Annotated in this window: 52 protein-coding genes and 6 pseudogenes (1 of these 58 running past the window's edge); 15 read left to right on the plus strand and 43 right to left on the minus strand. The window is 69.8% G+C overall.

Going from position 1 to position 55913, the window contains the following annotated elements:
• The 11 genes from OOK07_RS00005 to OOK07_RS00055 form a co-directional block, all read right to left on the minus strand.
• Positions 1–636: Ldh family oxidoreductase (locus tag OOK07_RS00005; RefSeq protein WP_266794547.1), on the minus strand; the 636-nt coding region annotated here is incomplete at its 3' end.
• On the minus strand, positions 629–1408 hold the full coding sequence (locus OOK07_RS00010) for a thioesterase II family protein (RefSeq protein ID WP_266794548.1): 780 nt from the start codon (positions 1406–1408) through the stop codon (positions 629–631). The genes OOK07_RS00005 and OOK07_RS00010, both read right to left, overlap by 8 nt.
• Positions 1405–4083, minus strand: a complete 2679-nt coding sequence (locus tag OOK07_RS00015) for a non-ribosomal peptide synthetase (RefSeq protein ID WP_266794549.1) — start codon at positions 4081–4083, stop codon at positions 1405–1407. Before OOK07_RS00015 ends, OOK07_RS00010 begins: the two co-directional genes overlap by 4 nt.
• A complete protein-coding gene (locus OOK07_RS00020; RefSeq protein WP_266794550.1) occupies positions 4020–4979 on the minus strand; it encodes a condensation domain-containing protein in 960 nt (319 codons plus the stop codon). The genes OOK07_RS00015 and OOK07_RS00020 overlap by 64 nt, the downstream gene beginning before the upstream one ends.
• Complete coding sequence (locus OOK07_RS00025; RefSeq protein WP_266794551.1) at positions 4976–6526, minus strand: condensation domain-containing protein; 1551 nt, start codon at positions 6524–6526, stop codon at positions 4976–4978. Before OOK07_RS00025 ends, OOK07_RS00020 begins: the two co-directional genes overlap by 4 nt.
• A gap of 55 nt (positions 6527–6581) precedes the next feature.
• Positions 6582–7898, minus strand: coding sequence for an MFS transporter (locus OOK07_RS00030; protein WP_266794552.1), 1317 nt, complete (start codon positions 7896–7898; stop codon positions 6582–6584).
• A complete protein-coding gene (locus OOK07_RS00035) occupies positions 7895–8707 on the minus strand; it encodes a sulfotransferase (RefSeq protein ID WP_266794553.1) in 813 nt (270 codons plus the stop codon). The genes OOK07_RS00030 and OOK07_RS00035 overlap by 4 nt, the downstream gene beginning before the upstream one ends.
• Positions 8704–9576 (minus strand): sugar phosphate isomerase/epimerase family protein, encoded by an 873-nt coding sequence (locus OOK07_RS00040; protein ID WP_266794554.1) that lies wholly within the window; start codon positions 9574–9576, stop codon positions 8704–8706. The genes OOK07_RS00035 and OOK07_RS00040 overlap by 4 nt, the downstream gene beginning before the upstream one ends.
• Before the next feature lie 119 nt (positions 9577–9695).
• Positions 9696–10412 (minus strand): IolE/MocC family protein, encoded by a 717-nt coding sequence (locus tag OOK07_RS00045; protein ID WP_266794555.1) that lies wholly within the window; start codon positions 10410–10412, stop codon positions 9696–9698.
• 53 nt (positions 10413–10465) lie between these two features.
• Positions 10466–11494 (minus strand): Gfo/Idh/MocA family protein, encoded by a 1029-nt coding sequence (locus OOK07_RS00050; RefSeq protein WP_266794556.1) that lies wholly within the window; start codon positions 11492–11494, stop codon positions 10466–10468.
• A 1-nt stretch (position 11495) separates the two neighbouring features.
• On the minus strand, positions 11496–12344 hold the full coding sequence (locus OOK07_RS00055; RefSeq protein ID WP_323182904.1) for an amidohydrolase family protein: 849 nt from the start codon (positions 12342–12344) through the stop codon (positions 11496–11498).
• Positions 12345–12536: 192 nt separating this feature from the next.
• Here OOK07_RS00055 and OOK07_RS00060 point away from each other — a divergent pair, with 192 nt between their 5' ends.
• Positions 12537–13019, plus strand: a complete 483-nt coding sequence (locus OOK07_RS00060; protein ID WP_266794557.1) for an NUDIX domain-containing protein — start codon at positions 12537–12539, stop codon at positions 13017–13019.
• Positions 13020–13051: 32 nt separating this feature from the next.
• On the opposite strand, the gene OOK07_RS00065 is transcribed toward OOK07_RS00060, so the two are convergent.
• From OOK07_RS00065 to OOK07_RS00095, 7 genes are all read right to left on the minus strand, one after another.
• Positions 13052–13786 carry a sulfite exporter TauE/SafE family protein gene (locus tag OOK07_RS00065; RefSeq protein WP_266794558.1) on the minus strand — a complete coding sequence of 245 codons (735 nt, stop codon included), beginning with the start codon at positions 13784–13786 and terminating at the stop codon, positions 13052–13054.
• A 149-nt stretch (positions 13787–13935) separates the two neighbouring features.
• Entirely contained in the window at positions 13936–14154 is a 219-nt protein-coding gene (locus tag OOK07_RS00070; RefSeq protein ID WP_266794559.1) for an acyl-CoA carboxylase subunit epsilon, read from the minus strand.
• A 31-nt stretch (positions 14155–14185) separates the two neighbouring features.
• Positions 14186–15766 (minus strand): acyl-CoA carboxylase subunit beta, encoded by a 1581-nt coding sequence (locus tag OOK07_RS00075; protein ID WP_266794560.1) that lies wholly within the window; start codon positions 15764–15766, stop codon positions 14186–14188.
• A 29-nt stretch (positions 15767–15795) separates the two neighbouring features.
• Positions 15796–17172, minus strand: coding sequence for an MATE family efflux transporter (locus OOK07_RS00080; protein WP_266794561.1), 1377 nt, complete (start codon positions 17170–17172; stop codon positions 15796–15798).
• 74 nt (positions 17173–17246) lie between these two features.
• Entirely contained in the window at positions 17247–20894 is a 3648-nt protein-coding gene (locus OOK07_RS00085) for an SDR family NAD(P)-dependent oxidoreductase (RefSeq protein ID WP_266794562.1), read from the minus strand.
• A gap of 27 nt (positions 20895–20921) precedes the next feature.
• Entirely contained in the window at positions 20922–21755 is an 834-nt protein-coding gene (locus OOK07_RS00090; RefSeq protein ID WP_266794563.1) for an ACP S-malonyltransferase, read from the minus strand.
• A 72-nt stretch (positions 21756–21827) separates the two neighbouring features.
• The gene (locus OOK07_RS00095; protein WP_266794564.1) at positions 21828–22859 is read right to left on the minus strand and encodes a hypothetical protein; all 1032 of its coding nucleotides are present in this window, start codon (positions 22857–22859) and stop codon (positions 21828–21830) included.
• 292 nt (positions 22860–23151) lie between these two features.
• On the opposite strand from OOK07_RS00095, the gene OOK07_RS00100 reads away from it, so the two are divergent.
• A complete protein-coding gene (locus OOK07_RS00100) occupies positions 23152–23868 on the plus strand; it encodes an IclR family transcriptional regulator (protein WP_266794565.1) in 717 nt (238 codons plus the stop codon).
• An 18-nt stretch (positions 23869–23886) separates the two neighbouring features.
• Here OOK07_RS00100 and OOK07_RS00105 read toward each other — a convergent pair whose 3' ends face one another.
• Complete coding sequence (locus tag OOK07_RS00105; RefSeq protein WP_266794566.1) at positions 23887–24807, minus strand: ParB/RepB/Spo0J family partition protein; 921 nt, start codon at positions 24805–24807, stop codon at positions 23887–23889.
• 506 nt (positions 24808–25313) lie between these two features.
• Here OOK07_RS00105 and OOK07_RS00110 point away from each other — a divergent pair.
• Genes OOK07_RS00110 through OOK07_RS00120 form a run of 3 tightly spaced genes read left to right on the plus strand, consistent with a single transcriptional unit; the run spans position 25314 to position 27530 of the window.
• Positions 25314–25817, plus strand: coding sequence for a hypothetical protein (locus OOK07_RS00110; RefSeq protein WP_266794567.1), 504 nt, complete (start codon positions 25314–25316; stop codon positions 25815–25817).
• Positions 25818–25854: 37 nt separating this feature from the next.
• Positions 25855–26379, plus strand: coding sequence for a hypothetical protein (locus OOK07_RS00115; protein ID WP_266794568.1), 525 nt, complete (start codon positions 25855–25857; stop codon positions 26377–26379).
• Positions 26376–27530 carry an MAB_1171c family putative transporter gene (locus OOK07_RS00120; protein ID WP_266794569.1) on the plus strand — a complete coding sequence of 385 codons (1155 nt, stop codon included), beginning with the start codon at positions 26376–26378 and terminating at the stop codon, positions 27528–27530. The genes OOK07_RS00115 and OOK07_RS00120 overlap by 4 nt, the downstream gene beginning before the upstream one ends.
• A 19-nt stretch (positions 27531–27549) precedes the next feature.
• Here the strand turns inward: OOK07_RS00120 and OOK07_RS00125 are convergent, their stop codons facing one another.
• Both OOK07_RS00125 and OOK07_RS00130 read right to left on the minus strand, forming a co-directional pair.
• Positions 27550–28365 carry an SDR family NAD(P)-dependent oxidoreductase gene (locus tag OOK07_RS00125; protein ID WP_266794570.1) on the minus strand — a complete coding sequence of 272 codons (816 nt, stop codon included), beginning with the start codon at positions 28363–28365 and terminating at the stop codon, positions 27550–27552.
• A 300-nt stretch (positions 28366–28665) separates the two neighbouring features.
• Positions 28666–29055, minus strand: a complete 390-nt coding sequence (locus tag OOK07_RS00130; RefSeq protein ID WP_266794571.1) for a helix-turn-helix domain-containing protein — start codon at positions 29053–29055, stop codon at positions 28666–28668.
• A 144-nt stretch (positions 29056–29199) separates the two neighbouring features.
• Here OOK07_RS00130 and OOK07_RS00135 point away from each other — a divergent pair, with 144 nt between their 5' ends.
• Positions 29200–29328: a hypothetical protein gene (locus OOK07_RS00135; protein WP_266794572.1), complete on the plus strand. Its 129-nt coding sequence runs from the start codon at positions 29200–29202 to the stop codon at positions 29326–29328.
• 165 nt (positions 29329–29493) lie between these two features.
• Here OOK07_RS00135 and ltrA read toward each other — a convergent pair whose 3' ends face one another.
• From ltrA to OOK07_RS00165, 6 genes are all read right to left on the minus strand, one after another.
• Entirely contained in the window at positions 29494–30519 is a 1026-nt protein-coding gene (gene ltrA / locus OOK07_RS00140) for a group II intron reverse transcriptase/maturase (RefSeq protein ID WP_266794573.1), read from the minus strand.
• Positions 30520–31092: 573 nt separating this feature from the next.
• On the minus strand, positions 31093–31389 hold the full coding sequence (locus OOK07_RS00145; RefSeq protein WP_266794574.1) for a transposase: 297 nt from the start codon (positions 31387–31389) through the stop codon (positions 31093–31095).
• A gap of 18 nt (positions 31390–31407) precedes the next feature.
• Complete coding sequence (locus OOK07_RS00150; RefSeq protein WP_266794575.1) at positions 31408–31815, minus strand: hypothetical protein; 408 nt, start codon at positions 31813–31815, stop codon at positions 31408–31410.
• Between the two features lie 746 nt (positions 31816–32561).
• Positions 32562–32948 carry a VOC family protein gene (locus OOK07_RS00155; protein ID WP_266675676.1) on the minus strand — a complete coding sequence of 129 codons (387 nt, stop codon included), beginning with the start codon at positions 32946–32948 and terminating at the stop codon, positions 32562–32564.
• Positions 32949–33015: 67 nt separating this feature from the next.
• Positions 33016–33366: an antibiotic biosynthesis monooxygenase family protein gene (locus OOK07_RS00160; protein WP_266794576.1), complete on the minus strand. Its 351-nt coding sequence runs from the start codon at positions 33364–33366 to the stop codon at positions 33016–33018.
• Positions 33367–33417: 51 nt separating this feature from the next.
• Positions 33418–33864 (minus strand): anthrone oxygenase family protein, encoded by a 447-nt coding sequence (locus OOK07_RS00165; protein WP_266675680.1) that lies wholly within the window; start codon positions 33862–33864, stop codon positions 33418–33420.
• A gap of 90 nt (positions 33865–33954) precedes the next feature.
• Here OOK07_RS00165 and OOK07_RS00170 point away from each other — a divergent pair, with 90 nt between their 5' ends.
• Positions 33955–34533 carry a TetR/AcrR family transcriptional regulator gene (locus tag OOK07_RS00170; protein ID WP_266675682.1) on the plus strand — a complete coding sequence of 193 codons (579 nt, stop codon included), beginning with the start codon at positions 33955–33957 and terminating at the stop codon, positions 34531–34533.
• 625 nt (positions 34534–35158) lie between these two features.
• On the opposite strand, the gene OOK07_RS00175 is transcribed toward OOK07_RS00170, so the two are convergent.
• The 3 genes from OOK07_RS00175 to OOK07_RS00185 form a co-directional block, all read right to left on the minus strand.
• Positions 35159–35422 carry a hypothetical protein gene (locus OOK07_RS00175; protein ID WP_266794577.1) on the minus strand — a complete coding sequence of 88 codons (264 nt, stop codon included), beginning with the start codon at positions 35420–35422 and terminating at the stop codon, positions 35159–35161.
• A gap of 595 nt (positions 35423–36017) precedes the next feature.
• Positions 36018–36221: a hypothetical protein gene (locus OOK07_RS00180; protein ID WP_266675686.1), complete on the minus strand. Its 204-nt coding sequence runs from the start codon at positions 36219–36221 to the stop codon at positions 36018–36020.
• A 181-nt stretch (positions 36222–36402) separates the two neighbouring features.
• On the minus strand, positions 36403–36597 hold the full coding sequence (locus tag OOK07_RS00185; protein ID WP_266794578.1) for a hypothetical protein: 195 nt from the start codon (positions 36595–36597) through the stop codon (positions 36403–36405).
• A gap of 115 nt (positions 36598–36712) precedes the next feature.
• On the opposite strand from OOK07_RS00185, the gene OOK07_RS00190 reads away from it, so the two are divergent.
• The 3 genes and pseudogenes from OOK07_RS00190 to OOK07_RS00200 all read left to right on the plus strand — a co-directional run.
• Positions 36713–37021: a hypothetical protein gene (locus OOK07_RS00190; protein WP_323182905.1), complete on the plus strand. Its 309-nt coding sequence runs from the start codon at positions 36713–36715 to the stop codon at positions 37019–37021.
• Positions 36993–37509, plus strand: a pseudogene (locus tag OOK07_RS00195) (DUF6879 family protein). The gene OOK07_RS00190 and the pseudogene OOK07_RS00195 overlap by 29 nt, the downstream one beginning before the upstream one ends.
• Positions 37510–37523: 14 nt before the next feature.
• A pseudogene (locus tag OOK07_RS00200) lies at positions 37524–38207 on the plus strand (helix-turn-helix domain-containing protein); the annotation flags it as partial.
• A gap of 70 nt (positions 38208–38277) precedes the next feature.
• On the opposite strand, the pseudogene OOK07_RS00205 reads toward OOK07_RS00200, so the two are convergent.
• Positions 38278–38412: pseudogene (locus tag OOK07_RS00205) on the minus strand (IS5/IS1182 family transposase); the annotation flags it as partial.
• A 48-nt stretch (positions 38413–38460) separates the two neighbouring features.
• On the opposite strand from OOK07_RS00205, the gene OOK07_RS00210 reads away from it, so the two are divergent.
• The 3 genes from OOK07_RS00210 (at position 38461) to OOK07_RS00220 (ending at position 41423) form a co-directional block, all read left to right on the plus strand.
• On the plus strand, positions 38461–38754 hold the full coding sequence (locus tag OOK07_RS00210) for a hypothetical protein (RefSeq protein WP_266802323.1): 294 nt from the start codon (positions 38461–38463) through the stop codon (positions 38752–38754).
• 169 nt (positions 38755–38923) lie between these two features.
• Positions 38924–40543, plus strand: coding sequence for an ISAzo13 family transposase (locus OOK07_RS00215; protein ID WP_266794579.1), 1620 nt, complete (start codon positions 38924–38926; stop codon positions 40541–40543).
• Between the two features lie 31 nt (positions 40544–40574).
• Positions 40575–41423, plus strand: a complete 849-nt coding sequence (locus OOK07_RS00220) for an alpha/beta hydrolase (protein WP_266794580.1) — start codon at positions 40575–40577, stop codon at positions 41421–41423.
• Positions 41424–41737: 314 nt separating this feature from the next.
• Here the strand turns inward: OOK07_RS00220 and OOK07_RS00225 are convergent.
• The 8 genes and pseudogenes from OOK07_RS00225 to OOK07_RS00260 all read right to left on the minus strand — a co-directional run.
• Positions 41738–41881 (minus strand): annotated as a pseudogene (locus OOK07_RS00225) (IS5/IS1182 family transposase); the annotation flags it as partial.
• 70 nt (positions 41882–41951) lie between these two features.
• On the minus strand, positions 41952–42314 hold the full coding sequence (locus tag OOK07_RS00230; RefSeq protein WP_266794581.1) for a hypothetical protein: 363 nt from the start codon (positions 42312–42314) through the stop codon (positions 41952–41954).
• Between the two features lie 124 nt (positions 42315–42438).
• A complete protein-coding gene (locus OOK07_RS00235; protein WP_266794582.1) occupies positions 42439–43194 on the minus strand; it encodes a MerR family transcriptional regulator in 756 nt (251 codons plus the stop codon).
• 607 nt (positions 43195–43801) lie between these two features.
• Complete coding sequence (locus OOK07_RS00240) at positions 43802–45256, minus strand: condensation domain-containing protein (RefSeq protein WP_266794583.1); 1455 nt, start codon at positions 45254–45256, stop codon at positions 43802–43804.
• Positions 45257–45339: 83 nt separating this feature from the next.
• Positions 45340–46734, minus strand: a complete 1395-nt coding sequence (locus OOK07_RS00245) for an MFS transporter (RefSeq protein ID WP_266675704.1) — start codon at positions 46732–46734, stop codon at positions 45340–45342.
• On the minus strand, positions 46731–47675 hold the full coding sequence (locus tag OOK07_RS00250) for a sulfotransferase family protein (RefSeq protein WP_266794584.1): 945 nt from the start codon (positions 47673–47675) through the stop codon (positions 46731–46733). The genes OOK07_RS00245 and OOK07_RS00250 overlap by 4 nt, the downstream gene beginning before the upstream one ends.
• A gap of 52 nt (positions 47676–47727) precedes the next feature.
• Entirely contained in the window at positions 47728–49035 is a 1308-nt protein-coding gene (locus OOK07_RS00255) for an aminotransferase class III-fold pyridoxal phosphate-dependent enzyme (RefSeq protein WP_266794585.1), read from the minus strand.
• A 130-nt stretch (positions 49036–49165) separates the two neighbouring features.
• Positions 49166–50731, minus strand: coding sequence for a GMC family oxidoreductase (locus OOK07_RS00260; RefSeq protein ID WP_266675710.1), 1566 nt, complete (start codon positions 50729–50731; stop codon positions 49166–49168).
• A gap of 523 nt (positions 50732–51254) precedes the next feature.
• Here OOK07_RS00260 and OOK07_RS00265 point away from each other — a divergent pair.
• Complete coding sequence (locus OOK07_RS00265) at positions 51255–52676, plus strand: condensation domain-containing protein (RefSeq protein WP_266801849.1); 1422 nt, start codon at positions 51255–51257, stop codon at positions 52674–52676.
• Positions 52677–52948: 272 nt separating this feature from the next.
• On the opposite strand, the gene OOK07_RS00270 is transcribed toward OOK07_RS00265, so the two are convergent.
• The 3 genes and pseudogenes from OOK07_RS00270 to OOK07_RS00280 all read right to left on the minus strand — a co-directional run.
• The gene (locus OOK07_RS00270) at positions 52949–53512 is read right to left on the minus strand and encodes a cysteine hydrolase family protein (RefSeq protein ID WP_266794586.1); all 564 of its coding nucleotides are present in this window, start codon (positions 53510–53512) and stop codon (positions 52949–52951) included.
• 148 nt (positions 53513–53660) lie between these two features.
• Entirely contained in the window at positions 53661–54329 is a 669-nt protein-coding gene (locus tag OOK07_RS00275) for a VOC family protein (RefSeq protein ID WP_266794587.1), read from the minus strand.
• Positions 54329–54427 (minus strand): annotated as a pseudogene (locus tag OOK07_RS00280) (AraC family transcriptional regulator); the annotation flags it as partial. The gene OOK07_RS00275 and the pseudogene OOK07_RS00280, both read right to left, overlap by 1 nt.
• A gap of 47 nt (positions 54428–54474) precedes the next feature.
• Here OOK07_RS00280 and OOK07_RS00285 point away from each other — a divergent pair.
• Positions 54475–54603 (plus strand): annotated as a pseudogene (locus OOK07_RS00285) (IS5/IS1182 family transposase); the annotation flags it as partial.
• A gap of 27 nt (positions 54604–54630) precedes the next feature.
• Here the strand turns inward: OOK07_RS00285 and OOK07_RS00290 are convergent.
• Positions 54631–55913, minus strand: the 3' portion of a protein-coding gene (locus OOK07_RS00290; RefSeq protein ID WP_266794588.1) for a glycoside hydrolase family 32 protein. The gene runs 340 nt beyond the window's last position; the window shows 1283 of its 1623 coding nt (coding positions 341–1623); its start codon lies beyond the right edge, outside the window; its stop codon occupies positions 54631–54633.

A 55913-nucleotide genomic window follows, 5' to 3' on the forward strand; every position in this document is an offset into this window, starting at 1 on the left:
GACGATGCCTCCGTCGGCCATGCGGCGCAGATAGGTCGGCAGCAGGGCGACGCCGTGCGAGGCATGGCCGCGCCGGTCGGCGTCGACGAGGACACCGGCGACGAGATCGGCGGTCGCCGGGCCGGCGCCCGCCTCGGTGAGGGACCGCCGGGTGCGCCGTCGTACCTCCTCCGGCGTCATGCGCACGGCCGGCGGCGGTGCCAGACGTGGCGGCTCGGCCAGGAAGCGGCCGCCCTGGAGAACGAGGGCCCGGTGGGCTCCAGGGACGGGCGCGGTCGTCCAGCCGAGCCCGCCGAGCACCAGCACCGCGCCGCCGGGCTGCTGCGGCAGGGGGGTGCCGCCGCCCGTCGTGGCCGGGCGGTCACCGCCGTCGAGCACGAGTACCTCGCTCGCCCGGGGCAGGTCGCCCCGGTCGCCCCCTCGGCCGCAGAGGGCGCCCGACCGGACCCGGGCCGCGCGGACTGTCCCGTACGTGGGGCGCAGCCGCCCGGTGAGCAGTGAGGTGAGGCCTCGGCGAGCCTCGCGGTCGAGTCCGCCGATCAGCACGGTCTCACCGTCGGCGACGCGCAGGTCGGCGCCGCGCAGCAGGACCCGTTCGGCGCCGTCCGGTCCCAGGGTCAGAACGACATCAGCCATTTCCAGCACGGCGGTTCCCTTCCGGAGCGGTCTGTGACAACCAGGCGGTGAGTCGCTCGGCGACGCCCCCCGCGTTCGTGGCCAGCAGCAGGTGGCCGCCCTTCACCGGTGCGACGTCGAGGCCGCCGACGCAGGGGCGCCACGCCTCGACGGACTCGACCGGGCAGCCCGGGTCGTCCGGGGCGTACAGCGCCAGCGCCGGGACCGGCGACGCGGCCGCCGGGTCCGTACGCTCGGGCCGCCAGTCGGCGAGGGCCGTGAAGTCGGCCCGGAGCGACGGGAGCAGCAGGTCGAGAAGCTCGGGCATGGCGGCGACCTCCTCCGGAACGCCGCCCATGTCGGTCACCTGACGCAGGAAGTCGCCGTCGGAGCCGGTCGCGTCGGGCAGCTCACCGGGCCAGGCGGGGGCCGACCGGGACACCACGACGAGGCCGGGGGCGGGCCGGCCGCGCCGGGCCAGCTCGATCGAGGCCAGCCAGGCGACCAGGGCGCCGGAGCACTGCCCCAGCAGCACGGGCGTCCTCCCGGTGAGCGCGGTGGCCTCCTCCGCGGCGGTGACCGTGTCCTCGACCAGGTCGGTGAGCCGGGTCGGCGGCTCGTCCGGGAAGCGGGACTCCCGGCCGCCGAAGACCACGCCCGCGACCAGGCAGTCGTCGGGGAGCGCGGCCCGCAGGGGTTTGGCGGTCCCGGAGCCGCCGCCGGCGTGCGGGACGACGAGTACGGTCCGTGCCGGGTGGTCCGGGTGTTCCTCGGGCAAGGCGAGCGGTGTCATGACGGGCGGCCTCCAGCCTCGGCCAGTTCGGGCCGGATGAGTTCGGACAGCGTGCGGAAACTCGGCGAGGCGTACAGCTCACGGGGGCTGAGGCGCACCCCGTGCTCCTTGCCGAGCCAGGCGACCAGGCGGGCGAAGGCCAGGGAGTCCCCGCCGGCCCGGAAGAAGTCGGCGTCCGGCCCGGAGGGCGCCCGGCCGAGAACCTGGCTCCAGGCGGCGCGGGCCAGAGCGGACGCGGGGTCCGGGGCGGAGGCGGGACCCGGGGCCGAGGCGGGGTCTGGGGCGGACGCGGGACCCGGCACGACGGACGGGTCGGGGCTGGGTACGGGGGCGCCCGGCTCGGGGTCCCGCTCCCCGCAGGGCTGCTCGGTGTCCCCCTCGTCCAGCGGCCGGGCCCCCGCCGCGACGGCGGCCGCATCCGCCTTTCCGTTGGCGGTCAGGGGTATTTCGTCCAGCACCGACCACAGCGCGGGGACACAGTGGCCGGGCAGGGTGCGGGTCAGGCGCGTGGCCAGGTCGGTCAGCCGGAGGGGGTGCGGGCCGTCGGGTACGATCCCCGCTGCCAGCCGGCGCTCGGAGGCGTCCGCGCCGACGGCGACGACCGCTGCGTCCCGCACGCCGGGCAGTGTTGCCAACGCCTGGCGGATCTCGTCCAGTTCGACTCGGAACCCCCGGATCTTGACCTGCCGGTCGGCGCGGCCGAGGAAGCTCAGCGCTCCGGCGCCGGTCAGCCGGACCAGGTCGCCGGTGCGGTAGGCGCGCTCGCCGTCGGCCAGCACCCGGAAGACCTCCGCCGTACGTTCGGCGTCGCCTGCGTAGTCCAGCGCGAGGCCGAGCCCGGTGACGTACAACTCCCCCGTCCCCCCGGGTGGTACGGGCCGCCCCGACGGGTCGAGCACCAGCGCGCCGCTGCCGGGGATCGGCGTGCCGATCGGCAGCGGGCCGGTCGCATCACAGGGGTCGTCGAAGTGCGCCACGGTGCTGAACGTGGTGTTCTCCGTGGGCCCGTAGCCGTTGGTCACCCGCAGGCCGGGGTAGCGGGTGAGCAGGGCGCGCACCTGTTCGGGGGGCACCACGTCCCCGCCCGCGAGGACGTGGGCGGCGCGGGCGAATCCGTGCGGTGCGTAGTCGGCCATGAGCCGGAACAGGCCGGCCGTCAGCCACAACACGTCGACCTCCCGCTCCAGCAGGAACCGGGCCAGTTCGGCGGGGGCGACCAGGCCCGGCGGGTGAACCTCGACGCAGCCGCCGCCGACGAGCGGGGCGAACAGCTCCAGGGTGGAGGCGTCGAAGGCGAGCGGAGCGAGGCGCAGCATGCGCCGGCCGGGGCCGCAGGAGACGACCTGGCTGGGCGACGGCCAGACCAGCCGGGCCACGGCCCGGTGCGGCACCCGCACCGCCTTGGGTACTCCGGTCGAGCCCGAGGTGAAGGCGACGTAGGCGACCCGGTCGCCGCGCGGGGCGGGCGGTTCGACGGCCGGTCGCGGGGTCCGGGACGCGGTGTCGGCGGCCACGGCCGCGACCCGGCGCGGCGGCCCCGGGCACACGGTCTCGACACGGTCGGCGAAGGCGCTGCTCACGCGGTCGGCGGTGGAGAGGACGGCGGCCGGCGGCAGCACCTCCAGGAGCGCGCGTAACCGCTCGTCGGGGGTCGCGGGGTCGACGGCGACGTAGTGGGCGCCGACGGCGAGGACGGCCAGTACGGCAACCACCTCGGACACCCCGCGCTCCACCGCCGGCAGCACCGCGTCGCCGTCCCCGACACCGGCGTCGGTCAGCGCGGCGGCCTGGGCGGTCACGGCCCGGACCAGCTCGGCGTAGGTCAGGGCGGTGTCCTGGTCACGGACGGCCGGGGCGCCCGGATGTGCCCGGGCGGTGGCCAGCACGAGGGACCACAGGTCGCTGTCGGCGACCTCCGGCGGCAGCCGCGGTCCTTCGCGCAGTGCGTCCAGGCGGGCCTGGTGGGCCGGGGAGACGGTCCTGACCTCGGCCAGCGGCGCGGTGGGCCGGTCGGCCAGTTCCTCGACGGTCCGCTCGACGGCGGCCAGGAGGTCGGACGCCTCCTCGGGCAGCAGCGCCCCGTGCGCGAACTCCAGGGCCAGCCGCGGCTCGTCGCCCGTGCGCTGCACGTACAGGGTGGCGTCGAAGGGCGCGCCGTGGCAGTGGCCTTCGTGCGGGTAGAGGGTGATGTCGCCGCGTCGTACGCGGTGCGGTATCAGCTCGTCGTGGGCGGCGAGGACGAACTGGACGAGCGGGTTGCGCCGCCGGTCGTGCCGGACACCGACGGCCGGTACGAGGTCCTCCACCGGGATGTCGGAGGCGGCCACCGCCTCGCCGAGCGCGCGGGAGACGGCCACGACGTACTCGGTGACGGTGGCGGTGTCGTCCAGGACGCAGTGGACGGGCACGAGTTGGGAGCAGGGGGCGAGGACGTCGCGGACGGCGGGGTCCTGGCGGCCGGCGACGGGCACGCCGACGAGCAGTTCGGTGGCACCGCTGCGGCGGCCCAGGGCCAGCGCGTAGGCGGCGAGCAGGACGACGGTACCGGTGGTGCCGGTCGTGCGGCCGAGGTTGCGCCAGGCCCGGGTCGCGGCCGGGCCGAGCGCCGCGGTCAGCCGGCCGCCGGCCGCCTCCCACCGGGCCGGGCGCCGTGCGTCGGTCGGCAGTTCGAGCACGTGGGGGCGCTCCGCAGCCGGTCGGCCCGGCTGCGGAGGGTCCCACGCCGGTCCGCGGCGGTGGTCCGCGCCCGGTGTGCCGCGAGTACGCTCTCCGGGCTGGGCGCGGGGGCCGGCAGGTCCTGGCCGGCGAGGAGGGTGGCCAGTTCGTCGAAGAGCACGCCGAACGACCAGGCGTCCAGCAGCACGTGGTGGGCCAGGACGGACACGAGGACGCGCTCGGAGGCGTCGGGCCGGGTGACGGTGGTGACCGTGAAGTGAACCGGAGGGCGCTCGTAGGGGCGCAGGAGTGTCTCGCTCGCGCCGGCCAGTTGGGTGTGCACGACGGTGACCGGGTCCGTGCCGTGGGCCGCCCGCAGGGTCTGGTGCCGGACGGTGGGCCGGGCGTGTGCGAGGACCCGGCGGCCGATCCTGCCGGTGTCGGCGTCGGCCGGGACGAAGGCGGTGCGCAGCCCCTCGTGCCGCTCGGTCAGGGCGGTGAGCGCCGGAGCCACCGCGGCGGCGGGGGCGCCGTCGATCTCGGCGGTGAACAGCAGGTGGTAGGCGGGGCCGTGGGCGATGGTCTCGACGCTCAGCATGCCGTTCTGTCCAGGCAGCACCGGGCGCACGGCCGCGGGTTCGGTCACCGGGGGCAGGGGCGCGGGGGGCGGCAGCGGGGTGGCGGCGCGCAGCACGGTGCCGACGGGTTCCCGGCCGAGTATTCGATGCAGGGGCAGGTCGGAGCCCGCCCTGGCGGCCTCGCCCGCCAGCCGTACGGCCTGCAGGGAGGAGCCGCCGAGCGCGGCGAAGGACATCCGCTCGCAGCGCTCTCGCAGCTCGGCGGCGGACAGCCCCAGGACGTCCGCGGCGAGTGGCAGCAGGACGTCGAGTCCGGCGGATGCGGGCCGGGCGGTCACCGGGGAGCACTTCCGCCGGCGGCCAGTTCGGGCAGGAGTGTGATCGCCCGGTCCAGCAACCGTCGTACCGTCTCCTCGGCGTAGTGGTCGGTGCTGAAGCGGATGGTCAGCAGCAGCCGGTCGTCGACGACGTCGCCCTCGACGTTCAGCACCCACGGCTCCCGCTGCCGTGCCGACCGGCGGCTGCCGCCCGCCACGTCGGCGGGGCGCAGCCAGCGGCCCACCCGGTCGTTCACCTGGTTCATACGGCTGCGGAAGTTCAGCCGGATCCCGCTGCCCGGCCCGGCGGTGGCCAGCAGCGGGTGCCCGGAGTACCGCAGGGCGTCGAAGCCGAACTTGGCCCGGGGCACGGCGGCCAGGTCGTCGAGGGCGTCCTGCGGCCAGGAACCGGGAGCACCGGTGTGGATCACCACGGGGTAGGTCGACTGGAGGTAGCCGAGCGCGCTGGTGGTGTCGTGTCCGCCGGGGACGGTGTCCCGGCCGTGGTGGTAGGTGTCCACGCTGACCGCCGGCAGGCCGAACCGCTCGGCCACGGATCGGGCGACGGCGGCCAGCACCAGGAGGCCGACGGGGTGGCCGAGCCGCCCGGCGGCGGTGTGCAGGGCAGTGGTGTGCTCCTCGTCGAGACCGGCCGTGGCGGCGGTGGCGGTGGACAGCGGGCCTGCGCCCGTGGAGTCGGTGGGCACCGGGGGGACGTCGGACAGGCCGAGGGCGCTCCAGCGCGCCGCGTCCTCCTCGGCCCGGGGGGAGGCCAGCCATGCGGCGAGGTCGGTGGCGAGGTCGCGGGGTTGGGCGGCGGGTGCACCGGGGGCCCGGCCGGTCAGCGCGTCCTCCAGTTCGTCGGCCAGCATGGTCAGGGAGTAGCCGTCGAGGGTGAGGTGGTGCACGGCGATCTGGAGGTAGTGCCGGCGCGGCAGCCAGAGGGCGTTGAACACCCGGCCCTCCGTGAGCCGGTGGCCGCGCACCGCCCGTTCGAACGCCTCGGCGAGCGCGGCGGCGTCGGTGTCGACGGTGAGCAGGCCGTCCGGCGCCTGGGGAAGGACCTCCGCGACCGGGCCGTCGGGCCCGTCCGGCAGGTAGCGGGTGCGCAGCGCCTCGTGCCGGTCGGTGAGCCGGCGGAGGGCCGCCTCGATCCAGGCGGCGTCGACCTTGTCGCCGTCCGGGGTCGTCTCGGGTATCTCGAACACCCAGACGAACCCGAAGTGGTCGGGGTCGGTGAAGGCCTGCGAGATCCAGCGCGTCTGGCAGGGCAGCAGCGGTATACGGCCGGCGGCCGGCCGGGGGGACGGCCGCCGCACCTCGGCGTTGTCGGTGTGCAGGCGGGCGAGGATGCCCGCGAAGGTGCGGCCGTGCAGGAAGTCGGCCGGTCCGGCGCTGACGCCTGCTGTACGCAGCTGGGTCACGCTGCGCACCATCAGCAGCGAGTCTCCCCCGGCGGCGAAGAAGTCGGCGTCCCGGCCCGAGGGCGGCTTGCCCAGGGCCGCTTCCCACACGTCGGCGAGCAGTGCGGCGAGGGCGCCCTGGCCGAGGTCGATGGATTCCGTCACGTTGACTGGGTCCTTTCATCACGGTCTCGGTTCCTGCCCGGAATCGGCGGTGTACTCAACTCGTGGACGGAGCTGCGCTCTTGGCGTCGGTGGGTGCTTCGGCGGGGTCGTCCGGTGCGTCCGGCCCGACAGCCGTGCGCACCAGCCATGCCGACAGCAGGCAGCCGAGCGCGAGCAGCGCGGCCAGGGCGAACCAGGCCAGGTCCGCGTCGGCGGCGATCAGGGCGGTGACCAGGGCCGGGCCGATCGCCTCCTGGGCGGACAGGCTCAGCCCGAACAGTGAGAGATAGCGGCCGCGCAGCCGCTCCGGCGCGAGCGTCATGGACACCGTCCATTCGCCGACCGCGCCGAGGAGTTCGGTCAGGGTGTGGGCGAGGACCGCCAGCACCAGCAGGCCGATCGCCACGGCGGTGGCGCCGCCGGAGCGGTGGGCCGCCCAGTAGCCCAGCGCGGCCAGGACGAACAGCGCGGCGGCGACGCGGTAGACGCGCGGTGCCTGGGCGAGGGAGGTGCAGCTCTTGGCCGCGCGTATCTGGAGGAGCACGACCAGCACGGTGTTGAAGGTGAACAGCAGGCCGACGAGGCCCGCCGGAGCACTGGTGTACTCGTACACCCACAGCGGCATGCCGATGGTGAAGGCGGTCGAGTACACCAGCACGAGGATGTTGAGCACGGCGAGGCTCACGTAACGCCGGTCGGCCAGCACCTGCCGGTAGCCGGCCCGGGGGCGGCCCTCCTCCGGGGGCCGGTCCGGCCGGAGCGGGCGGATGACGGGGACGGTGAGCACGAGGGCGATGGCCCCGGCGTAGGAGACGGCGTTGGCGACGAGCACCGCGTGGTAGCCGGTGTCCGAACCGATGGCCAGGACTGCCGCGGTGATCAGGCCGCCGAGCCCGAAGCCGACGTTGAGGACGGCCCGTTGGAAGGCCATCAGGGACACCCGATCCTCGGCGTCGGCGATGCTGGTGAGGAACACCTTGCGGGCCGGATTGACCATACGGTCGGCCACGTGCGCGACGCTCGCCACGGCGACGAGACCGCCCCAGTCGCGCACACCGAGATAGCCGACGTAGGCCACGGCACCGGCCGCCCAGCAGCAGACCACCACCTTGCGGGCGCCGAACCGGTCGATGAGTGTGCCGGACAGCGGGGTGGCGACGCTTCCGACGAGACCGGCGATGCCGAGGCCCGCGCCGACGGCGCCGGCGCTCAGGCCGACCACGACGGTGAAGTAGAGAACGGAGATCGGCAGGAACATGCCCGTACCGATGGCGTCGACGACCGCGACCAGGGCCCAGCGCCCTGCCGCGGGTGCCTCGGGCACGCCCAGGCGGCGCAGGGCGGTACGGCGCAGAGCCGGACTTCTGCTCATCGAGTCCTCCCCTGCGGCATGGGTTGGGGGGTGCGCAGGTCCAGCAGCGTCCGCCACAGCCGGTCGATGTGTGCGGGCAGCGGTTCGTCGTCCAGTGCGCCGGTGCGTTCGGCGAGCTGCCCGGCGTGCGGGAGCAGGTCCAGGCCGATCGCCTCGGACAGCCGGTGCAGGTCCTCGCCGGCGCACACCCGGGTGTACTCCAGGACGGTGCGCCGGGCGGGATCGCGCGTGGTGGGATGCGCGAGCCACGGCCGGTGCCAGGCGGCCCACTTCTCCAGGGCGTCCCGCCGGGTGCCGGGCCGCCAGGGGCGGTCGCCGGTCCAGCGCAGCATGGAGCGGGCGACGGCGGCCGGGTGGCGGATGAGCAGCACCCAGTGGGCTTCTGGCAGGGTGTCGGCGAGCTGGTCGAGTTCCAGCAGGTACTCGTTGTACTTGTCGCCGTAGCGGGTGGTCCCCGCGTACGCCTGTCGCACCAGCCGTCCGCGCAGCGCGGACGCGTCGGTGACGCGTCCCGCGGCCACCTCGGCGGCGGCGGCGCGCAGGACCTTCTCGACGGTCCCCAGCCACTGTTCGCTGTGCCGGCCGTAGGGCGGCCTGCGGTGCAGGGCGTGCAGGATCTCATCCGTGCGCAGATGCCGACCCTGCACGTCCGCCTGGGTGCACCAGCGGTGCAGGAGGTAGGGCAGCTTGCCGTTGACGGTGAAGACGCCGCCGGCGGCGGCGAAGGCCTGGTCGAGCACGTCGGCGAGCGCGGTGGTGCCCGAGCGCTGCGCGCCGAGCAGTACGACCGGTGCGGGCGAGGCAGTCACGAGGTCTCCCGCACGAGCGCGGGAAGCCTGTCGCACCAGTCGCGTAGCCGTTGCATGCACTCGACGCTGGCCGCGAAGCCGTCCCGGGAGAAGTCCTCGCCCCAGGGCCGGTCGCGGTTGGCGGGCGACAGGACCCGCCCGTGACGCCAGTGGGTCTCCAGGCTCAGGTAGCCGGTGTAGCCGTCCTCGGCCAGCCGGGTGAGCATCGTCGGCCAGTCCAGGTCCCCGTCGCCCAGCCTGACGTACCCGTTGGTACCGTCCGGGTCCTTGACGTGTACGTGTTGGATGAGATGGCGGCCCATCAGGTAGTCGGAGGGGTAGCGCACCTGTCCCCAGCCGCCGCGTACGGCGTTGGCGGGGTCCCAGAGCACGCCGACGTCGTCGCGGCCCAGTGCGTCGAGGAAATCGAGGACGTCCCGCATGTGAGGGGTGTTGCTGCGCGACTCGGTCTCCAGGATCAGCGGCACCCCGGGGACCACGCCCTCCAGCAGGGCGGCGACGACCCGTGCCGCGCGCAGCGGTTCGGGGGCGTGATCGGTTTCGGCGAAGAAGCTGAAGATTCGCGCGTGGGGCGTGCCGAGGCGCACCGCACGCCGGCAGGACTCCACGAGCACCTCGCGGGCCTCGGCGAGCTGCTCGTCGGTGGTGGACACCGGCCCCTTGAAGACGGGCGGTGCGAAGCCGGCGACGGCCAGTCCGCGCTCGTCCAGGAGGCCGCGCATGCGGGAGATCTGGTTGTCCGTCAGCTCGTGCGGGGGTGTTTCGTCGTACGACCGCACTTCGACCCCGGCGAATCCGAGCTGGGCTGCGGTGTCGGCGACCAGTTCGGGGTCCTGCGAGAGCTCGTCACCGATGACGGCGAGTTTCATGGATTGCTGCTCCTGGCTTGGCGGATGCGGCGGGATGGAGACGGAGGAGACGGCATCGTGGGTGTCCCGGCCCGGACGGCGCGCAGGTCCGTGCTGCCGGTCGGGGTGCCGGCCGCCCCTCAGGGGGCGGGTGAGGCCAGTGCCGTGGCGAGCACGGCCAGATCGGCGTCGGGTGTGCCGGCGCGTGATTCGACGGTCACCGCTCTCAGCCGGCCGAGCTCCAGGAGGTACGACAGGTCGGCTAGGTCGTGCGGGGAGAGCGGGCGGTGCCGGGTGCCCTGCGCGGTGCGGTGGACGCCCTTGACCTGCGCGGCGCGTACGAACGGGGCCAGTGCGCGCAGTTGGGCCCGGTCGGCGCCGCCGATCTCGGCCAGCCCGAGCAGGTCGACCAGGACGCCGACGCCGGCGCGTTCGGCGAGGTCGATCAGTCCGGCCGTGTCGGGGCCGCCGGCGTGGGTCTCGACCCAGGGTTCGACGCCGGCCTCGGCGGCGGCGGCGAGCTGGTCGGTCACCACGGCGGGGTCCGGGCGTTCCGCGCAGAACACCTTGACGGGGTACGGCTCCGGCACCGGTTCGGTGGCGACGGGCCAGTGCGCGGGGTCGCCCAGGCGCCAGCCGACGCCGACGAAGAAGACCTCGGCGCCGGTGCGCCGTATCCGGTCGATGCCGGCTCCCGCGCCGTCCCGTTCCCAGCCGTGCCCCTTGCCGATGCGCAGGTCGACGCCTGTGCCACCGGCGTGCAGCACGGCCCGGGCGAGCTCCTCGGGACCGGCCTGCGGCAGTGTGCCGGAGGAGTAGCCGAGCGGCGGGGCGGGTACGGAGCGGGGTGCGGTCATGCGGCTCTGCTCTCCTCCTGGTTCCCCCCGGGCTCGTTCGGGGTGACTCGGCCTCAGCACGGGGCGGCCACGGGGGCGGTGGTGCCCACGGGGGTGCCGAGCAGGCCGTCGAGGATCGCGACGACACCGGTGCTGCGGGCCAGAGCGGACAGGTCGGGAGCAGGACCGCCGCGAAGCGCCTCCGTGAGTTCGCGGTAGACGTCCTGGCGCAGCTCGCCCGCCGGGCGGGCGGCCGAGGCGAGTGGCCTGCCGTCGAGTTCGCCGACGGTGGCGCCGGCCCGCACCTCCACCCAGTCCCGGCGACCGAGCACGGTGAGCTGTTCGAAGCGGGCGGCGGCCCGGCAGGTCACGGTGACGGTGAGCCGGGCGCCCGAGCGGAACGTGACATGGCCGAGCAGTTCGGTGTCGATGCCCGCGACGGCTTCGGTCCTGGACAGCGCGGTCACCTCGACGGGTTCGCCGAGCAACTGGCAGGCCAGGTCGATGTAGTGGGCGCCGAGGTGGACGCTCACCCCGCCGACGGCCGCCTCCGGTTCGGCGCGCCAGCCCTCCCGGTAGTGGCTGTCGGAGCGGGGGCGGGAGATGAGCAGGTGGCCGATCCCGTCCGCGAACCGCTCCGGTGCCTTGACCCGCAGCTGCCCGGGCAGCGCGAAACGGTGCTGGAACATCACGGTGCTGAACAGCCCCGCGCCGGCGGCGGCGTCGAGGATCTCCCGTAGTTCCGCGGGCGACCGGGCCGGCAGCTTCTCCACCACCAGGTGCTTGCCCGCCGCGATGGCCGCCGCGAGGACCGGTGGGCGGTGCCCCGGCGGCAGGCACACGGCCAGCGCCGCGACGGCCGGGTCGGCCAGCACCTCCGGCAGCGGGCGCACGGTCAGGCCCGCCTCGACAGCCCGTCGGGCGGCCTCCGGGTCGGTCTCCACCACGGCGGCCGGCCGTAGGGCGACCAGGACACCGATGGCGGCGGCGTGCTGTCGGCCGGCGTTGCCGAAGCCGACGACGGCGATCTGGGCGCGGCGCGGCTGTACGGGGGGCCGCGCGCCCTGGTGCGGCGCGTCCGGTCCACCGGGCCTCGTGCCCATGTCAGCGGCCGGCCGGGATCACGTCGGAGGGACACCATAGCCGCGCGGCGGTCCGGCCGAGGTAGTCCGCCGCGCCGTCGTCCGGGAACACCCGGGCCACATCGCGGGCGTAGTCGACGAGTTGGGCGTAGCCGCGGTCGTGGGTGTGGGGGAAGTCGGAGCCCCAGACCAGGTGATCCGTACCGAAGCAGCGGCCCAGCTCGGAGAGGAGGGCGCCGGGGACGCCGGCCTCGCGAAGGGCGTAGAGGTTCATGGTGGAGACCTTCACGTACAGGTTGTCGTGGGCTCCGACGTCGAAGAGCGGGGCCGCGCCGCTGCCTTCGGGGCCGTCGGCGAAGTCGACGAATCCGCAGTGGTCGAGGATCAGCCGGACCCCGGGGAACCTCTTGACCAGGTCCGGCAGCCCGGGTAATTGCCCGGGGGTGACCCGTATCAGGACCGGGGTGCCGAGGTCCTCGGCGCATTCCAGCAGGGAGTGGCAGCGCGGGTCGACCGAGTCCGACCCGGTCGCCAGGTTCAGCCGGACCCCGGCCAGCCCCTGGTCCCGGACCAGTCGGCGCAGGGCCGTGCACGAGGCTTCCGGTTCGCCGAGGTCCACCACGCCCACGCCCCACAGGCGGTCAGGGTATGCCGCGCAGCCGGCGGCGAGATAACCGTTGTCGCTGCCGTACACCTGGATCGGCTGGACCAGAATCGTCCGTTCGACGCCGTCCTCGTCCATGAGGGCGATCAATTCCTCCGCCGTCACAGGATGGGTTCTGTACCACGCGGAATCGTCCACCGGACGATTAAGGGATGGAGCATGGGTTCCGATCTTCGCGACCACGTGCACATGTGAATCGATAATCACGATGTACTACCCCCGGTCGAATCCTGGCCTACCTGGCCGAGTAGTTGCTATCACAACGATTTCGTAGCGTAAACGTAAAATATTTGCGACGATCCTCTTATTTCATCCATACCGACTCCGGCCCGCTCACGGCGATCACACAGTTGATCGCACCCCTTGACATCGACTCACCCACGGTCAGACGATTCCACGGTGGCCGATTCGCAGAGCAATTCATCCATGGCTCGTGCCCGCGTCGCCGCAGGCGTCCTCTTCTTCGATAAGCAAGGTCGCATCCTGCTGGTCGAACCGACGAACAGAGAAGACAAGTTTCTGGGTATTCCAGGCGGCTATGTCCCGCCCGGAGAATCCCCGTATGAAACGGTTGTGCGCAAAGTCAAGGAAGAACTCGGCGTCGACTTTCCGGTGGGCCGCGCTCTCGTGGTCGACTGGGCGCCCGCCGGCGACGACGAGAAGATCGTCTTCGTTTTCGAAGGTGCGGTCCTCGACGCCAAGGCCCAGGCGAGGATCAGAATGAACCCGGATTCGGCGTCCGGGTTCGCCTTCTACGAGCCGGAGCGGACCTCGGATCCCGAGATGCTCATGACCCGGCTCATCAGACGGATCGAGGCGGCGATGTCGGCGCGCGCCGCCGGGACGACCGCGTATCTGGAGCACGGCGAACCACTGGCCTAGCCGTACCGCCCGGGAAGTACGGCCGGCCCAGGTCACCACATCGCCCACAGCCCCTTGCCCAGGACGGTGAGGCCGCCGGTCAGCGCCAGTGTGAGGATGAGCCGCCGGACCCGGTGTTCCGGAATCCTCGGCGCGGCCGCCCTGCCGATGAGGGCGCCCGTCACCAGTGCGGCCGCGGCCACCGTCCACGCGGTCCCACTCAGTCGCGGCATGCCATTGGCTGCGACCGAGAAAATGTTCACCATTATCCCGTAGAACTGTGCGTTGGGCACGAATTCCCGGACCGGCCAGCCCGCGTTGACCGCGTACAGGGAATACGGTGGTCCGCCCACGCCGGCTGCGGAATTCATGAATCCGCCCACCGCTCCGGCGGTCACCGCCCCCTTGGTCCCCGTCAGGGCGGGTATACGCGCCCCGCCCATCACGAATGCCACGGCCACGGTCACCAGAATGCCGACACCTGCCAGCAGTACGGGTTCGGGCAGCCAGGCGGCCACCCAGGAGCCCGCCGGCACGGTACATGCGGACGCGATGACCAAGGGCACCATCACGCCGAGCCGCACCCGTCTCCAACCCGTGGTGAGTCCGACCACGCTGATGACGCCGGCCGCGCAATTCGCCAGGACGACACCCTGGGCCGGCCCGAGCACCAGAACGAGTGCGGGCACCGCGATGAGCGCGAACCCCATTCCAGTGAGCCACTGCACGGACGCACCGACCACGACAATGCCGCCCAGCAGCAACTCCGCCGCCGCAGCGCTCGCCACAGAACTCCTCCGGATAGCCGGGACGATCTCCCGCGCCATACTCTCCACTGGCCCCCGGAAAAAGCAATGGTCCGCCGGTACCGAAATCATCCGACTGGAAATTCAGGCCGATTATGGACCTCCCGCCCGGGATTGTCCGCGGCGCGGTGTCACCGCTGCCAGCTGGTGGGCGACCGGTACGGGGCCCGGCATTCGGGACGTGTCCACAGGGTCACCGGCACAGAGTCGGGGCCGGAGCCGGGCGGCTCGATGGCCGTGCCCGCGGTCCGGGCCAGAAGCACCGTAGTCAATGCGACCAGTTCCTCCTCGTCCGGGTTGCCGGACTCGATGCGGATGAGCGGGGTCCCGGTGGTCGCTCGGTCCGTCATGTGCGGGTCTCCTCGTGTCTCGAAGGGTGGTCTACTGCGGCGGATTCCCGTGCTTGCGAGGGGGCAGTTCGGCGTGTTTCCCGCGGAGCATGCGCAGCGCCCGTACGAGTACGGACCTGGTGTCCGCCGGGTCGATGACGTCGTCGACCAGGCCGCGTTCGGCCGCGTAGTAGGGATGCATGAGTTCGGCCCGGTACTCCTCGACCATGCGTCGGCGCATGGCGTCGGGGTCGTCGGCGGCCTGGATCCGACGGCGGAAGACGACGTTCGCGGCGCCTTCCGCGCCCATCACCGCGATCTCGTTGGTGGGCCAGGCGTAGGAGAGGTCGGCGCCCACGGAGCGGGAGTCCATGACGATGTAGGCGCCGCCGTACGCCTTGCGCAGGATCAACTGGACTCGCGGCACGGTGGCGTTGCAGTACGCGTACAGCAGTTTCGCTCCGTGGCGGATGATGCCGCTGTGTTCCTGGTCCACCCCGGGCAGGAAACCCGGCACGTCGACCAGGGTCACCAGGGGGATGTTGAAGGCGTCGCACATCTGCACGAAGCGGGCCGCCTTCTCCGCGGCCTCGATGTCCAGGGCGCCAGCCAGGGACTGGGGCTGGCTGGCGACGACACCCACCGTGTGCCCGTCCAACCGGGCGAGGGCGACGATGACGTTGGGCGCCCAGCGCTCGTGGACCTCCATGTACTCGCCGTCGTCCGTGATCTCCTCGATGACCCGGTGCATGTCGTAGGAACAGCTGCCGTCCGCGGGCACCAGGTCGGCCAGGGACTCGCACCGCCGGTCGGCCGGATCCGCCGTGGCGTGTGCGGGAGGGGGCGTCCTGTTGTTCTCCGGGAGCAGGGAGAGCAGATAGCGGACCTCGTCGAGGCAGGTCGCCTCGTCCTCGTAGGCGAAGTGGCACACGCCCGAGGTCCGAGCGTGCACGTCGGCGCCGCCCAGCCCGTTCTGGGAGATCTTCTCCCCGGTGACGGCCTGGACGACGTCCGGCCCGGTGATGAACATCTGGGAGGTCTCGCGGACCATGAAGACGAAGTCCGTCAGCGCGGGGCTGTAGGCCGCCCCGCCCGCACAGGGTCCGATCATCACGCTGATCTGCGGGATGACACCGCTCGCGCGCGTGTTGCGGACGAAGATGCCGCCGTAGCCCGCCAGCGCGGTCACCCCCTCCTGGATACGCGCACCGGCCCCGTCGTTGAGCGAGACCAGGGGGGCGCCGGCCGCGAGGGCCAGGTCCATCACCTTGTGGATCTTCGCCGCGTGGGCCTCGCCCAGGGCACCGCCGAAGATCCGGAAGTCATGGGCGTAGACGAACACGGTACGGCCGTGGACCGTGCCCCAGCCGGTGACGACACCGTCGGTGTACGGCCGGCGCCCCTCCAAGCCGAATCCGGTCGCCCGGTGCCTGCGCAGCGGCTCGATCTCGTGGAACGAGCCGTCGTCCAGCAGCAGTGCCAGCCGCTCGCGCGCGATGAGTTTGCCCTTGGCGTGCTGTGCCTCGGTGGCGGCGTCGCCAGGGCCCAGCAGGGCCTCGTGCTTGACGTGGTGCAGTTCCGCGACCCGTGCGGCGGTGGACAGGGCAGCCTCGGTGCCTGTGTCGGCGGTCATGGGCGGACAGCTCCTCGGGCAGGCGGGACTCAGGTGGTGTCGGGCTGGACGGGTATGAGCCGCCCGGCGTCCCGGAGGTACCGGCGGACGGTGAACGCGGTGTAGGCGAGGCCGACGAACCAGCCGATCGGGACCGCCCAGATGATGCCGTCCAGGCCCAGCGGCCCCTTCAGGGCCGACGCGGTCGGGACGCGGACTACCAGGAACGACAGCATCGTGCACACCAGCGGGAAGACCGTCCGGCCGATGCCGTTGAAGAAGCCGTGGACGACCGCCATTGCCGTGTAGAGGAGGAAGAACGGATAGCTCATGAGGATGTACGACCCGACGATCCCGCGGACCGAGGCGTCCGCGGTGAAGGCTCCGGCGATGCCGTGCCGTACCAGGATCACCAGCACGGACTCCGCGAGGGTCGCCCACAGGCAGATACGCAGCGCCTCCAGGAGGACCCTGCGGGCCCGCTCGGTGTCCCCGGCCCCCACGTACCGGGCCACGAAGACCGTGACCGCGCCGGACAGGTCCAGATAGAACCGGCCGGCCAGGGTCTCCAGGCGGGCGGCGATGCTGAACGCGGCTATGGCGGCCGTTCCGAACGGCGCGATCAGCGACGTCAGCACCATGGTGCCGAGGGAGAGCATGACGTGCTGGATGCCGACAGGGAAGCCCAGCCGGAGCGAGGAGCCGGCCTGCCGGGCCAGATCGCGGAGGGTGCTGCGGTAGCGGTGGATGCCGTGCCGGCGGGCCACCAGCACCAGCCCCGCGAGGAAGGCCACGGAACTGGCCGCCACGGTGCCCAGGGCGGCCCCGCGCACTCCCATCCCCAGCACGGCGACGAAGCTCCAGGCGAGCCCGATGTTGAGGAGGCTGCTGAACACCATGATGTACATGACGGTGCGGGAGTCGCCGAGCCCGCGCAGAAAGCCGCCCAGCGCACCGATGCCGAACACCCCGACGAAACCGAGGGAGAGGGTGCGCAGATAAGTTGTGCTGCCGTCGGCCACGGCACCGTGGATCCCCATCAGACGCAGGAAGAAGCCCGTGGCGGCGAAGACCAGGGCGATGCAGAGCACGGCCCAGACGACGGCGAACGCCGCCAGGCCGATCACGGCGTCCTGCCGGCTCTCGGCCCGGCCGGAGCCGGTCATCCGGGCGAACCGTATGGCGAAACCGCTCACCAGCCCGAGGAAGACGGCGTTGACAAGGTAGAAGATCGGCTGGGCGGCGCCCACGGCGGCGAGCCCGCCGACGCCGACGTAGTGGCCGACGATGATACTGTCCGCCAACAGGTAGGACTGCTGTACGTAGTTGGCGACCGACATCGGGAGGCTGAATCCCAGGAGCGATCGCCGCTCGGAGTGTTGCTTTATGTCGTTCTGTGTCTTGCGTTTCAGTAGGTCTTCGGTCATGTGACCCCACCTTTTGCGAGCCCGTGGGCCGGACCGGACTCGACTCAGTCCGGTCCGGTCGGTTCGGCGCCCCACTACACGGGGCTCTCCTCCGCTGCTTCTTCCCGCATCAGCTCGACCGCGTCCGCGACGGCGGAGACGGTGCGCTCCATCAGCAGGTCGGCGGCGTCGAACTCGATCTGCAGGCAGGTCGCGATGTTGGACGCGACGGTGGTGGCCATCAGGGAGTCGCCGCCGATGTTGAAGAAGTCGGCCTCGACGTCGAGCGTCGGGTAGCCGAGGGCGTCGGCGAAGCAGCGAGCGACGGTGGTTTCGGCCTCGCGGTAGACGCCGTCGGGGCGCCCGGTCAGCTCCACCGAGACCGCGTCGATCTGCTTGCGCTTCTGTTCCGACGCGATGCGCAGACGGTCCCTCAGATCGCTCTCGGCCTGCTTCATCTTCGTGTTCACGGTGGAGCCGAGCACCATGTCGAACGACTTGAAGATGTGCACGAGGTTGCCGTCGTAGTTGACCTCCCCGGCGAACGCACGGCGCCGACGGGAGCGCAACATCCTGTCGATGATGCCCATGCCGGTGTTGGTGTAGACCGCCTTGAAGGTCGTGTCGAGCTTACTCCCGTAGTCGACGGCCATGCCGACTTCTCGCCAGGCGACCCAGTCCACGGCGACGACATGGCAGTCGTCGCGCCGGCCCATGCAGGCGAGGGTGTCCAGGTAGTAGTTGCCGGCCGCGTAGTCACCCTGCCCGGAGGACGGGAAGACGACGGCGACCGACGAGAAGTGCAGAATGAAGTCCGGACTCACGTCTTCGGTCGCTTTGTTCAGGACGTAGGCTCCGTGGATCTTCGGCCGAACGACATCGGCGAAGTCCCGCGGATCGCGCAGCGAGATCAGATTCCGCCCGGGGATGCCGGCCGCGTGCACGATGCCGTCGATCCGGCCGAATGTGCGCTGTACGTCCTCGACGACGGCCCGCAGCGCGTCGGGGTCACCGGCGTCGGCCGCGTACACGTGGACGCGCGCCCCCATGCCCTCGATCTCGGTCAGGGTCCGGGCCACCCGGGCCGGCTTCCCGTCGGGATGGGTCGCGATCAGCCGCTGCCAGTCCGCCCGGTCAGGTGCGCCTGAGCGGCTGACCAGCACGAGGTCGATGTCGGGCTGGAGTGTCGCGAACATCTCGCTGACGGCAAGTCCGATGCCGCCCGTACCACCGGTGACGAGATAGGTGCCGCCCGCCCGGAGGTAGTCCTCCTCGGATCCGGTGCCGAGTTCGGGGAGTTCCTCGAAGACCTCGTGGTAGGAACGCCCCTCGCGCAGCAGGTGCAGACCGGGTTCCGGCCGGGTCATCTCACGCCACAGCAGGTCGGGGGTGACGTGCTCGTCCACGTCCTGGACCCGGGTCTTGAGGTAGGGAAACTCACGTCCGATCACCTTGGCGAGGCCGGCAAGCGCGGAGTTCTCCGGCGCGGCGACGGCCGCCCCGTCCGTGAGGGCGCAGGCCCTTCGAGTGAGGGCGACGATCCGGCCCCGCACCCCGGTGTTCATCAGGGCCTTGCTCAGCAGGAACAGACTGTAGAGGTTCTTGGTGACGCGGTGGTCCAGGGCCTGGATGTCGGGCGCCTCGGTGTCCTCCAGGGCGAGGGCGTGGACGATGTGGGTGTATCCGCCCCTTAGGACGCGGGCGGCGACCTCCTGGAGGCCCTCCTCCGTGGCGGAGAAGGTGCCCGCGGTGATGTCGGCGCCCGACGCCACGAGTCGCAGGATGTCGAGGTCCCCGGCGGGCGGTGTCCCCAGCAGGGCCTCGGCATCGGTTGCCGGATCGACGAGAGCCAGCGCCCGCACCATGCCAGGCCGGTCGTCCGCGAGGGGCTCCTCCTGGAAGACGATGTCGTGAGTGACGGGATTGTCCTGCTCACGGGGTGCCGCGCCGGTGGAGGTCCGCTCCGCCCAGGTGTCCGGGAACGGCGACCAGCAACGGCTTTCATCGAAGGCGTAGGGCGGCAGCTGGACGATGCGGCCGGCCGCGGTGCCCGCGTGCTCGTTCCATACGACGTCCTCACCGCGTACGTAGCGGGCGAGCGGTGAGTCGTCCGGCTGTGCCGGTCCGGACCAGTCGTCCAGGTTCGAGTACACGGCCGGCAGCTCGGCGCTCCGGCCCTCGATCAGCGCCCTGAGTGCGTCGCGCAGTTCTCCGATGCTCGACACCGGCAGGGCCAGGCGGTGCCGATGGGCGGAGCGGGAGACACGGGCGGTGTGGCAGACGTCGCGCAAATTCAGCCGGTCGGCGGCCTCCGTGCTGAGGAAGCGGGCGTAGGTGTCGGTGAGCAGTCGCAGCGATCGCTCGCTGTGGGCGCTGAGTGTGAAGATCTGCGGGCCGTCCACGGCCTGCCGGGCAGCCGTCTCCGACTCCTTCGGGGCATCGCCCAGGACGACGTGGCAGTTGGTGCCCCCGATGCCGAACGCGCTGACACCGCAGTAGCGTTCCCCCCCGGCCGGGTTCCAGGGCTCTGCGGTGGTGGGGACGTAGATCGGGCCGTCCGCGAAGTCGATCTTCGGGTTGGGCTTTTCGAAGTTGGCCATGGGCGGCACTGTCCCGTTCTTCACGGTGAGCGCGGCCTTGATCACCCCGATGACGCCGGAGCCCTCGAACAGGTGCCCCACGTTGGCCTTGGCCGTGCCGACGGCGCAGAACTGTTTGTCTTCGGTATGCTGGCCGAACGCCCCGCGGAGCCCTTCGAATTCGATGGGGTCGCCGATGCGTGTCGCCGTGCCATGCACCTCCACGTACCCGACGGTGCGCGGGTCGATACCGGCGTCGTCCCAGGCCTCGAGCAGCAGCCGGGTCTGGCTCGCCTCGTCGGGGGAGGTGATCATCTCCGAGTGGCCGTCGTGGTTGACGGCGCTGCCCTTGATCGTGGCGTAGATCTGGTCGCCGTGTTCGCGGGCCCGGTCGAGCCGGGTCAGCACGAGCGCGCCGGAGCCCTCACCGAAGCCGGTGCCGTCGGCGCGTTCGTCGAAGGGGCGGGTGAGACCGTCGGAGGACTCGATGCCGATGTTGCGGTCTGGGCTCTTGAGGGGGGCGAGGAAGATGCGGGCACCCGCGACGACGGCCAGGTCGCAGTCGCCGGCCAACAGGGCGTTCTTGGCCTGGTGCAAGGCGACCAGGGTGGCCGAGCAAGCCGAGTTGATGACCATGCTGGGCCCGTGCAGGTCCAGATGATAAGAGATCCGGTTGGCCAGCATCGTGCCCATGTTCCCGGTCAGGCTGAGCGGGGTCAGGGACGGGTCGGCCCGGGTCAGGAAGTCCACGTACGTCTGCCCCGGGTTGACGGAGTAGCCGACGAAGACGGCGGTGTTCTGGTCCTGGATCCGGGCGCCGGTGTATCCGGCGTCCTCGAGGGAGAGATAGGCGTTCTTCATGAGCATCCGCTGGACCGGGTCGGCCATGGCGCCCTGCCTGGGTGTCATCCCGAAGAACTCGTAGTCGAAGTTCGCGATGTCGTCGAGGAAGTAGCCGTCGTGGAATTCGAGCGAGGTGTCGGCCGACGGCTTCACGGCGACACTGCGCACGTACCGTACATAGTCGAGGATGTCCTTCTTGCGGTTCTCCGGGAAGGGTTGGCTCACGCTGCGACCGGAGACGACGAGGTCCCAGAACTCGTCGGTGTTCTTCGCCTGGGGAAGTTCGACCGACATACCGACGATGGCAATGTCACATGTCATTCCTGCTCCTTGTCCGCGGGTATGGGGTCAGTGGATCTCGCTGTCGAGTCTGGTCAGGGTGGTGCCGTTGACTTCGCTGAACTCGGTTACACCGAGCTCCCGCAGGGTCCGAACCGCCCCGACCCACTGCACCGGGGTGCTGATCTGGCTGCTCAGCAGGTCACGGGCACCGGTGTGGTCGACGATCTCGCCAGTGGCGGACGACACGACCGGAACATCACCCGGTTTGAAGGCGCACTGCGCGAGCACCTCGTCGAACCGCAGCCGGGCCGGGTTCATCAGGGGGGTGTGGAACGGGCCACTGACGTTGAGGGGTGTCACCTTGGTGGCGCCGCTCCTGGCGGCCGCCTTGCCGAACGCCCGCACTCCGGCTCGGTCCCCCGCCACCACCAGCTGCCGGTCGGAGTTCCAGTTGGCGAGGTAGACGGCCGCCACCCCTTCGGCGAACAGCAGGGATTCGACCTGTTCCCGGGTCAGTCCGATGACGGCAAGCATTCCGCCACCAGTGACGCCGGCCATCGCCTCCGCGCGCCGCCGGACGAGTTCCAGCCCGTCCGTCAGCTCCAGCATTCCGGCCGCGACCAGGGCGTTGTACTCGCCCAGGCTGTGTCCGGCGAAGTACTCGAAGCCGTCGGGTTCACCGTTCTCCCGCAGGTGCAGCAGGGCGTTGACAAAGTAGATGGCGGGTTGTGCGTAGCGGGTCTGCCGGAGTTTTCCCTCCGGGTCCTGGAGGCACAGTTCGGCCATGGAGTAGCCGAGTATCTCGTCGGCCTGCGCAATGAGTTCGGGGAAGTCTTCGAAGACGTCCTCTCCCATTCCCTTCCGCTGGGCACCCTGGCCGGGGAATATCCTTGCACGCACGTGAGTCTCCTCTTTCTGTACGCTCTGCCGCCGTCCTGCGTGACATCGGTGCGGGACCGACAGTGATCGCTGTCAGTGCGTGGCAGGACCGGGGAAGCGCACCGCTTCGACGCCGGCGCCCTGGAACATGTCGACCTCGCGCATGAGTTGTCCGAGCGCGCTCGACTCGCGCCGCTTGAGGGCGGACAGGCCGCGTCTGATCCGGGCGTCCACGGCGGGCGATCGCTCCACGTGGTTGAGTGTTGCCTCGTCGAGCAGCGCGCACAGGGCCTTCATGTTGCGCCGGTAGGTTTCCCGGAGCCGGTCCGAGTGCCGAGTGTGCCTGAGGAAGCGGCAGAACTGGATGCGTGCTCCGGCCAGCATGGACAGGCAGTTGAGTCCAGGGGCGCCGAAGACCTCATGGGCTTCGCGTTCCTCGGCCAGCCGGTCGTGGAGGAAGTCGTAGATCTCGAACTCGTCCCCCAGGCCGAGGATGTTCTTCGTGTACGCGTCGCTGAAGTGGCCGGGGCCGGACGCGTCGTCTCCCGTTTCGCGCAGTACCAGGATATCGGTGAACCACTGCTCGGGGTCGGCCTCCCAGCCGGCCCGCACGGTACGCCACGGCACGACGAAATCGGTGAATTCGTGATTGTCTGTCGCGTCGTCCCGGATGAGCAGTGCGGTGACCGGGTCGTTCACACCACAAGCGAGAAAGGAATGCGGCAGGAACCCTGAGCGGGGAAGTCCCATTCGGTCAAGATAATCAGCCTGGTACTCGAATTCGGCTCGGGGTGCGAAGAAGGAAACCGGTTCGTCCCGGTCGACGCCTTCCGAGACCAGCTCCAGGAATTCATCGGCACTGACGCGTTCCCGTCGCTCCGCGACAAATCCGAGATTCCGCATGTCGTCTTCGTCTGTATAGGGATAGGGGTACGACCAGCGCAGTTCCTTCTTGAGGTAGCAGTGCTCGAAGACTCGGTGCGAGTCGTACAGGGCGCGGTAGTAGAGAAGTTCTGCTGCGGGCGTCTTCGCTGCTATCAGCGCCAGCGTTTGATGTACTCGGCAGTTGAGGTGTACGGCCGGATCCTGGCTTACGATCCGGCTCAGGCTCCTGATGCTGTGCATACCTTTCGGATGCGGCATATGGGTCCAATACTCCGTCCGGGGCTCAGGCCGGCAGGGGAATGCGACTGGATCACTTCAGATACTGCACGCATCGGAAGTTGCCGAGCAAGTGATTTCAACTCACAACAATCCTTGCTCATTTTTCCTTGGAATGGGCTTCGACGGCACGGCGTTTCATTGGGAACTCTTTGCCCGGCGGGCCGCCGAAGGTCCGTTGAATCCCCTCCTCAGCGCGTTCGGTGCATGGCACACTCACGCCCGCAGTGCCGTCGAGACCGCAGGAGGCCGCAGCATGCCGGGTCACATCCAGTCCCTGTCCCGCGCCGCCGCGGTGCTGCGGCTGCTCGCCACGGGTGAGCGCCGGTATGGCCTGACCGACACCGCCGTATCCCTGGGACTCCCGAAGGGAACCGTCCACGGCATCCTGCGCACGCTCCAGCAGGAGGGTCTGGTCGAGCACGACACGGAGTCCGGCACCTACCAGCTGGGCCCCGAGCTGGTGCGACTCGGCGGCAGCTACCTGCGTACGCACGAGTTACGGACGCGGGCACTGGCCTGGGCCGACGACCTGGCCAGGGCCACGGGTGAAGCGGTGCACGTGGGGGTGCCGCACCCTGCTGGCGTGCTGATCGTCCATCATGTCTTCCGGCGCGACGACACACGCCAGGTGCTCGAAACGGGACGCGTGCTGTCCGGCACGGGGACCGCGCTCGGCACGGTGCTGGCCGGGCACCGCTCACGGGCCGGCGACGCCTCGTCAACGCAGCATGAGGTGCCACGAGTTGTCCGGGAGGCCGACTGGGCCTGCGCCCCCGACCCGGTGCGGCACGGCATGATGTCGGTCGCCGCTCCTGTCTGCGACCGGAACGGGACGACCGTGGCCGCCGTGAGCGTGACGGGGATCGCCACCCGCGTCCGCGCGAACACGGCCGTGCGCGACCGGCTGGTCTCCTCGGTCAGAAGCTGTGCCCGTGCCATCTCGTACGACCTCGGCGCCGATCACCCGTAGCAGGATGCGGCCCGACCGTCAGCTACGGTCCTCCAGTTGCTCCGCGAACTCCAGCCACCGCTTGGCGCAACCCCGGGCCACCTGAACGACCGACGCGGTGCGGTGTCCGGGCACGGCCTCGACGAACTGCCGGGCCGTGTCGCCCTGGAGCACCAGCGGGACGCTCAGCATCTGCAACAAGGCCCTGCCCGCCTCGGTCAGCCGCAGCGACGGGTCTTTCCTGAGCTGCGTCACCAGCAGCCCCATGTCCGCGTCGCCGGTGCCGGGCACCGGCTCGGTGCCGGGTCGCGACGCGGGGCCGGCAGCCGTGCCGGGTTCCCGGAACCGGCGCGGGACGGGGTCCTCGCCGCGCCGCACTCGCTGTCTCACGTCGCGGGCCGTGGCCAGCGCGATCCCGGCGTCCGTCGCGATCTGCCGCAGTGTGGCGCCGGGCCGTGCGGCCAGCAACAGGCCGGCCCTTCTGCGGCCCTCGGCCGGGTCCACCGGGCGCAGCCGACCGTCCATGCCCCGTCGGGTGTTCAACTGTTCGCTCTGATCAGTTGAACGCTTGCGTACCGCCGCGACGGTGCCAGCGGTCACCCCGGCCGCCGAGGCGACCAACCGGTCCGACCACTGGGGATGGGCGCCCAGTATGCGCACCACGGCAGCCGTGCGATCGGCCCGGGTCAGCGGCAGCCCGCGGGTGGTGTTCAGCCGTACCGCCTCGACGAAGGCGTCCTCGGCGCTGCCCTCGAAATAGCGGACGTCGATCCGGTCGTCCCCGCGCAGCCGTGCGGCATGCACCCGGTGCACTCCGTCGATGACGCGAAGTGTCGGCCGGTGGACGACGACGGGCGGCAGTGGTGCATCGAGCCGGGCGAGTTTCCGCACGTGGCCCGTGTCCACTCCGCCGGTGCGCGGCGAGTCGGCGAACTCCAGTACCCGCAGCGGCAGTGTCATCACCGAGGACCCCTCGCCCGGGTCTGCCCAATCCCCGTCCGCAGCTTGGCTCGTGGTCTCCGTCGATCGAACTAAGCCCACCGACACGACACTTCCTTCCAGCGAGGTGAAGGGGCCGAGAGGTCCGTTGCATACCGCGCCCGCGTTGGAGAACGACGCTAGACAGCGGACGACGGAGCGTCAACGCATCCGCCACAGCGGATGGTTCGGCTTCGGCCACCGCACCACGACGGCTTCGTGCCCGCGCGGATCCGGGTACGGCCCGCCGCTGCCGGGGGCTCCGACCGGATTACCGTCGCCACTCCGTGTCTGCGCGACGGGGCCCCTATCCCTTGTGGACGGAATATTCGCGACGACAACCGCTCCGATGTTGTCCTGAAACCGCTTACCGCCCGGCGCTCGACGGTCCAGACTGAAGGCCGGTGGCTCCGTCCACTCCAGCGGACACGGCCGCGCCGCTCCGGGACCCCTGCAGGACCAGGGCTTCGTTGCTTGAGAGGCGACTTATGGACAGTGCTGAGTCAGTTCCCGGGGAGACGGGTCGGCCCCTTCTCCACAACCTGGACGAACGACTCAACGGTCTGATCACCGCCCTGTACCCCGCCGAGCGTAAACGTCCCGGCTACGCCCGGCTCGCCCGGATGATCCGGGAGACGACCGGCGGCACGATCTCGGCAACCTACCTGTGGGAACTCGCGACCGGCCGCAAACGCAATGTGGCGCTGGAACAGCTCGGTGTCCTGGCAGAGTTCTTCGGCGTCCCGCTGGAGTACTTCATCAACGACGAGGTCTCGCGCCGGGTCGACGCGCAACTGGCCCTGGCTGTCGCCCTGCGCGACACCAGGGTGCGCAGCCTCGCCCTCCGCGCCGAGGGTCTGTCCCCCGCGAGCCTGGACGCCCTCCTCGCCATCGTGAACGAGGCCCGCCGCGTGGAGAAGCTGGACCGGGTCGGAGAGGAGGACCACGACCCCGACGGCCGGCCGGGCCGCCCCAAGACCACGAGGCCCTGATTCCCCCTCCTCCTTGAAAGGCCGCCACGCGCACCCCATGCCGAACGGATCCCTCCAATTACGCCGCCGTTGTCAAGCGCTGATCGACCAACTGGATCTCCCCCACACCCTGTCCGTCGAGGCTCTGTGCCGCCATGTCGCCGTCCGCCGCGCGAGACCGCTGCGTCTTCACCCGCTGCCGTCGGAGGCGGCCGCCCAGGGTGCCTGCGGACTGTGGCTGGCCACCGACGCCGAGGATCACATCTTCTACGAGCGGCGCACCGCCCCGCTCCATCAGGAGCACATCGTCCTCCACGAGATCGGGCATCTGCTGTTCGACCACCACATGGTGGCTCTGGACGGTGCGGTCGGCTGGGACGAACTCCTGCCTGATCTCGACATGCGAGCGGTGCGACGGCTGCTGCACCGGACGAACTACGCAACGGACGAAGAGCAGGAGGCGGAGCTGCTCGCCAGCCTCCTCGGCAGCCGCATGAACAACCCGCACCGCGGGCGACCGGGCGGCACCCTCGGCCGACTGGAAGTGGCCATGGGCGTCGACCGGCCGTACGGTACACCGTGACCAACGACGCGGCCTCGCTCGGAACCGCGCTCGGACTGCCCAGCGTGCTGCTGCTGTGGATCGCCGTCCTGATGCGCAGCCCGTCCGGTCTGCGGGCGGCGCCACAGCGTGCCGTGTGGCTGGCCGTGACCACGGCGGCCGCGGCCATGACGCTGGACCTGCCGGCCGTCATCGCGGCGGCCGCCCGGCACAGCGACGCGAACGTGGTCGCCGTGAGCCGTAACGTCCTGGGCGTGCTGTCCGCGGGAGCCGTGCTGTACTTCGTCGCCCAGGCCACGGTCGGCGTACGACAGCTCGGAATGGCTCTCGGCCTCGCGATCGGCACCGTGCTGGCCGTCCTGCTCTCGCTGGACTTCGCCGCCCTGCCGCACCTGCGCATCGTCGTACCCGTCACCGGGCCCCCGGCGCCCTCCCTGTTCTACTGGCTCGTGCTCATCAGCACGCACCTGGTGGCGAACGCCCTGTGTGTCCTGCTGTGCCTTCGCTACGGCAGACCCTCCGGCCGCGGCTCCCTGACCGTGAGCCTGCGTCTGTTCGGCCTCGGTACGGCCCTGGTCGGCGTCTACTGGCTCGGGTATCTGATCCGAGTCACCACCGGCGGGCGCTGGCCGCTGCCCTGGCTGCCCCTGCTCATGGATCTGCACGGTGTGCTGCGCGCCCTGGCCATCCTGGTGCCGACGTTCGCCCTGCTGGGACGCGCTCTGTCGAACATCGCCGTCGCCTGGCGTCTGTGGCCGATGTGGAACGATCTGGTCACCGCCGTTCCCCAGGTGGCCCTGGCCAGGCCGCGGCACCGGATCTGGGACGTCCTGTGGCCGCGCGTCCCGTACAGCGTGCTCTCCTACCGCAGGGTCATCGAGACGCGGGACGCGATCCTGGCGCTCACCGACTACGTCTCGCCGATCCACGCCGCGGCGTCTGCATCCGGGCCGCCGAGGCAGGGTGAGCCCGTCGCCCCGGACGCCGAAGCGCTGGCCAGCCTCGTCAAGAGCGCCCGACACGCAAAACTCCAAGGATTCGCGCCGGTGCGGCAGCAGGTCGGCCTCAGCTCTTCCGGTAGCGCGGATCTCGTGGACGAGACGGCCTTTCTGCTGCGCATGGCCAAGGCGTACCACTCCGATCCCCCGCGCACCGAGGCCGTTCGCCGTTGAACGCCGCCGCGTCCGTCCGTCAGTGAACGGCCTCCCGGCCTTCCATACGGAAGCGGAACGGCACCGTTCCCGGGTCGAGCGCCGTGACGCCACCGTCCACCGTGAGGGTCGCGCCATTGACGAAGGACGCGGCGGGCGACAGCAGCCAGGCGATCGCCTCGGCGACCTCGGACGGGTCGCCGGGGCGGGCGGTGGGCACCAGTTTCGTGGCTTCCGCGTACGCCTCGTCGACCCCGCCGTCCAGTTCCTCCTCCGCCGCGAAGCGGGCCATGCGTCCGTCGGCCATCTCGGTGCGCACCCAGGTGGGGCACACGGTATTGGCTCGTACCCCCTGGCTGCCGTAGTCGACGGCCACCGAGCGGCACAGCTGGAGGAGCGCGGCCTTGGAGGTGGCGTACGCGGCGTTTCCCCACCCGTTGCGCAACGCCGAGACGGAGGCGACCGCGACGACCGCGCCACGGGCCGCCAGCAGGTACGGAAGGGCGACGCGAAGCATCAGGAACGGGCCGGTCAGGTTGGTGCGCAGAACCTCGTCCCAGGTCTCGTCCGACAGGTCGCCGACCGCGCCGCCGCGGCCGATGCCCGCGTTGAGGACAAGCCCGTCGAGCCTGCCGTAGCGGGAGATCACGGTATCGACCAGGTCCTGGATCGCCGTCGGGTCCGAGAGGTCGCCGGGGTGTGCCAGGGCGCCGGTCTCGTCGGCCAACTGCCGCAGCGGCTCGGGCCGCCGTCCGCCGATGACGACCTGGTGTCCGGCGGCCCGCAGTAAGCGGGCGGTGGCGGCACCAATGCCGGTACCGCCACCCGTGACTACGACAACGCGTGCTTCGGCCATGGCCGTTGGGGCTCCTCACCGGTCGGGGATCTGGCGTGGTGATCCTAAATGGTCTGCGTCGTAAATCCTTCGGGGGGTTGATCATGTTTCCGAGGCAGCCGAGGATTCACCGCTTCGACATAGGCCGCGCGGACAAGAGCCATCTGGCCCTGGGACACGGCGTCCACTACTGCCTCGGCACCCTTCTGGCCCGCTTGCAGCTCCGTTTCGCCTTCACCTGCTCTGCTCGGCCATGTCCCTCACCTGAAACTTACCTACGGAGCACCACCTTCAGGTTCCACGCTCTGCGTACGCTGCCGGTTACGCTCGACAACAGGTGGCCCGCTGAACCTTCCCCAGTAAGCACCTGTCATTCGCTGTGATCGCGATGTCAGCGCTGCACTGCGGCCGGGCGTCGAGTTCCATGGGCGGTACGGTCGAAATCGCCTCCATGACGGTCTGTCGGTCGACGCCGTGGCGCTCTGCCAGGGACCGGGGCAGCAGCCTCTCGCCCGCGCGGTGATCACGGCGGATCGCGTCGAAGAGTTCGGCGGGCGGCTTGGTCATCGTCTGCTCCCTGGTCTCGGTCAGCGGGTTGTCGGGGTGGAACGGCCGGGCCGCGTGTTGCCCGGCCGAGCGCGGGGTTCGTCCTCTCCGCGAGCCGGGCGCCGGGAGTTCGTGCAGCGCGCAGGTGCGGGCTGCTTCGGTCACGGCCGTCTGGTCCCAGGGGCTGAGCCGCAGCGGGCCCTCGGCTCGGGTCGGGCGGTCCAGATTCCTGAAGCAGCCTGCGGCCCACGTCGGTATGCCTGCCTGACGGCCGGGTTCTGTGAGGGTGTTGGTCCCTGGCGTGGTGGAGTGGGGCAGCTGGGCCTGCAGGCGGCCGGTGAGGATGCGCAGGGCCAGCGCCGCGGCGTGGACGGGGTGGGCGATGCGTGCGTGCAGCCGGTGCGCGAGGAGCGTGGTGTGCTCGTCCGGCTCGAGTGAGAAGCGGCCGGCCGCGGGCAGCGGGCAGCGGGCAGCGGGCAGCGGGCAGCGGGCAGCGGGAGCACGGTGGCATCCAGGCGGCGGGAGGCCGCTTGGAGGTTGGTGCGGCTGCCGGCGACCGGTCGGCCGACCGCGACGACGAGCCGGGGGTCAGCATCGAGAACATCATGAAGATCTGGACCCGTAGCCGATGTGCATGTGGAGCCGCCAGGAGCGGACCTCCGTGCTCATCTTCTTGAGGGCTTCCTTGCTGGGCGCCGGAAGGAATGAAGTGAAGATCTTTCCGTTCCGGTCTCGCGCTGGACGACGCTGGAACGTGAAACCGAGGAAGGTGAACGATGTTGCCACGAAACCGTCGTGGCGCCCGTCTCTTCCGCAGTACACGATCCGGGTCTTGGCCGGGTGTAGTTGCAGGCCGACCTCTTCCATCCTGTTCCCGATCGCCTTCAGGACCACACGGGCCCGGCGCTCGGAGTCGCAGTGCACGACCGCGTCATCCGCATAGCGTTCGAACTGGACGTCCGGAAAGTTCCGGGTGAGCCACAGGTCGAACGCATAGTGCAGGAACAGATTCGCCAACACGGGAGAAACCGCCGATCCCTGTGGGGTTCCGCGATCCCGCTGCCGCAAGGTGCCGTCGGGCAGTTGCAGTGGAGTGGCAAGCCAGCGCTTCACATACAACACGACCCACGCGGCATCGGTATGGGTCTCCGCCGCCTTGATGACGAGGTCCCAGCGAACGCTGTCGAAGAATTTGGAGACATCGAGATCGACGGCCCACTTCTTCTTCCAGCACCGCCGCCGGCATGCCTCAACCGCGTTCAGAGCCGACCTGCCCGGCCGGTAGCCGTAGGAGTCCGGGTGGAACACTGGCTCCACCCGCTTCTCCAGATGAGCGGCCACCACCGTCTGGGCGATTCTGTCCGCGACCGTGGGCACACCGAGCAAACGAACCCCGTCGCCATGCGACTTCGGGATTTCCACGCCTTTCACCGGAGGGGGAAAGTAGCTTCCCGAGGACATTCGATTCCAGATCTTATAGAGGTTCCTCTTCAGATCCTTCTCGAACTCCTCGATCGTGCAGCCGTCCACCCCCGGAGCACCCTGATTGGCCTTGACCTTCAGGTATGCCTCCCAGACCTCCGTCTTTGATATCTCGAACGACTTGATCTGTGACTTCAGCTCGCCCACGCAGCTCCTCCCAGGGAATTCCTGGTTAACCGAACAAACGAACCACGGACAATCCGGCCCCTTCGCTCCGCTCCCACCGCGCCCAGCAGGAGGTTCACCGCTACTACGAACCGGTCCGCCAACACACTTCGCATCGGTACTCAGTTCCTCACGGGTTGTCCGCTTGGAAGGCTCCCTTTCACAACACCGCGTGAAAAAACGCAGTGTTGAGGCATCGAAGTGTGTCTTCCCACGTTCCGCACGAAAGCAGCAGACCAGATTCACGTCGCCTCCACGCCGGGCACCACCTGGCCAGTAAACGGGTTTCCGCCAGACTCATCCCGGGCCAAAAAGTAACACCCGGTTCTGGTGCCATTTCATCAATAACGACGCGTCAACAGCGATCCCCTGCAAGGGGACTGCGCTCCGTCTCCCTGATCCCCACCTGACGTCTCACGGACGCCTTTTCCACAGTCGCTCACCACGGTCGCGTCACCGCTTCCGCAGCATGTGGCGGTTTGAAGCCTCCCCCCGCAGGGCGACTCCGAAGGGCCGAAAGTCCTTCATCTCTCGTGCAGCACCGCGTTCAGCTACTCAACTACCGCAAGCAGCCTCCCGCGTTCGTGGCACACCTTTTTTCAGGAAGGTGACTTCCATCTCCAGCTCGCGGTTGCGTCGTTCGAGTTCCTTGAGGCGCGCCCGCTCGTTCACCGTCAGTTCCGCATCGGGAGCCGGTTCCTGCTGCTTCTCGTACTTCTTCACCCAGCCGCGCAGCGTCTCCGGGTTCAGCTCAAGCTCCCGGGCAACTTCGGAGATCGTCTTGCTCGACCTCAACGCGATCTGGACGGCTTCCTCGCGGAACTCCGGCGAGTACTTACTGGGTGGCGCCACTTCTTCCTCGTTTCCTGTTCAGGACAACCCTATTGGGTCCCTGTCCGGAAACCTCGGGGCACCCCACTGCGCGCCGCCGGCCCACGGCTGGGCAAGTCTGCGGAACGCGGCCGAGGTTCGCACGACGGCATCCGCCGACTCGTCGCCGTCAAGGAGTTTCGCGGGGAACCCGCCGTAGACGTCCAAGGTGATCACACACGCCCACTCCATCAGCTTGCCGACCGCTCGAGCGTCCGTCGCCACGCGATCCAGCAGAACCGACCGGCACCCCTGACAGCCGTCCAGCGTCGCGTCGTACAACTGGTCCATCACAGCAGCCCGCGTCCCAAAGTCCGGCACGTAATACTCCGAGGACGCGACGAACCGTCGACCACGGTCTCCCGCGTGATCGTGCACGTGATCGGCGGCAGCGACGAGCTTCTCCACAGCCCCTCCCAAAGCAGTCCTGTCCGTCCGGCCCATCGTCTCGTCGTTTCAAGAGCCCCCTCCCCCAAAAGCGACGAAACCGCCACACGGCGGCCGATACTTCGGTATGAGGTCGACAGGGACAGCGTCAGCCCGCCCTGCCCTTGCGAACCCAGCGACCAGGCCACAAGATCGCGCCCGTTCCGATCAGCGCCCAGATCCTCAGGAGTTCTCACTGGATCCGCGCCCTTCTCAATCAACCTGCACCACAGCAGGTCAGAGCACATACAGAGGGACGCACTCCGTTCTCAACTATCTGCAACCCCCCAGCTCACAGAGTGCCCCTGATGCATCCTCGATGAGAAGTCACAGCAGGCCAACGCCTTGAGTGGACGCCACCGGGGCCAGGATGAAGGACAGCCCGAGGTAGAGGACGAACAGGGCGCAGGCGGTAACCAGGAAGGTGTTGACGTTCCTCAGCGACATGGTGCTTCTCCTTCGTTGTTCAGACTGGGGTGGGACAGGGTTCAGCGGCGGGCGTAGCTGGGGCGGCCGATGACGTGCCAGATGACCCGGACCGGTGCGGGAAGGGCGGACAAGACCGCCTTACTCGGGGGCATCCGCAGACCCGCACACCAGAAGTGCTTCGCAGTGCTGCCTGCAGACGGGGGGAACGGACACTGACGTGGCTGACCGGCATCGCCGCGGCTGCGAACGCAATCCCGCTGTCACCAGCGAGGGCGTGATCCGCTGGGCCGCCACCGGCCTCACGACCGGGCACCGCCCGGGGTGAGGATTTCCATGAGATGTCCGTCGGGGTCGCGGAAGTAGGTACCCCTGCGGCCTTCGGTGCGCTCGCTGCGGTAGATCTGCCCAGTCTCTTGGCATGCGGGATCGGCGTAGTGGGTGATTCCACCGTCCTGTATGCGGGCGAAGGCGGCGTCGAACTCCTCCTCGCTGACCATGAATGCGTAGTGGTGTGGCTCGAAGTCGTCCAGCTGGTCGTAGTCCAGGCTGACTTGGTTGGCCAGCGTGACCGGAATGAAGTGCGCCAGCGGCGGGTCGACGCTGAGACCGAGGATGTCGGCCAGGAACTGCGCCGAGGCTTGCGGGTCACGGGCGGGGACGATGGTGTGGTTCAGTTCCACGGTCATAGTGACTCCTGTTCAGGGACGGGCTGCGCGAGGTGGGGTGCTGCCCTCCCCGGCTGCGGTTGCCGTGTCACACGTCGATCTGCTCGAAGATGTGCGGGTACGACACGATGTCGTCGGGGGACTCGGCCACCATGCGCTGGAACTCCGGGCGGCCGAACGCCGTGGCGAGCGCCTTGGTCGACTCCCAGACCGCGACGTTCATCAGAAGGCGGCTGTCCGCCGTTCCCTGGTGCATCCGCAGGCAGACGAATCCCGGCTGAGCCTTCATGAACTCGGCCTGCCTGTGAAAGAGGGCCAGGAACGCTTCCGTCCTCTCCTTTGGGACGACGAAGGTGTTGGCCAGGACGATGGGCCCGGTCCTCTCCTTGAACTGCGCGAACATCGGAGTGTGCGGGTCGAGACTCTGCAGCGTGGCCATTATCGGTACGTCCTCTCGCTGTCGGTCAGTGGGTGTCGTGAGCCCGTGGGCTCAGGTGAGGGCTGTGACCAGCAGGGTGAAGGCGCCGACGATGACGGCGACGCGGACGTAGTGGTAGCGGTCCCAGCGCTTCATCTGCTGCTTCCAGTCGGCGGGCCGGTTCTCAGGGGTCCAGGTCTTGTTCCGGTTGTTGATCGGAACGAGCAGCAGGATCGACATGACCACGCTGAGGAGCAGCAGCGCGCCGGCGGTGACGACGAGGCCGGTGCCGCGGTGGTGCCACCCGGCCCCAGCCCAGAGCGCGACGAGGACGAGCGAGCCGATGTACCAGACCGGCATCACGGCGCCGAGCATCCGGCCGCCGTGGGAGTGGGCCTGTTGATTGCTGTCCTCCGGGAGGGCGTTGAAGATCGGGTTCATGACGAAGGCGACGGAGAACTCCACCCCCACCATCAGACCGACGGCCACGGTGGTGACGACCTCGAGTGTGCTGAGCATGACGACCCTTCCGGGATCTAGCGTTGCTAGCTGGTGAGGCCACGCTAGCGCTAATGCCGCTCTATTGTCTAGCGGTGCTAGGATCGAATCATGTCGGTACAGGAACGCAAGCAGCGGGAACGGGCGGAGCGCGAGCGCCTCATCGTGGCGACGGCGCGCGAACTCGCCGAGCAGCAGGGCTGGGACGCGGTCACCACCCGCCGTCTCGCCGAGCGCATCGAGTACAGCCAGCCCGTCCTCTACAGCCACTTCCGCGGCAAACGCGAGATCGTCGGGGCCGTCGCCCTCCAGGGCGCCACCGAGATGGCCGTGGCGGTGCGGGCCGCGACCGCCGCCGCGGACGGCCCGCGCGCCCGGGTGTACGCCCTCGCCCGTGCCTACCTCGACTTCGCCGCACGCAACCCGGCGGTCTACGACGCCCTCTTCCAGCTCGACGGCGGTCTCGCGTACGCACAGCAGGACACCCCGGAACCTCTCAAGGACGCCTTCGCCGCGCTGCTGGAGAGCCTGGGCGAGGTCGCCGGTGACGGCATCCACCCGGGACTGTTCACCGAGGTGTTCTGGGCGTCCTTGCACGGGGTGGCGACCCTGACCCGGTCGGGACGGCTGCCGCCCGAGGAGACCGAGGCGAGGGTGAAGCTGCTGGTGGACCGGCTCCCCACCGTCTGACGCACCGCCCCGCCACGAACGCAGCGAGGACCCTCGGACCCCGCCGCCGCCTGCCCGCGGCACCGCTTTTGGTCACTCACGCCCACACGGCCCAGCCGCAGATCGCCGCGACCCGTACCCCAGACGGGCACCCGCGACGGAAGCTGCGATGCTCATAGAGCACGACCCGACACCCGCCCTGACGCCGCGCCATTCACCGGTGCCCTGGTCGTCCTGGTCGAGGTGGACGGTCGCCGGGTCGCACAGCGGGCGCAGGCCCCCGCGCCGGGCGGCGAAGCTGCAGCGGCCCAGGCAGCTGAGGTTGGCGAGCTTCCGTGGGGAGACCCGGGCCACGTCCTCGGCCAGGACGCCATGCTCCCGCCCCTAGCCACCAGACCGCCCTCCCCCAGTGCTTCAGGCCCGTCCCCAGACCCGACCATTCCGCGGCCACCCGACCACGAACCCCACCACGGAGGTCACCGCACCACACACCATGCGGCCAAACCCGGGCGTAATGTGACGGGCGTCCAGGCGAGGAACGGCAAGTCGACCATCCCCTGACCGCCGAACGGCGGGCGGCTCGCACACGGCTGACGGGGCCCGTTCCGCCTCTGATGGCGGCCCGGGCCCCGCTCACCAACGAGCTCTAGCGCTGGAACGCGGCGTCAGCTCCGCCGAAGCTGTCCTTCTGGCCCAGGTCCAGGTTCCCTTCGGTACCCAGGCCCGCGGCCTGGTCGTCAAATGCGGGGCCCTGCCAGTCCTGGTTCACCTGGCTGCTGGTCCCGAAGCTTTCCTGGCTGCCGGTCCCGAAGGCGCCCTCGTCACCGGTGTCAGCGTTGGCAGCGGACGCGCCGCCCAGGACGACCAGGGCCCCCAGAGCGGTAGCGGCAACGGCGATACGGATACGCATGGATACTCCCGAGAAGTAGATGCTGTTGTCCCATGAACATCACCCTCAAAACGACAGAGAGTAACCAGGAGCCACTCAGACGAGTGACGCCCGCCCCGCCAGCACACGCCGGTTTCCCTCGGTGCGGCACGCCAGAAACCCAACCCCCGGCAGCCTGCCACCACCGTCCCGTCCGGTGGCACCCGCAGGCGTCCTGCCCCGACCACGACAGCCCCCACCGCGCCGCGCGCAGCAGTTGAAACAGCCAACCGGTCCGCCTGCGCAGACCTGCGCGTCGCCCCCGCCTGGCTGCACCGCACGCGCACCCTGCGCAGAGGGTTCGCGTCCTGGTCACGGCAGCCCATGCACAGTCCATCGCGCAGAGCTGCCGCCATACGCAGCCGGCACCACTCCACCGCCGCGCGGATGCCCGGCCGGGTTTGAGCGCCTGTAGACCCGTTGCCGGTGTTTGTCATTGAGCCGACAAGGCGCACGATGGCCACAGAGACGTGAAAAGCCCCGCCCGTCTGCCACGGGGGCGGGCAGGCGGACGGGGCCGCCGGGGGGTCCACTCCGGCCGGCCTGCTCGAAGCCGCCGGCCGGAGCCACCGGGGCCTCAGCCCTGCATCTGCGCGGCCCAGACGCGGGTCATGATCCTGAGTAGTTCAGGGTCGATAAGGTCCACGTCGTCCAGGTGATCGCGATGAGCGTAGACGTCCTGCCCGGGGCCGGAGTTGCCCATCTCGTGCGCGACCACGACGGCGTCCGCCGGGTCCGTGATCGGTTCGTCGCAGGCCCGGCACACGCGCGTCCCGATCACGACGTTCCGCCCCGTCCGGGCCGGTGGCACAGGCAGCCGCATCGGGACACCAGCACGATCCCGTTTGAGTGCGGCAGCGGGACGTCCCGGCTTTGTCGGCACTGGCCGTGCAGGTTGGCGTAGCCGCGTCTCTGCGCCAGCGAGCATTCCGCCGACAGCGTCCGTTCCTCGATCGGGGCGCTCATCGTTCGGCCGCCTGGTGGTGGCTGCGCATGGCGATGTTGCAGTCCGTGACCCCGGACAGGTTGCCGTCCCGGCGGGCCACTCCTCGCTCGCGGTGCAGCGCGCCGCACGCGTCGCAGCCGCGCACCGGCTCGGGTTCGGTTTCGGGAAGGCCCACGTGCACCGGCCCCGCCTGCGTGGTTATGACGTCCATCCCGCGACGCTAGAAACACCTCCGGAGCCGGGGCCATGAACTTGCATGAGCTTGCACGTCAATGTTCCTTTGCGGCAGGCGCTGTTGACGGTATTGAGGCAGGCCACGAAGGCTGGTGCGCGCAAGCCTGAGCAAGCCCGGGGACACGGAAGAATCGGAAGGGACCGTCACGGCCGTTGAGTTCGTCGGGATCGACCCCGACACCGACCGCGATCACTGCCCTACCGTGTGGGCGGACCCCGAGGCGCAGGAGGTTGTACTGCAGGGCTGGAAACCTGACGAGGCGACCTGGGCCGCGTGCGAGGCATCGAGCCCAGCACACGGCCCCGTGCCGGAGACCGAGGCGATCATCCGGATCCCGGCCCGGATGATTCCGATGATCAGAAAGGCGTGCGATGCCGTCGAGCGGGCCCACGTTCGCTGATCTCCTGGACGGCTGCCATCACGGGGCCGTCCACCTGGAGATGCGCGACGCATACGCTGCGACCGAGCGGTTCGAGGCGTGGCGGCGCGGCGAACGGATCAACTGGCAGGATCGGGCGTCGTGGTGGCACCCCTACGACCAGACGATCGCGGACGCGGTCGGCCGGGACGTGGTCATCCGGCGGGGCCCGGATCGTGTCCGAGCCGGTAAGTGAGTACATCCGCTGGGAGCACTTCGTGACCCGCGAGCTGCTCGAGGCGGGCGAACAGGTTGGCTGGCTGCCCCGACGCCGGACGACGGACCTGTCCCTGCCCGGCAACGACTTCTGGCTCTTCGACGGCCGGCTGGCCCGTGTGCACCACTTCGACGGTGACGGCGCGCTGGTGAACGACGAGTTCACCCATGACCCGGGCCTGCTCAAGCACCTGTCGGCGGCCTTCGAACTGGTCTGGGAGCGCGCCGTCCCGCACGAGCCGTACCGCATCTGACGAACGGCCGGCCCATGTCCCCGCACCCGTCCTCCAGCGTCCAGCAGGCGCGCGCATCGCTCGCGGCGCGCCTGCTGGAGATCCGTCTGGACGCGCAGATCACCAAGCGTGAACTGGCCGCACGCTGCTCCTGGCACGAGTCCAAGAGCTCACGCATCGAAAACGCCCGCACACCGCCATCCGACGCGGACATCCGGGCCTGGTGCACGGCGTGCGGGGCGGCCTACCGGGCGCCGGGCCTGATCGCCGCCAACCGGCGCACCGAAGCCATGTACGTCGAGTGGCGACGCCTTCAACGCACTGGACTGCGCCGCCTCCGGGAGTCCGGCGCGGGACTCTACCAGCGCACCCGCCTGTTCCGGATCTACTGCTCGGACGTGGTAGCCGGCTTCCTCCAAGCACCCGGCTACGCGAGTGCACTCCTGACTTCGATCGCCGCCTTCCGCGGCACACCGGACGGCGTCAGCGCGGCAGTGCAGGCGCGCATGCGGCGCAACGTGGTCACATGCCAGGGCGACCACCGCTTCGCGTTCATCCTGGAGGAATCCGTCCTGCGCTACCGGATCGGCGACACCGACACCATGGCCGCCCAACTCGGCCACCTGCTCTCGGCCATGGCTTTGCCGTCCGTGTCCCTCGGCGTCATCCCCTTCACGGCCGCGCGGACCGTATGGCCCATGGCAACCTTCACCGTCTTCGACGACACGCGAGTACACGCCGACACCCTGGACGCCGTCACAACCCTCACCCACCCGGCCAAGTCACCCTCCACGGCCGGCCTCGGCGGAACGTGTCCGCTCCCTCGCGGCGCAGGGCGGTCACCAGCTTGCCGAAGCAGCGAGGGCTCAGCCCTGTGAACGGGCCTATCCAGGACGGCTGTGACGCCGTGATCACACCAGCCACGAGAAGATCGTCCCACCGCGCTGCGAACCGCCCGAGACGGAGGCACACATGGAGACAGACTTGGTCAGTCGCTTGGAGGAGGCGGCGGATCGTTTCGTGACCCCCCTGCGCATGAACGAGGGGTTCGATGAGCAGGCGCTCCTTCAGCTGCATGAGGAGATCGATCGGTGCGGGACGGCGTGGAGGGGAGCAACCCACGTCCCGAAGCGTGCCGCGTTGATCCTCGCCGAACTCTCCCCAGCGATCGAGGCTTGCGCCTGGCTGTACGAAGGGGACATGCGTCAGCGGATCCAGGAGGCCGGGGTGATGATGTCAGAGGCAGTGATCGCTGCTCTGGACTGAGCGCCTCCCACGCCGCCGTGCCACGCACCTACCTGTAGGCACCAGCGGGAAGATGCACGAGCGGTGCAGCACAACAGGCGCTACAGACGAGTCCAGTGTTGCGGGACAACTCTTAGGGCTTGCAGATCATCAAGGTGTTGCTTCCCGTTCCGTGGCTCGTTGATGTGGTATGCGCATTCCGGACGAGATCTGTGCCCAAGTCACCATGAAGTTCGGGGTGTTGTTCCCGCATCTGGATGAGCGGCAACGACGGCTGCTCATGGCCGCAGAGGCCCGTGCGCTGGGACACGGTGGCGTTCGGGCCGTCGCGCGGTCGGCCTCGGTGAGTGAGACCACGGTCCGCAAGGGCGTGTCCGAGTTGGAGGCCGGCGAGGAGCCTCTGGGACGGGTGCGGCGGCCGGGCGGAGGCCGCAAGAGGGTCGCAGATCTCGATCCGGGGCTACGGCCGGCTCTCCTGGCGCTTGTCGAGCCGGACGAGCGAGGCGATCCGATGTCGCCGCTGCGGTGGACGGTGAAGTCGACCCGCACGTTGGCACAAGAGCTCTCCCGGACCGGTCACAAAGTCAGTGCGAACACCGTCGCGGACCTGCTGCGGGAGGAAGGCTTCAGTCTGCAGGCCAACGCCAAGACCATCGAGGGAAGCCAACATCCCGACCGAGATGCCCAGTTCCGCTATCTCAACGAGCAGGCCCGTGATCACCGGGACGCTGGCCAGCCGGTAATCAGTGTGGACACCAAGAAGAAGGAGCTCGTCGGCGAGTTCAAGAACAACGGCCGCCAGTGGCGGCCTGCGGCTGATCCGGCGCCGGTGAACGTCCATGACTTCGCCGACCCCCAGCTGGGCAAGGCCGTCCCGTACGGGATCTACGACCTTGCGGCGAACACCGGCTGGGTCAACGTGGGCACTGATCACGACACCGCCGCATTCGCGGTGGAATCGATCCGCCGCTGGTGGTGCGGCCAGGGCCGGGCTGCCTACCCGCAGGCGACGCGACTGCTCATCACCGCCGACGCGGGCGGCTCGAACGGCTACCGCACCCGGGCCTGGAAGCTCGAACTCGCCCGGCTCGCGGCCGAAACAGGACTGACGATCACCGTGTGCCACCTGCCGCCGGGCACATCGAAGTGGAACAAGATCGAGCACCGGCTCTTCTCGCACATCACCATGAACTGGCGCGGCCGCCCGCTGACCAGCCATGAAGTCATTGTCCAGTCCATCGCCGCGACCACCACCCGCACCGGACTGCGTGTCATGGCCGAGTTGGACACCAACGTCTACCCCACCGGAGTCCAGGTCGGCGACGCGGAGATGGCGTCCCTGCCACTGACCCGACACGCCTTCCACGGCGACTGGAACTATGCCCTGCACCCCCAGCCCTGCCCAGCACCCCGGGCTTCGCACAAACCGGCCCCGGAGTGGGACCCCGCTTTCCTGTCTGACCCCGCGCTGACCGGCATGTCCCGGCAGCAACTGAGCGATCTCACCAACACTTTGGCCCTCCACGGCGACGTCAAGCGCGGCCGCCCGCCCCGGCTCGCCTTCCCCGACCAGGTCCTGGCAGCCGTCCTTCACCTGCGGGCTGCCCTGGCCGCAGAGCCCCTCGCCGTGCTGTTCGACAGCAGCCGGACCGCTATGCACCGCACCCTGCTGAAGATCAGGACGCTTCTGCAGGCGCACAGCATCGTCATCCCGCCGGCGGCCACTCCGCCCTCTGCCCTCGCTGCGCTCCAGGCTCGGGTTCGAGCCCTGAGTAGCGACACCAGCAGCATGATCAAGACAACGCGTTAATGATCTGCAAGCCCTTAGCTAGGGTGCGGACGTGACCATCGAGCTGCCCTTTCGTCCGCTCCCCATCGACCAGCAAGACGTTCGCTACGCCTACGGGCCCGATTCGGATAGGAAGCCGGGCGTCCCCGCCGGCTCGACCGTGGAGTTCGACTGGTGCGAGAGCACGATCTACCCCGGCACCACGAGGCGGTACTGGGTTCATGTGCCCGCGCAATACGACCCCTCCGAACCCGCGTCGCTGATGGTGTTCCAGGACGGATGGTGGTACCTGGATCCGGACGGGCAGGTACGCGGCGCCATCGTGTTGGACAACCTCATCCACCGTGACGAGATCCCGGTCACTATCGGCGTCTTCGTCGACCCCGGCGTACTCAAGAACGCCGAACAATCGAAGAACCGCAACGCCGAGTACGACGCGTTCGACGACCGCTACGTCACCTTTCTCCTGACTGAGATCATCCCCCAGGTCACACGGCGCTACTCGATCGCCGAGGACGCCGACCAATGGGCCATCTGCGGAGGCAGCAGCGGCGGCAACTGCGCCCTCACGGCTGCGTGGATGCGCCCGGACAAGTTCCGGCGAGTCATCTGCTACCTCTCCAGCTTCACGCAGATGCCGAACGGAAACCCGTACCCTGCCCTGATCCCCAGCGCACCCCGCAAACCGCTACGAATCTTCATGCAGGCAGGCCACCGCGACCTCAATTGGAACGGGCCCGAAAGGAACTGGCTCGCCAGCAATCTGCGTGTGGCAGCCGCCCTCGCGGAAGCGGGCTACGACTTTCGTCTCGTCCTCGGCGACGGTGGCCACAGCCCCAACCACGGCGGAGTCCTACTTCCCGATGCGCTCCGCTGGCTATGGCGCTCAGCTACGACCTGACGAAACCTGCCCGAACGATCACTCCAACCGAACTGCACCCATCATCTGAGCGAAGTCCCGCACGAGTCCATGGGTTTGCTGCAGCCCCGGGCAGGCGTCAAGTACCGTCTTGAGCTGCCAGTTCTCGTCCTCGGTGAGTGTGTCGGGGTACCAAGTGATTCAGCCGACGACGGTGCGGACCGAGAGCGCCGCGGCGGCCCGGGCGGGTGCGTCGGGCCACTGCAGGCGGCTGCGGGACCAGCTCGCAGGCTGCTGCAGGGCACCGGATGACCGCGGTGGACGAGTTCCTTGCTTAACCCCGACCGGCAATTGGATCACTTGAGGCGTCGGGTGGTGGGGCGGCCGTCCCAGCGGTAGCGGTTGGTTGCTCGCCGGATGAACATACGGAGCGTGACCAGAGCGGCAGCCAGGGACAGGTAGAAATCAACGATCCCGCCGCTCTTCTCCGTGCAGTGCCGGGTTTCGGCGCCCGGGACGTGCCCGTCCCGGGCGCCGGACACGCCGCAGTGCGCGTGCCGTCGGCTGAGGTCAGCCCCGTTGGAGGCGGTCGGTGTCGGGGACCGCGAGGATGATGACCTCGCCGAAGGACGCGCCCTGGTAGCCGTAGTCGGTGTTGCGTACCCGCAGCCGGCGCGGGGTGGCCTCGATGATCTGGACCGTGACGGGTTCTGCGCGGTCGGGCACGGTCAGGAGCCATGGCTCGGCCAGGCAGCTGAGGCCGGTGGACTGAAGGACGTGCCGGGCCTGGTCCTGGTCGGTCGGTGCGGCAAGGGGGTAGCCGAAGACGGTGACCGGGATGAACTGAACGGGTGTGCCGTTGACCGGGCACAGGTAGCCGAGGAGCTCGTTGTCCTGGGGGCGGTGGTGACGGATCCAGTTGGTGGGGATCACGGCGGGTTCCTGTTCGGTGCGCGATTCGGGGCGTGCCGCATCGGGAGGCTGCGGCCGGGCCGCACCGTCCAGGAAGGTCCAGGGGTGCGCCGGGAGTCTGCAGCCTCCCGGCGACGCGCGGGGGTCAGCTCAGGCGGGCATCGGCGTAGGCGGCCATCGCGTCGCGCTGGTATTCGGCCAGGCCGTCAGCGACCTGGTCGTAAACCGACCGCCACTGCGGGTCGGTGACATAGGCCTGGCCCAGGGCCTTAAACGCGGCCCCGTTCGGGGTCCACATCCGGCTCAGGCTCTGGTACTGCGTGTCCACCTCGGCCTGCACCGCCGGGTCGGCCACCGGCGTGCCGGCCGCCATGAGCGCGGCCAATCGCACCAGCAGCGCGGTAGCCTCCTGCTGCAGCCGCTCGTGGTCCTGCGCGGTGAGTGTGTCGGCGAACTGCTGGGACTGCTCGGCCTCCTGCGGCCACTGCTTGCTCGCCGGGTCCTGGTAGCGCGAGGTGTCGAACCCCTCGAACAGGTTCTCGTGCTCCATCGTCGACATGTCGTGGTCCTTCCTGTCCTGCAACGCGGCGATGGTGCGGCTGACGGTGCGGGCCAGCGTGTCCAGGCGGTCCCGCTCGGCCACAAGCCGCCGGTGGTGCACCCGAAGCGCCTCCACCTGATCGACCTGCTCGGCCAGTACCACCCCGATCTCGACCAGCCCGAGGCCCAGCTCCCGCATCACGAGGATCTGCTGCAGCCGCAGCAACTCCCTCTCCTCGTAGTAGCGGTAGCCGTTGCTCCCGACCCATGCCGGAGGCAGCAGGCCTACCTCGTCGTAATGGCGCAGCGTCCGCGATGTCACACCCGACATCCGGGCCACCTCTGCGGTCGACCAGGCCATCACCGTCTCCCATCCCGACCGTACTGTCCGGCCACACACGACTGTAGAAGTTGACGCAACGGCAAGGTCAACCACACGCGGGGCACCAGGCCGATGTCACCCTCCGTAGCAACGATCAGAACTCAACCACGCCCCGTTGCAGGAAACTCACCGCAGTACGTGATCCCAGGCAGCACCTACTGCCGGTCTGTCTAACTCGATGACGGTGATCTTGCCGTCGGATTCATCGATGACCGGCCCCGCCCGAGGACGAGTTCCATCTGCCGCTCGGATACCTCCTGCCACCGATGAGCCCGAGCGCGTACACGCCGCAGGACGGGTCTATGCCCGGCTTGCTACCCAACTGCGCCTTGGCGCTGGGCGGATGACGCTGCTGCGCAGGGTCATGGCGTTACAGGACCCGCAGTTCACCACGCCGCGGGTGCTCGGGGCGGACGATTTCGCCACCCGGCGCGGCCTCCTGGACTCTTGTCCGATCGGTCACTCGGCGTAGTGCCGTCCCGGTCTCCTTCTGTACAGCGGCCGGGTGTGGGTGAGGAGACCGGTTCGAGTGACTTGGAGTAGCCGGTATGCCGTGGTGGACCGTTCGATGGGCGCGGGCCGTGGATCAAGCGTGGTCGAGTCGGTGAGACATGGGGCGAGCGGGGGCAGGGGTGAGTGGCCAGCGGCCGGTGGCGGTGACGGCAGACAGGGCGTTCTGTGCGCGGGCCACGTAGCGAGGTACGGCGACACCTGCGGGGCCGGTGGCGGGGTGGCGGTAACTGACCGAGAGGCCGTCGTACGTGCGCGTGATCCAGAAGCACACCTCGTCCGGATCGTTGGTGCGCCCGCGGAGGGTGACGAGTCGCCAGGTGTTCCACTGCCGGGCGCCGGGGGTACGGCGAAGGTCCATGTACGACACCATGAAAGGGTCTCGGAGGGGCCTGCCCAGGAGTTGCTCGGCTCGGGGGACGGGGATGCGGGCCAGGTCTCTTACTCCGTGCAGGCCGGTGACCGCCGAGCGCACTGCCTCGGCGAAGGAGTCCGTCGCTCGCAAGGGAAAGGCGATCGGAGCCATGCCCACATACCAGCCGACGGACTGCCACCAGCCGTCCGTCCTGGTGTGGAAGGGGGCCATGGTGCGGAAGGTGTCCGAGCCGGTGATCTCGTTCCCCACCTTGGCCAGGCAGGCGAGCAAGCCGGTGAAGCTGTCGCCCCCGGCTGCGCGGCAGACCCGGTCGAAGGCGTGTGCCGCGGACGCGTCGAGGAGCTGGGTGTATCCGCCCGGCTGGGTGCCAGGGCTGCCGCTCGTCTCGCCGACCGGTACGGGGAACTCCGGCAGTCTGTCTCCGGCCTCGGTGAGGAATCGCTGCCACCGGACGATTGCCGGGTGCTCGGTCGTGAACGCGTCGGCGGCGGCTCGCTCGTCCTGCGCGAAGTCCAGGTAGCTGGCGGTGGGCGGAAGGGGAGGCGGTGCGGGGGTGGCAGGGGTGGCGAGGGCTGCGGCATACAGCGTGTGGATCTCGTGGGCGACCAGGAAGACGGAGTAGCCGTCCATCAAGGAGTGGTCGGCGGCCAGACAGACGGTGCTCGCCTCTGGGCGGCTGATGGTGGCACACACGTATCCGGGCCAGCCGAGGGGACCGGCTTCGCGGTCGAACAGCTCCTCCACAGACCGCGCCAGCTGCCGGATGTCGGCGTGGTCTCCTGCTTCGGTGCGGTGGATGCGCACGGCTCCGGTCGGCAGCGTCCTGCGGTGCAAACGGCCGACCGGTGCGGTGCTCGGGGCGAAAGCGAGGCGGCTGCGCAGGGTCTCGTGCCGGTCCGTCCACCCGCGTAGGGCGGTGGCGAAGGCATCCTCGTCGAGTACGCCGGGCAGGTCGAAGGTGACGCCCAGCCAGGACGGCTGCAGGGGGCCCTCACCCGCCGAGTCCAGCGCGTGGGTGATGTGCGCTTCCTGGACGTGGGACGCCGGTCGTGGGTCGGCCGTCCACAGACCGGAGGACAGGGGCGGGGCATCGGCCCGCCAGATGGCCAGGCGTCCCGGGCGCGGGCTGAGCGCGGTGATGTCGATGAACTTCACGTGGTGTCCTGCCTTGTGTGCGAGGAGGGGGAAGCGGCGGTGAGGACGCGAGGTGCCGGTCCGGCGGGGTCGTGGCCGTGATGTCAGGACGGGCGCTTGTCCGGTTCGCCACGAGGCCGGTGCGCGGCTTCGTCGGGCGTGGTGGGGTGGGCCGTCCCGGACCCGGGTTCCGAGTGCATCTCGGCGAGTTGCGGCGTTCGTACGGCCCACAACGGCGACTTCACGATCCACGCCGTGGCCGCCACGATCAGGGCACCGCTGCCGAGCAGAGTCGTGCGCGTACCGAACCAGGCACCGCAGGCGCCGCCCAGCAGGGCGCCCATCGGGGCAAGGCTCCAGACGACGGTTCGGATGCTCGCGTTCACGCGGCCGTGCAGCGCGGGCGGGGTCAGGGCGTAGCGGATCGGTACCTGGTGGACGTTGTAGACCTGTTGCCCGGTCCACAGCAGGAACTGCGAGAGGCCCACCGCCGGCCACACCAGCCAGCCCGACACCTGGAACATCGGAGTGAGCATCGCGCCGACGGCGCTGGCCAGGAGGGACGCGACCAGAACGCGGCCCAGGCCCAGGGCTCGCGCGGCCGGACCGGCGAGCAGTGTGCCGACGACGCACCCCACCGCGGCGATGCCCGTGACCGTGCCGGTCGCGGCGGCGCTCAGGTGCAGACGCTCGGTCAGATGGAGCAGGAAGACGGCGGAGTAGGCGTTGTAGCAGAAGATGAGCGTGCCGGTGGCGAGGGTGACCGCGCGCAGCCGGGACGTGCGCAGTACGAAGAGGGCGCCCTCGGCCGCCTCCGATATCACGCTGCGGATCATGCCGTGCGCCGGCCCGAGGGTCCGGGAGCCCGCGGGGGCCGCGGTCGTCGGGGCGCCCGGCACTCGCTCCATCGTCACGTACGGCAGCAGCGCGACCGCCACCAGGAACGACGCCGTGTCCGCGAGGATCGCGCTCGGTGCGGAGAAACCGGCGATCAGCCATCCCGCGAGCGGCGGTCCGAGAGCCAGGGCTGCCGACTGCCCCAGCTCCAGCCTGGTCTGTGCCTGTACCAGTTGAGACTGCGGCACGACGGTGGGCACGCACGCCAGGAAGGCCACGTCGGCGAGCACGGTGGCCGCGCCCACCAGGGTGGCGACCGTGTACAGATGGGACAGGCCGATGTGTCCGGTCAGGGCGGCCAGCGGAACGGTGGCCAGGGCGAGCGCCATGACCGTGTTCGCCGTGATCAGCAGGATCCGGTGCGGAAGCCGGTCGACGAGCACCCCGGCGAGCGGACCCAGCAGCAGGTAGGGGGCGCGCCCGCAGGCGAGTAGGACCCCGGTCTCGAACGGCCCCGCGTCGAGCAGCTGGATCGCGGTCAGGGGCAGGGCGAGCAGCGTCACCTGGGAGCCTACGAGGGAGACCGTCTGCGCTGTCAGAAGGATGTGGAAGCCGCGGGGCAGGCGGCGTCGGGCTGCTGCCTGCCCTGTCTCCTGCGTCACCCCGCGCTCCCGGGATCCGGCATCGACAGGCCGTAGCCCAGGCGTCGCAGTTCACTGCCGGCGATCCGCTCGAACTCCTTGATCTCCGCGGGAGTGAGGTCCTTGAGGTACCGCCCGTTGCGTCCGGTGTACAGCGGTCTGCCCGCGGCTTCCGCGGCCGGGTGTCCCCAGGGCCTCTCGAACAGCGCGTGCTCGTGCTCCGCGTGCCGCAGCACGGCTTCGTCCCACGGCAGGCCGAGGTGGTCCAGCATCCGCTCGGCGGTCTCGCGGGGGCGGGTCACGAGATCCTCGTACCGCACCTCCAGATAGCGGCCCTCGGGCGCAGCCGCTCGCGGCCGGGTGACGACCTCCAGCCAGCCGTGGGCCGCCTCGGCGACGGTCCGGTAGCCCCAGTCGGGGACGGTCTTGAGGTGTGAGGCAGCCAGGTCGCGGCCGTCGCGAATGATGTGGATGAAGTGGGCCTGGGGCCAGACCGAGGCATACGTGCCGATGTCCTGGATCTTCCGCTGGAGTTTCAGGCCCCACCGGGCGGCGCCTGTTCGGCGCCGCCGGAGTGCGCCGATGGCGTCGATCAGCCGACACCGGTCCTCCGGGGAGGACAGGTGGGTGCCACGTTCGGCCATCAGGCCGGTCACCAGGTTGCGTATGTCGTCTCGGGCGAGACCGGAACGCTCGCACTGCACGACGAAGTGCATGCCGTCGTACCACTCGGGGTCGATGGTGTCCTTGGTCGTTCCGGCGACCCGTGGGTCGCCGCGGTCCATCAGCTCGCACACGGCAAGGATGTGCGGGCCGAGGTCAATGGGGTCGGTGAAGTCGATCTCCGGTCCGACGACCAGACTCGGGTGCGAGTCAAGCAGGACGCTGAGGACGGTGGTGCCGGAGCGGTTCTCGCCGCCGAGCAGGACCGGGCTGGAGGACAGGGCGGGGGAAACGGGCATGACTCTCCTGCGGGAAGCGGGAAGTTGGAAGCGGGCTGGCCGACGGCCGTGTTCAGACACGTCCGGCGCGCCTGAACCACGTCTCCACGGTGCCCGGGGTGGCCACGAACCGCTCCCGGGCGAACTCGGTCGCCGCCGCGAGGAGTTCGCCGTCACGGTCTGCTTGTGTGTCGCCGGTGCCGGTCTCCGCGAGTGCCGCGGCCAGCGCGGCGTCGGCCGCCGTCACCGCCGCGTCCACATCCGCGTCCGCCGTGGCGGCCGACGGCATGAACCGGCCGCCGTACTGCATCAGGAAACCGCGGCTCCACATCTGCTGGAAGAACGCCTGCCCCAGCTCCGCATCCGCGAAGACGACGTCGAACATGGTGGGGTGGGCGAAGGCCCAGGCCGCCGTGGAGTGGTGGGCGAACACCGAGTTGAGCCCGTGGATCAGCTGTGCGCCGACCTCGCGCATCCGGGCGAGCGCGGTGCCGTCCGTCAGGGCGTCCAGAGTGGCGAGGGCCGCCGCGAAAGGGGTGACCTCACGCTGATAGGTGTTGCCGAGATAGGTGTCCTCGACCGCGTCCATCACCGCGGCCCGGCCGGCAACCGCGGACAGGGCGGTGCCGTTGGCAAGGCCCTTGCTCAGGGTGATGAGGTCGGGCGTGAGGCCGGCGGCCGTGTGGTAGCCGCCGGTGGCATACCGCAAGCCGGTCATCACCTCGTCCACGATCAGCAGCGCGCCATGGCGGCGCACGGTGTCCTGGAGAGCGCGCGCGTACTCCTGCGGGAAGAAGTTGACCTCCGGAGTGACGATCACCGCGGCGACCGGGCCGTGCACGGTGGCCAGTGCGTCGAGCAGGTCGAGGTCGTAGCGGAAGTCCAGGCTGTGCGGGTCCCGGTCCGGCGGGCCCATGGGAGCCCGGTCCTGCAGATGCCAGTCGTGCCAGCCGTGATAGCCACTCGTCAGGACGGTGCGCGCGCCGGAGTGCACGCGTGCCAGGCGTACGGCGGCGGTGGTGGCGCACGATCCCGTGCGGAAGAAGAAGGAACGTTCTGCCACGGGGAACAGCGCAGCCAGTCGCTCCGCGAGTTCGACCCGCAGCGCGGAGAGCGGTCCGGGCAGGATGCCGCCGCTGCGGGAGAGCTCGGTCACGACACGTTCCAGGACGGGGCGGTGACCTGCGCCCAGGGGGGCGGCGCCGCTGCACGAGGTGAAGTCGACGTAGCGGTTACCCGCCACGTCCCACACCTCGGCGCCCGATGCACGGTCGAGGACCAGGGGGAACCGTCGGTCGAGGTCCCATTTCTCCGAAGCGGTGAAACGACGGGCCCGGTCGAGGGCGTCGGCGTGGCCGGAGACGAGCGTACGCGTGGACATGAGGGTGCTCCAGAGGAGGGAGGGGTGGGGAGGGGTGGGGACGGAAAGGCCAGGGGCAGGTCGCCCGGCAAAAGCCCGACAGCACGCCGGCGCGAGGCGGACGGCTGGGCCGTGAGACGGGAGGGCTGTGTCAGCCGGTGCAGGCCGGGCCCGGCAGTGCGTGGCCGCCCGCGCCCGACTCGGCGACGATCCGGCGCGCGATGCGCAGCGCGTTGGCCTGGATGGTCAGTGTCGGGTTGACCCCGCCGGAGTACGGGAAATAGCTGCCGTCCACGACGTAGACGTTGTCAAGATCGTGGACTCGGCCCCAGAGGTCGACCACTGATTCCGCGGGATCGACGCCGGCCCGGCAGCCGCCGTGCAGATGCCTGCTGCCCAACTGGTAGTGGGAGTCCTCGTAGGCGACATCGTCGACGCCTGCCTTGGCCAGCAACTCCGACGCACGCCGCGAGAGATACCCCAGCCGCCGTTTGTCCAGGGGGTGTGTCGCGTACTCCAGCACGATCCTGGGCAGGTTCAGCGGGCCGCGCTCCCGTGACAGCCGTACACGGTTGTCACGCATCGGCTGGTCGGCCGCCAGGAAGTGGATCCGCAACCGGATACGGCCGTCCCGCACCGCCCGGTCCTCGTCGCTCGCCTCGTACAGCAGGCCACCGAGTCCGGAGGGGGCGTCGGCGTCGAGGTAGTGGTCGCTGAGCGCCACGGTGCAAAACGGCCCGTCCTGGTCCCGGGCCGGACGGTCCGGGAAGCGGACGTCCACCGGTGCGGTTCCCGAGACGTAGCCGCTGATCTTGAAGGACAGGCCCCGGCCGACCATCCCGGTGCTGTTGCCGAGGCCGGCCGGGGCACCGGGCTGGGCCGAGCGCAGCAGGAGTGCGGCGGACTGGACGGCGTTGGCGCCGAGAACGACTCGGCGGGCGCGGGTCAGGTGTCGGGTGCGGGTGCGCAAGTCCAGCCACTCGACCGAGTCGGCGTGGTGCCGGTCGCGCAGCGCGATCCGCAGGGCCTTCGCGCCGTGCTCGACCCGCAGGGGGCCGGCCGGCGGGGGGTTGCCCAACAGCAGGGCCACGGCGTCCGCACGGGCGCCGGTGGGACAGACGTGTTCGTTGCAGGGGCCGCATCGTACGCAGGCCGGTCGTCCCGCGTACGGGACCGAGTTGATGGCCAGCGGAGCCGGAAAGGGCCGTAGCCCGATACGCCGGGCGGCGTCGGCGATCAGCCGTCCCTGCGCGCTGAAGGGGTGAGCGGGCATCACGGCCGGCTGCCCCGGGGGTTCGAGCGGGTCGGCGCCGGTGGCCCGGGCCACTCCGATACGCGTTTCGACGAGGTCGTAATAGGGCCGCAGGTCGTCATAGCCGATCGGCCATGCCGGGTCGAGGGCGTCGGCGGCGACATGGGCCCGCGCGTCGAAGTCGACGGCCCGTAATCGGAAGGAGATTCCCGCGTACAGGGCCGTGCCGCCACCGAGCGCGGACGCGCTCCAGGGTCGGCCCAGAGGGAGCAATGTGCCGCTGGGAGTGGGCACGAGCGCGCTTTCCCACGCACTCTCGGCGCTCCGCAAGGATTCGCCGGGGTCGAGCGTCCTTCCTTCCTCCAGCACGAGCACACTGAGCCCGCTGGACGCTATTTCCTGGGCAACGATGGAACCGCTCGCGCCGCTGCCGACAACACACACGTCGAAAGTCTCGGATGCCATATATCCGCCGTAGATCCGTACCAAAGCTCTGATGGGCAGCATGCATTTTCCGGGTGTCAGATTTCGGCCATCAGGTTTTACTGAGCCACCTTCGATCACCACCGAGCAAGCTACAGGCGAGACCAGTCAATCTTCAAGTACTCCTTGGTGAAGCGGCAGCAAAGAGGCAGTGGGGATGAATATCGGCCACCCGCCTCGACATCTGCGCATCAAATATGAGCAGGTCAGGGGCCCTGTGTGAATGAGTGAACGATTCAATCGGCCATACGGGACAGCCGGCAGGGATGATTACAAGCCAGTTGCCCAGACGGGTTCCGGGCTTGCCGGTTGGTGAATACCGTATGGATACTCAATCGCGATTTTCTTGCCCCTATAGGTGCCAGCCTTCTAGAGTCTTCCGTCTGACGGAAGGCTACTCGATTTCTCCAAGTGGCAGCCTTCCGTGCCAAAGCCGTTTCGAGGTATCGACCGACTGTCCGGTCGGGTTACACGACTCGAAAGGATCTGTGAAAGTTCCGTGAAAATGATTCCGCTGGCCGAGTACGCGCCGGCTCCGGGTGAACTGATCGAATTCCAGGCCGTGGCCACGGCTCCCGCCCCTGCGACTGCAGCCGTGCCGCATCCGGCGCCGCCCAGTCACCTTCAGGAATCCCATCTGCGCCAGCGTCTGGCCCACTCCGGCGAACTGCCGGAAACCTGGCTCGGTCTCTTCTTCGACCTGCCCGGACGGCTGGACACGAAGGCGATGGCCGCGGCACTGGCCGCCTGGGTTCGCCGACACCCCACGCTCCTCACCTGGTTCGCCCTCGACAGGGACCTGGTGCGCCGCCATGCTCTGTCGCCCGAGGCCGTCTCCTTCGCCCCGATGTCACTCGGCACCCATGACACAGCGGAAGAGATCCGGAATCACCTCAGGACACGATTCGCCCGCGGGACCGACCCTGCGGCCTGGCCGCCACTGGTCGTCTGTGCCATACCTCGACAGACGCAGTCCACGATCGTCCTGGCGGTAGACCACGCGCACACCGACGGGTTGTCCATCTTGCTCGCCTTCAGTGAACTGCGCGCCTGCTACGCCGCCGCCCTGAGCGGATCCGACGCACGCCTTCCGGATGCCGGCTCCCACGTCGAGTTCAGTCTGCTCGAGCGTCAATGCTCCGCCCGGCTCGACGCCTCCGCAGGGGAGGTCGCACAGTGGCGCGACTTCCTGGAGTCCGGTCCCTTCACCGGCGCCTTTCCGCTGGGCATCGCGCCGGACACCGCGTATCCGGCCGCGGCGGTCACCGTGGACCTCTTCGACGCCTCCGCGGCGGTGTCCTTCGCCCGCGCCTGCAGAACACAGGGGGCGGACTTCCTCGCCGGGACCCTGGCCGCGTTCGCCTCGGCCGGCCGTGCCCTCGGTGGCCCGGACACCTGTCGGGCGCTGATGCTCGTGCACACCCGCGACGAACGGCGCTGGCGGTACGCCCAGGGCTGGTTCGTCAACACCGTGCCGATGGAGTTCTCCGCGACGGGGACCTTCCCCGAGGTCCTCGCCGCGGCCCGGGGCGGTGTGGAGCGGGCGCGTCGGACCAGCGGCGTCACTCCGGCCAGACTGACCGAGCTGCTGCCCGAACTCAGCGGGCCCCTGGCGCACGCCGCGCGCACCCTTCCCCTGGTGTCGTACCTGGACTTACGGTCCGTCAGAGGAGCGGTCGACTGGGCCGACCACAACGTCAACTCCCTCGTCGCGATGGGCAGGACCTCGGTCCCACGCCTCTGGGTGAATCGGCTGCGAGACCAGACGTACCTGCGGATCGCCCACCCCGACACGAGCACCGCACGAGAGAGCGTGCTGCGCTTCGCGGCCCTCGTGAGTGACTTCATGGGCGAGGTCGCCCACTCCGGTGAAACCGGTGGTGCACCCACTCCCGCCGTCACCGCAACCGTGCGCAAACGTCAATGACACGGGCCGCTGTACTGCGCCTGTTGGGGTTCCAGCACTTCGTTACGGACCTGACGGAAGTGCTTTCCGAGCGCCATGTTCTGCATCAGGGTCCGGCCTCGGCGGTCGGTGCCGGGCGGCGGGATCCTCCCCCGCCGCATGTCTTCGTGTGGAACGGCGGCCCCGACCGGTAACCCGCATTGCCGCAGGCGAGATGACGGGCCTCAAGGAGTCCACAGAGCGCCTGATCCACAGGAACTGACAATTACTCAGCTTCTGCGGACGGCCTCCCGCTATTGCGGTGCGATGGCTTTCAGCCAGTCCTCGACGGCGAGGACGTCTGCCCACTGCGGGAACAGCTTCTCGGTGAGCATCCGGTGCACCTCGGGGTCGGTGTCGAGGCAGGCATCCGCCAGGACGGTGAGGCCGAAGTCCAGGTCGATGGCGTGCCACAGGGTGGACAGCACCACAGCGCTGGTGGCGATGCCGGTGAGAACAAGACTGTCGATGTCGCGAGCCCTGAGTACCAAGTCGAGGTCGCTGCCCGAGAACGCGCTCCCCCGCCTCTTGGTAACCACCACGTCGCCCTGCTGGGGCGCAACCTCGTGATGGATCTCGGTGCCAGGGGCACCCTGGGTGAACAGGCCGGACCGCACGACGTTTGTCATCACCCGGTTGCGAGGGCTGACTTCCGGATCGCCCGGCCGTAACCCCATCACCACGTAGATCACAGGGATGCCGGCAGCCCGGGCACCGTCGATCGCCCTGCGCAAACGCGGCAGATATCCGGAACCGTCGTCGGCGATGGCCACGACGTCCCGTTGGACGTCCATCACCAGAAGTGCGCTGTTCGCCATGCCGGCCGTCCCTTCTCCGTGGGGAAACGACAGCAAGTCTGGTGGACCGCGCGAGCCGAGTTGGAGGTTTCGGAGATCCTCAGCAGCGTCGCGCCACAGGACGCCCATGACCGGTGTCGGTGCTCATCGGCTTTTTCTTGCTCTGTGATCACCAAGTGCTGCACAAACCGGGCGGCGCGGCGGCTTCCCAGGCGAAGCCGTCCGGGTCGGTGAAGGCGTCGGCGGTGCTGCCCAGGACGATGTGGTGCGAGCCGGTGCCGTCGGCGGGGACGCCGAGGTCCTTGGCCAGCGCGCGGCGCTTGTACAGCGCCAGCTTGACGGGGCTGGACTGACCGGGGGCGAACTCGGCGTACTTGCCGCCGAAGCTCTTGGCCACGGTCAGACCCCGGCCCACGTAGAACTGCTTGGTGGCCTTCACGTCCTCCACACCGAGCAGCAGGACGACCTCGTCGATCTCGCGCGTGGCGGGGCCGGTGTTCTTCTTCGCCGAGGTGGCGATCTTCCAGATCGTCCCGTCCGGGGCCTGGACGACGCCGCCGTAACCCCACAGCGACGTCGCGGCAGGCTTCAGCACCGCGGCACCGGCGTCCACGGCGGCGGCGACGAAGCCGTCGACGGTGGCCGGCCCGGACACCGTGAGGGCCAGGGTGAAGCCGCGAAATCCAGTCGAGTGCGCCTCGGACGCCCGCAGGCGTATGTACGTGTCCACGCCGAAGGCTCCGTAGAAGCGGCGGGCGGCATCGGGGTCGGCCACCTCAAGGGTGACGGACGCGAGGTTCGTGCGGGCTGCGGTGGAAGCGGTGGTTGCCATGTCCATCACGCTAGGGGCTGGGCGGTGGCCGGGGCTTCTCGATTCCTGACCGGTCTCGCCACTTCCTTGGCCACGCACGCGGGCATCCCCTCCCCCGTGATCGCCGAGCCGCGTCACGGGCCGTATCCGCGGCATCGGCAGAGCGGCGGGCGTGCCTCCGACGAAGGTGAGGCGTCACAGGGTGGGGCGCCGGCGGGCCGGCGACCGGGAGGCACTGCCGGCGATCGTGTTCGTGGCGACGTCGGGCTGCACGTGGCCCCAGCTCCCGCCGGTGTTCGGGGCTGCGCACACGCCCCCCTGCCCGGCGTCACACCGTGAACTCGCGTATCACCGTGTTACGGAACACCGCGCTGCCGCCGATCGTGAAAAGTGCGAGCCGGGTATCCAGCAGGTAGGGGAACACCTGGCTGGTGTGCACGTAGCGGCCGTCGTCGACGAACATCTCCACCGACGTGCGGTCCACCAGGATGCGCAGCTTCACTGTGCCGGCGGACGGGTCGAACGGGGTGTGGCTCTCCTGCCACTTCCCGGAGGTGTCGGCGTTCACGGTGTTGCGCCGGTTGAGGAAGGCGTAGTTGTCGTAGATCCCGGCGTCGATGTGCCGGCCGCCGTCCGGAGAGCGCCTCAACTGGAGTCCGGCGCCGGTGAGTTGGGACCAGGTGATCTCGGTGGTCACCTCGTAGGAGATGCCGGTGTAGTCGAGCACCTTCGTGCCGTCCACGCTCACGTCGCCCAGGTTCACGGTGCGGGAGACATGCGAGTCGAGGCCGGCGACGGGCTGGGAGGCGAGGTGGTAGGTGCCCTCGGATGCCTTCTTCAGGGTGACCTCGCGGACGATGGAGTCGGTGCCGTTGAACCCGTCGCAGTCGATGGTGGGGGTGGTGTTGGCGTAGTCCCAGGCGTTCACCCAGCCGATCGCGTACCGGGCAGCCGCGTCCACCGCGCCGCTCGCATCCCGCTTCTCGAAGGTGACGGCGGCGTACCAGTCCCAGCCGTGGTCGAGCCATTGCGGGTCACTCGTGTCAGCGGTGAAGATGCTGCCGTCGAAGGAACCCGTCCAGTAGGCGTACGTGTTGGGCAGCCCCGCGCTCTTGCCGTTGGCGCTCGCGCCGAGCACCCACTTGACGGTGCCGTCCGCGGCGGTGATGCGGAACAGGTCGGGGCACTCCAGGACGCCGATGCCGTCGTGGACGAAACCGTGCACGTAGGTCCAGGACTTGAGGTCGTCGGAGTGGTAGAAGCCGATCTTGTTGTTCTCGGCGAGGGTCATCACCCAGCGGCCCCGGTCCTCGTCGCGGATCACCTTCGGGTCGCGGAAGTCGGCGACGCCCGGGTTGGGCAGGACGGGGTCGGTCCCGTAGTTGCTGAAGGTGAGTCCGCCGTCGGTCGAGTAGTACAGGAACTGCTCCTGATGGTCGGTGCCGCCGCCGGGGGACATGGTGACGAGGACGACGACCGCGCCCGCGCCGAAGCCGGCCGTGTTTCCGGTGTCCACCACCGCCGAGCCCGACCAGAGGTCGCCGCCCGGCGTGGTGTCCTTGGGCACGGCGACCCCGCGGTCGGTGAAGGAGACCAGGTCCTTGGTGGTGG

The organism is Streptomyces sp. NBC_00078, assembly GCF_026343335.1.
Lineage (GTDB): Bacteria > Actinomycetota > Actinomycetes > Streptomycetales > Streptomycetaceae > Streptomyces.

What these genes read in the sequence shown, in the direction of transcription:
- OOK07_RS00260 (WP_266675710.1), bottom strand. Translation starts at nt 50,731, where the DNA reads ATGGCATCCGAGACTTTCGACGTGTGTGTTGTCGGCAGCGGCGCGAGC.
- OOK07_RS00250 (WP_266794584.1), bottom strand. Translation starts at nt 47,675, where the DNA reads ATGCCCGTTTCCCCCGCCCTGTCCTCCAGCCCGGTCCTGCTCGGCGGC.
- OOK07_RS00275 (WP_266794587.1), bottom strand. Translation starts at nt 54,329, where the DNA reads ATGGACATGGCAACCACCGCTTCCACCGCAGCCCGCACGAACCTCGCG.
- OOK07_RS00040 (WP_266794554.1), bottom strand. Translation starts at nt 9,576, where the DNA reads ATGAAACTCGCCGTCATCGGTGACGAGCTCTCGCAGGACCCCGAACTG.
- OOK07_RS00170 (WP_266675682.1), top strand. Translation starts at nt 33,955, where the DNA reads ATGTCGGTACAGGAACGCAAGCAGCGGGAACGGGCGGAGCGCGAGCGC.
- OOK07_RS00235 (WP_266794582.1), bottom strand. Translation starts at nt 43,194, where the DNA reads ATGGCCTGGTCGACCGCAGAGGTGGCCCGGATGTCGGGTGTGACATCG.
- OOK07_RS00050 (WP_266794556.1), bottom strand. Translation starts at nt 11,494, where the DNA reads ATGGGCACGAGGCCCGGTGGACCGGACGCGCCGCACCAGGGCGCGCGG.
- OOK07_RS00075 (WP_266794560.1), bottom strand. Translation starts at nt 15,766, where the DNA reads ATGACCGCCGACACAGGCACCGAGGCTGCCCTGTCCACCGCCGCACGG.
- OOK07_RS00080 (WP_266794561.1), bottom strand. Translation starts at nt 17,172, where the DNA reads ATGACCGAAGACCTACTGAAACGCAAGACACAGAACGACATAAAGCAA.
- OOK07_RS00185 (WP_266794578.1), bottom strand. Translation starts at nt 36,597, where the DNA reads ATGGACGTCATAACCACGCAGGCGGGGCCGGTGCACGTGGGCCTTCCC.
- OOK07_RS00270 (WP_266794586.1), bottom strand. Translation starts at nt 53,512, where the DNA reads ATGGCGAACAGCGCACTTCTGGTGATGGACGTCCAACGGGACGTCGTG.
- OOK07_RS00165 (WP_266675680.1), bottom strand. Translation starts at nt 33,864, where the DNA reads ATGCTCAGCACACTCGAGGTCGTCACCACCGTGGCCGTCGGTCTGATG.
- OOK07_RS00215 (WP_266794579.1), top strand. Translation starts at nt 38,924, where the DNA reads ATGCGCATTCCGGACGAGATCTGTGCCCAAGTCACCATGAAGTTCGGG.
- OOK07_RS00010 (WP_266794548.1), bottom strand. Translation starts at nt 1,408, where the DNA reads ATGACACCGCTCGCCTTGCCCGAGGAACACCCGGACCACCCGGCACGG.
- OOK07_RS00115 (WP_266794568.1), top strand. Translation starts at nt 25,855, where the DNA reads ATGCCGAACGGATCCCTCCAATTACGCCGCCGTTGTCAAGCGCTGATC.
- OOK07_RS00030 (WP_266794552.1), bottom strand. Translation starts at nt 7,898, where the DNA reads ATGAGCAGAAGTCCGGCTCTGCGCCGTACCGCCCTGCGCCGCCTGGGC.
- OOK07_RS00070 (WP_266794559.1), bottom strand. Translation starts at nt 14,154, where the DNA reads ATGACGGACCGAGCGACCACCGGGACCCCGCTCATCCGCATCGAGTCC.
- OOK07_RS00265 (WP_266801849.1), top strand. Translation starts at nt 51,255, where the DNA reads ATGATTCCGCTGGCCGAGTACGCGCCGGCTCCGGGTGAACTGATCGAA.
- OOK07_RS00095 (WP_266794564.1), bottom strand. Translation starts at nt 22,859, where the DNA reads ATGCACAGCATCAGGAGCCTGAGCCGGATCGTAAGCCAGGATCCGGCC.
- OOK07_RS00160 (WP_266794576.1), bottom strand. Translation starts at nt 33,366, where the DNA reads ATGGCCACGCTGCAGAGTCTCGACCCGCACACTCCGATGTTCGCGCAG.
- OOK07_RS00175 (WP_266794577.1), bottom strand. Translation starts at nt 35,422, where the DNA reads ATGCGTATCCGTATCGCCGTTGCCGCTACCGCTCTGGGGGCCCTGGTC.
- OOK07_RS00045 (WP_266794555.1), bottom strand. Translation starts at nt 10,412, where the DNA reads ATGACCGCACCCCGCTCCGTACCCGCCCCGCCGCTCGGCTACTCCTCC.
- OOK07_RS00210 (WP_266802323.1), top strand. Translation starts at nt 38,461, where the DNA reads ATGGAGACAGACTTGGTCAGTCGCTTGGAGGAGGCGGCGGATCGTTTC.
- OOK07_RS00105 (WP_266794566.1), bottom strand. Translation starts at nt 24,807, where the DNA reads ATGACACTGCCGCTGCGGGTACTGGAGTTCGCCGACTCGCCGCGCACC.
- OOK07_RS00100 (WP_266794565.1), top strand. Translation starts at nt 23,152, where the DNA reads ATGCCGGGTCACATCCAGTCCCTGTCCCGCGCCGCCGCGGTGCTGCGG.
- OOK07_RS00255 (WP_266794585.1), bottom strand. Translation starts at nt 49,035, where the DNA reads ATGTCCACGCGTACGCTCGTCTCCGGCCACGCCGACGCCCTCGACCGG.
- OOK07_RS00155 (WP_266675676.1), bottom strand. Translation starts at nt 32,948, where the DNA reads ATGACCGTGGAACTGAACCACACCATCGTCCCCGCCCGTGACCCGCAA.
- OOK07_RS00085 (WP_266794562.1), bottom strand. Translation starts at nt 20,894, where the DNA reads ATGACATGTGACATTGCCATCGTCGGTATGTCGGTCGAACTTCCCCAG.
- OOK07_RS00110 (WP_266794567.1), top strand. Translation starts at nt 25,314, where the DNA reads ATGGACAGTGCTGAGTCAGTTCCCGGGGAGACGGGTCGGCCCCTTCTC.
- OOK07_RS00125 (WP_266794570.1), bottom strand. Translation starts at nt 28,365, where the DNA reads ATGGCCGAAGCACGCGTTGTCGTAGTCACGGGTGGCGGTACCGGCATT.